Here is a 57,671-nt window from a genome sequence, read left to right as displayed (position 1 = left end):
GACCGGCACCAACCTGCCCATGCTCATCGAGACGCTCTTCACGCGCAACTCCGACGCCTCGGCCACGCTCGACTCGCTTACCGAGTGCGCCATCGCGGCCGGCCAGAACGGCGTCGTCACGCGCAAGCTCGGTGCCGCCGCCTCCGACGAGGACGACGAGTAGGGACGCTCGCGCGTGCTGACGGGACTGCCTCCCCAGACGGCCCCGTCAGCGCGACAGGCCATGGGCGCGCGGCGTTCGCGCACCCTCGCACAATGGAATCGAGGTGATGACCGTGCCAACCATCAAGGACGTGGCGCTTCGCTCGGGCGTGTCCGTTGGCACGGTCTCGCGCTATCTCAACGGCGCGTCGGTCAAGGCCGGCAACCGCGAGGCCATCGAGGAGGCCGTGAGGGAGTTGGGCTACGTGCCCAACATCATGGGCCGCTCGCTCACGACCAAGCGCACCTACTCGGTGGGCGTACTCATCAGCAGTGCCGCCAACCCCTTCGTGGGTGCCCTCGTGGGCCTCATCGAGCGCGAGTTCGAGCGCCTGGGATACGCGTCCCTGTTCGTGGAGTACCAGGACGACGCGGAGCAGCTCCGCTCCAAGGTGGCCCACCTCGAGTCCCGCCAGGCCGACGGCCTCGTGGTGCTGCTCTCCGACCTCGCGCCCGCAAGCGTGTCGTTTCTGGGCGACGTGTCGGTGCCCCTCGTGCTCGCGGACAACTCGCTCGATGTCGCGAGCGTGGACTCGGTGGTGGTCGACAACCGCTCGAGCACGGAGTTCGTGGTGGGCCGGATGCTCGACGCGGGGCACAGGCGCGTGGGCGTGCTCGCCCTTCCGCAGGATACCTACGTGGGGCGCGAGCGCCTCGAGGGGTGGCGGGCGGCCTTCGCGGCGCGCGGCATCCCGTGCGACGAGACCCTTGCGCACGTGGGCCGGCCCACCAAGGCCGACGCCGCCCAGGGAACCGCAGAGCTGCTCGATGCGGGCGCCACGGCCATCTTTGCCTGCAACTACTACACCGAGCTTGGGGCGCTCCACGCCCTTGCGCGTCGCGGCCTCAGGCCCGGGGTCGACGTGGGCTTCGCCGGCTTCGACGCGCTCGAGTTTGGCGACGTGCTCTATCCCGAGGTCACGACCGTGGTGCAGCCCATCGCTGAGATGGCCCGCGCCATCGCCTCGATCCTCGTGGGGCGCATGGGGCAGGGGCTTGCCCCGGACGGCAGGCATGAGCTCACGTGCTCGGTCAGGATCACGGAGTCCATCAAGGGCAGCCTCGGGCGCGAGGTGGCGCCTGTCTCCTGAGGCGTGCGGCGGTGCGCTGCCTGCAGCGTTCTCTCGTCGTGGCGTCCCACGCCTTCCTCCCCTATCTCTGCACTGTCTTGTTCTCCACGTCACCCTCCTCCAGCATCGCCCCGCCCGATTGCGCTATGATGTCGAGCAATGCGTTGACGGAGAGGTTCGGGCGTCGCGCTGCCAGCGGACAAGAGATGGGGCTCACCGGCTGAGAGGTCCCTCCAAGGCAGACGCCCGGAGTTCACTCCCGAGCAGCGACCTCAACGGCGGCACGCCCGCCAAGTAGGGGAGCCGTCAGTTCCACGACACGGAACCAAGAGTGGGCCTGCCGGGCAGACAGCCGGCGGCCAAACAAGGTGGTACCGCGGACTCATCCGCCCTTGTGTGCGCTCAGGCGCAGACAAGGGCGGTTTTTCTTTGCGTGGGTGCGGTGCGCTCTGGCACGGACGGACGTGCCGTCGCATCCGCGCGGACGAGGCGGGCCAGGGGCTCGCGAACGAAAGGGGCAACAGGGATGGCAATCATCGACGACCTCAAGGCCATCGAGGCCGAGGCGGCCAAGGGCATCAGGGGGGCGACGGACCTCGGCGGACTCGACCAGATTCGCGTCGCCGTCACTGGCAAGAGGGGCTCGCTCACGGGACTGCTCCGCCAGATGGGCAAGCTCTCGCCGGAGGAGCGCCCGCAGGTGGGCAAGCTCGCCAACGAGGTGCGCGCCCGCGTGGAGGCGGCGCTCGAGCACCGTCGCCACGAGCTCGAGCATGCGGCCCTCGAGGCGCGCATCGCCGCCGACTCGGTGGACGTGACGCTGCCGGGCCGCGTGCCCAACGTGGGCTCCGAGCACCTCATCTCCCAGATCATCGAGGAGATGGAGCAGATCTTCTGCGGCATGGGCTACACCGTCGAGGACGGCCCCTACATCGAAACGAGCTACTACAACTTCACTGCGCTCAACGCCCCGCTCGACCACCCCAGCAGAAGCGCCCGTGACACCTTCTACGTCGAGGACAACAACCCCGGCTCGCTCGAGCACTCCGAGGTCCACGCCAATGGCGAGTCCGACATCCTGCTGCGCACCCAGACCTCCGGCGTGCAGGCACACACCATGGAGAAGCAGAAGCCGCCCATCTACATGATCTGCCCGGGCACGGTGTTCCGCCCCGACACCCCCGATGCCTGCCACCTGCCGCAGTTCAACCAGATCGAGGGCCTCGTCGTGGACGAGGGCATCACCTTCGGCGACCTCAAGGGCACGCTCGACTACTTCATCCGCGAGATGTTCGGCAAGGAGCGCGCCACGCGCTACCGCCCGCACTTCTTCCCGTTCACAGAGCCCAGCTGCGAGGTCGACGTCTCGTGCGGCGTCTGCGGGGGCAAGGGCTGCCGCTTCTGCAAGAACACCGGCTGGCTCGAGATCCTCGGCTGCGGCATGGTCGACCCCAACGTGCTCGACAACTGCGGCGTCGACCACGAGAAGTACACCGGCTTCGCCTTTGGCATCGGCGCCGAGCGCGTGGCGGCCCTGCGCTACAACCTCCCCGACCTCCGCATGCTCATGACGGGCGACGAACGGTTCCTCCGGCAATTCTGAGTCCGCATCTGGCGGGCCATCTGCACCTCAAGCTTCGGCTTGCGTACCAGGTGTACGCGGCGCCTTGCTTTCGGCACAGCTGTCTCCGCCGGCTGCACCCTCAGAACCGCCGGTCAGCAGTTCTAACGATTCCGCGCAACAGAAAGGCATCCCAATGCGCATCTCATATGAGTGGCTGAGTTCCATGGTGGACCTGCCGGACGACGTGCAGGTGCTCTACCGCGAGCTCATCCGCACCGGCACCGAGGTCGAGACGATCGAGAACGTGGGCGAGCACCTCGACCACGTGGTGGTGGGCCAGGTGCTCTCCAAGGAACCGCACCCCAACTCCGACCACATGTGGCTCTGCAAGGTCTCGGTGGGCGACAAGAACGTCGACGAGGCCGGCAACCCCGCGCCGCTGCAGATCGTCTGCGGCGCCCAGAACTTCAACGAGGGTGACAAGATCGTCGTGGCCATGATCGGCGCGGTGCTGCCCGGCGACGTCAAGATCAAGAAGAGCAAGCTGCGCGGCATCGAGAGTTGCGGCATGAACTGCTCCGAGCGCGAGCTGGGCCTTGGCGGCGACCACTCCGGCATCATGATCCTGCCGGCTGACGCGCCCGTGGGCATGCCGTTCTCGCAGTACCACGGCACGAGCGACGTGGTGCTTGACTGCGAGATCACGCCCAACCGCCCCGACTGCCTCTCGATGGTGGGCATGGCTACCGAGGTGGGCGCCGTCCTCGACGAGGACACACACATCGAGTTGCCGGCCATCGAGCGCGAGGAGGGCCCGCGCTCGGCCGACCTCGTGGACGTGCACATCGACGCTCCCGAGCTCTGCAGCCGCTACGTGGCGCGCGTGGTGCGCGGCGTCAAGATTGGCCCCAGCCCCGAGTGGCTGGCGCGCCGCGTCATCGCCGCCGGCAGCCGTCCCATCAGCAACGTGGTGGACGTCACCAACTACGTGATGTACCTCACGGGCCAGCCCCTGCACGCCTTCGACCTCGGCAAGCTCTCCGAGCGCGACGGCAAGCGCCATATCGTGGTTCGCGCCGCGGGCGACGGCGAGGAGCTCACCACGCTCGACGGCCAGGAGCGCGCGCTCACGTCCGACATGGCCGTCATCACCGACGACGGCGTGCGCCCGGTGGCACTTGCCGGCGTCATGGGCGGTGCCAACTCCGAGATCGACGATGGCACGGTCGACGTGCTGCTCGAGAGCGCCTGCTTCGACAAGAGCCACATCTCGCGCACGAGCCGCAACCTCAACCTCATGAGCGAGGCGTCCATCCGCTTCGAGCGTCAGGTCGACGCCGCCAGCTGCGAGGAGGTCGCCGACATCGCTGCGGCGCTCTTCGAGAGCTGCTGCGGCGCCACCGTGTGCCGCGGCCGCGTGGATGCCTACCCCAAGCCGGTCGAGGCCGCCCGCATCGCGCTGCGCCCGGACCGCGTGCGTGCCGTCTGCGGTACAGACATCGCCGATGCCGACATGACGCACCTGCTCGAGCGCCTTGGCTGCGCCGTGGTGCCGCAGCATGACGGGGTGCTCCAGGTGGTCGCCCCCACGAACCGCCCGGACCTCACCCGCGAGGCCGACCTCATCGAGGAGGTCCTGCGCCTCTGGGGCATGGACCGCGTGACGCCCACCCTGCCCGCCGCCAAGAACCACCACGGCGGCCTCACGGTCGACCAGCAGCGTGCGCACCTCATCGGGGCCACGCTTCGCGCCTGCGGCCTCTCCGAGACGTTCACCTACTGCTTTGCCGAGGACGGCGACCTCAAGCGCGCCAGCATCACCGAGGTCGGCCGCGGCGTGCCCGTGCGCATTATGAACCCGTTGCTCGCCGACCAGAGCGAGATGCGCCGCTCCATCCTGCCGGGGCTCCTTCGCTCGGTGGCCTACAACCTCGACCATGGCGTGTCAAACGTGGCGCTTTACGAGCAGGGTCGCGTGTTCTTTGGCCACGAGCACCGCACGCTTCCCGACGAGCCGCGTTACGTGTGCGGCGTGCTCGCCGGCGCCTGGGGCGAGGACGGCTGGAACGAGAAGCACCACAAGCTCGACTTCTTTGACGCGAAGGGCGTTGTGGAGCGCCTGCTTGCGGCCCTGCGGATCACCAAGGTGCGCTTCAAGCCCACCAAGCCCGAGGAGTACCCGTGGCTGCAGCCGGGCCGTGCCGCCGAGGTCTACGCCGAGGGCGAGCTGCTGGGCTGGGTGGGCAACGTGCACCCCACGTCGCTTGCCAACTTCGGCATCTCCGAGGACGTCATCGCGTTCGAGCTGGCGGAGGTGGCGCTGCTTCGACTGGCACGTCGCGAGCTGCCCTACCAGGACGTGCCCACGCTGCCAGCCATCACGCACGACCTGGCCATTGTCGTTGACGAGGACGTCACCTGCGAGGCGCTCACGCAGCGCATCGAGAGCGCAGGCGGCAAGCTGCTCGAGAGCGCGAGGCTCTTCGACGTCTACCGTGACCCGATTCGCGTGGGCGTGGGTAAGAAGTCGATGGCGTTCGAGCTCACGTATCGCTCCGCCGACCACACGCTCACGAGCGAGGAGGTCGAGCGCGCGCATGACAAGCTCGTCAAGAAGGTGTGCAAGAGTACCGGAGGCGAAGTGAGGGGCTAGGCAAGAGGCTGCTTACGGGGAGTGGACCCCGGGCCTGGTTACACGGAGATGTGTTCGGGCGCTTTGCGCCCTCAATAACATCTCCTTAGTAACCAGGCCCGGGGTCCTTAGCGTTCGCGGCTGCATGTCGCGGGGCTTCTTGTTGGGGACTGGGGCGTTCCGTTGGCTGATGCTGTGCCTCAATTGCTGCGCTTCTTCTAGCAGCCCACACGGATTGACGTATTTGCTGGCTGTAAACGCGTCAATCCGTGGGGGCCGTGACTTTGCTGCCAACAGGCTCCAGGCTTTTGCGTGTTTGCTCGTGGCAAATGCGCAAATCCGTGTGGGCTGTGTTTCTGGCTTGCAGCCCACGCGGATCCGCGCATTTGTTCGCAGCAAACGCGTCAATCCGCGTGAGCTGTTGACGGATGGTCGTGGCGCTTGCGGCTGGTAAGTTTCGTGCAGCTAACCTCGGCGGTCGCGGGTGGTCGTGCTAGCATGGACGCATGCCGAGTTGGAATGTACATACCGCGCATGTGCAGAGGCTCCTGCGAGAGGGGAGCCCTGCTTCGTTTGGCATCCGTGACGTCAATGCCTTTCTCTTTGGCAACTTTGTGCCGGATGTCTACGTGGGCTACATGGTCCAGCACCCCTCGGGTATCCTTCCGTACACGCTCACGCACTTCACCCACGCGGCTCACATCCCCGTGCCGGGCGAGCGCGAGTTCTGGGACACATACGTGGTCCCAACTCGGCCTTTGACCCAGGAGTTTCCCGTTTCGCCAGCAGACGTCACGGTCGAGGAGGGCGTGAGGATTTCCCAGGCGGGCGGACACTTCGCTGTTCCGGCCTCGCCTGAGGCGCACGAGGCGCTGGTGGCAAAGTTGACCAGTCCCGATTATCGGGCCAATGACGTGACGCTGGGAGCCTGGGCACACCTGCTGTGCGACAACGCGTACAACTCCGCCACGAGAGCCTGGCTCAAGACGCACAACGTCGAGCCGGGCGAGACGACGCGCATCCGCAAGCAGGACGACTTCGACAAGTTTGGTCGCACGCTCCCCATCACGCTCATGTGCGAGGTCAGCGAGGCACTTGTCCGCCAGGCGGCGGAGTTTCCCCAGTACGCGATACGCGCGGTCGACGTTCCGGCAACGGTCGAGGTGGCGGATGACATCGTGGTGGACAACCGGATACGCCACATCGAGGGAACGCCCGAGTACAGCCTCTTCACGGAGGACTTCTTCCTCCATGTCTTCGAGCATGCCACCGAGCTCATCTTCGACCGCCTGACGGAGTATGCCAGGCGATTTGCCTAGGCCTTGCGGCCTGTGCCGGGTTAGACGGGCGGCGTGACAGGCTGGCTATGCAGCGCATGTGTCGCCGTTATAGGATGGGTCAAGTTGTCCACTTGCACCGAGTCTAACCCGTACGTTGTGTAAGTGATAGAAGTCGGGCTAAACTAATACGACGTATGGTCAAGTTGGTGGGCAACAAGGGGGATTGCCCGCCGAGCTCTCACACGGCGGGAGAGACACATGTCGGACTTCGAGAAGAAGGACACCTCGCTGCTCTACGTTCAGGTGGCAGATTACGTCCGCGAGAAGATCTACTCCAAGGAGTGGGGCGTCGACGAGCGCATTCCCTCGGAGCATGAGCTCATGGCCATGCTTCACCTTTCGCGCGGAACCGTGCAGAAGGGCATTCGCTCGCTCGTCGAGGAGGGCCTGCTCGTGCAGCAGCGCGGGCGCGGCACCTTCGTCATCCAGCCGGTCATGGCACGTCCCTCGGGCAACCAGCTGCACTCGTTTGCCGAGTCCATGAACGAGCAGGGCATCGAGTTCGTGACCAAGGTGGCCGACAAGCGCATCGAGCGCGCCAACCGCGTGTGTGCCCAGAGCCTCGAGATTGCCGAGGGCTCGCCCTACCTCTACCTCATGCGCGTCCGTCTCGTCGAGGACGAGCCGGTCATGCTCATCGAGAGCCGCATCAACCTCGAGCCCTGCCCTGGTCTCGAGAACGTGGACTTCGAGCACGAGGGCCTCTTCAACGCCGTAGAGCGCACGAGCGGCAAGCGCGTGGGCACGGCCGAGATGACCTACAGCGCCCGCGCCGCCGGCAAGAAGCGCGGCCGCTGGCTGGAGTGCGGCGAGCGCTCGCCCGTGCTCGACCTCGACCAGCTCGTGCGGCTCGAGGACGGCACGCCGGTGGAGTGGGGCAGCGTGTGGCTGCCGGCCAACCGCTGCGTCATCAACTGCATCACCACGCGATAGGCAACGGCTCCGCGGGGCGCCGGCGACTGCGACTTGGCTGTCTGCAGGGTTCTACGTCCCGGCATTGGGAGCCGGTCGTAGTTCTGACGCCGTCCGTCCCTTTCCGTGGCTTTGACGCCATCCGTATCTTCCCGGAATAGCGGCGTCATCCGACCTGTCCTGCTGCAAAGGACGTTTCTGAAAAGGGAATTCTCGAAATTACCCTTTTCAGAAACGTCCTCTGGTTGAAGCCGACTCGGTACCTTTTTCAGAAACGCCGTTTGTCTCAAGACGGCCCAAAACCTTTTTCAGAAACGTCGTTTGTTGGGATACCAAGACAAAGCTCGCCAAGAAGCGAACGGATGCCAGCAAAAAGCGCCCCGACATCGCAGCTGGGACGTCGGGGCGCTTGTAGGTCGGCATGTCCGGCCCTACGGCTGGTGGCCAACCTCTGTGACGCGGCACTAGATCTGCGCGACCATGAGCATGTTGGTGGAGGTCACGTAGTCACCCTGCGACGGCGAGGTCTGCGGGTCACCGCTGGTCAGCACAACCATGTCGCCCTTCTCGGCGAGGTTGTTGTCGCGAGCCATGGTAAGCGCGTTGTTGACGGTCTCGGAAAGCGTGCCCTGGGCAACGCCGTGGAAGACCTCGACGCCCCAGTAGAAGCAGCACTTGCGCACGGTCTCCTCGCTCGGCGAGATGGCGTAGATCGGCAGGCTCGGGCGGAAGTTGGAGATGAGGCGGGCGGTGCGGCCGGTGGCCGTCGGCGTGATGATGCACTTGGCGTTCACGCGGTCGGCGGTGGTGACGGCGGCGAAGCCGATGGAACCGTTCACGTTGCGGACGCCGCCACGGTCGTGGTAGCTGTGGCGCTCGGGCAGGTACTGCTCGGTCTCACGGCAGATGGAGGCCATCATCTTCACGGCCTCGACCGGATACTTGCCGGCAGCGGTCTCGCCGGAGAGCATGACGCAGTCCGTGCCGTCCATGACGGCGTTGGCGACGTCGTTGACCTCGGCGCGCGTCGGACGCGGGTTGCGGATCATGGAGTCAAGCATCTGCGTGGCGGTGATGACGGGCTTGTAGGCCTCGTTGCACTTGCGGATCATTTCCTTCTGCGCGTGCGGCACCTTCTCGGGCGGAATCTCGATGCCCAGGTCGCCACGGGCAACCATGATGCCGGAGGCGTGCTCGAGGATGTCATCGAAGTTCTCGATGCCGAGGGCGCACTCGATCTTCGGGTAGATCGAGACTCTGTCGCGGCCGTGGTCCTTGCAGATTTGGCGAATCTCCTCGACGCCCGCGCCGTCGCGGATGAAGGAGGCGGAGATGGCGTCGATGCCCATCTCGCAGCCGAAGATGATGTCCTCGCGGTCACGGTCGGTCACGGCCGGCAGCGAGATGTCGACGCCCGGGATGTTCACGCCCTTGCGCTCGCCGAGGTCGCCGGAGTTGGCCAGCGTGCAGTAGATGTTCGTGCCCTCGATCTTGTTGACGTCGAACTCGAGCAGACCGTCGTCGATGAGGATGCGGTCGCCCGGCTTGACCTCGTTGGGGAGGTTCTTGAAGTCGAGGGAGAAGCGGTCGTGATTGCCCACGACGCCGTCATCGGTGGTGATGATGGTCTTGTCGCCGGTCTCGAAGTGGACCTTCTCGCCGTTCTCGAGAACGCCGGTGCGGACCTCGGGGCCCTTGGTGTCGAGCAGGATGGCGACGGGCTTGCCGACCTCGGCGGCGACCCTGCGGACGCGCTCGATGCCTGCCTTGTGGTACTCGTGGCTGCCGTGCGAGAAGTTGAAGCGGGCAACGTTCATGCCGGACTCGATGAGCTGGCGAAGGACGCCCTCATCCTCGGTGGACGGACCCATGGTGCAGACAATCTTCGTCCTCTTCGCTTGCATTGATTTCCTTTCCTCACAATGACGGGCGAGCGGCCCCATGCCGCTCTCCTGGCGGACAAACCGTGTCCGCCGCTCCATATACGAAGCGCCGCCCGCGGCCTCGGGCGGCGCGGGTTGGTCTAGCAGACCTGCGAGCGGTCGACGAGTGCGGTGCCCTCGGCGAAGGCGTTGGCGTTGTCGAGCGTGACGCGGGCGATCTGGCTCAGGGCCTCCTTGGTGAAGAACGCCTGGTGGCTGGTCATGACCACGTTGGGGAACGAGCAGAGGCGCGCGGTGACGGAGTCGATGACCTCGCCGGCGTGGTCCTGGTAGACGTTCGGGCCCTCCTCGTCGTAGACGTCGAGGCCGGCGGCGCCGATCTTGTGCGAGAGGATGCCGCGGATGAGGGCCTGCGTGTCGACGAGGCCGCCACGGCTCGTGTTCACGAAGATGACGCCGTCCTTCATCTTGGAGATGGCCTCGTCGTTGATCATGTGACGGCTCTCGTCGTTCAGGAAGGCGTGCAGCGAGATGAGGTCGGAGCGGCGATACAGCTCGTCGTAGTCGACGTACTCGTCAACGACGTGCTCCTCGTCGACCAGCTTCTGGTTGGGGTAGAGGTCGGAGCCGAGGACGTGCATGCCGAAGCCCTTGCAGATGCGGCAGAGGGCGGCGCCGATGCGGCCGGTGCCAATGATGCCGGCGGTCTTGCCGTGCAGCGTCTCGCCCACGAGGCCGGACAGGTCGAAGTCGTTCTCGCGAACGCGGTTGTAGCCCTTGTGGATGCGGCGGTTGGCGCAGAGGGCCAGGCCCATGGCGTGCTCGGCGATGGCCTCGGGCGAGTAGGCCGGGACGCGGGTGACCGTCATGCCGAGGTCCTTGGCGACCGGCACGTTCACCGCGTCGAAGCCGGCGCAGCGCATGAGGACGAGTTTGACCTCGAAGCCGCGGAGAATCTCGAGGGTCATCGCGTTGGCCTCGGCGTTCACGAAGGCGCAGACGGCGTCGTAGCCGCGGGCGAGCGAAGCGGTGACGGGGGTGAGGTTGGTCTCGACGTAGTCGATCTTGACGTTGGGATAGTCCTTCAGCTCGGCGTTGAACGAGTCCTTGTCATAGTCGCGGGCGCCGTAGAACAGGATCTTCATGCGAACTCCTTTGCCTCGATCGCGTTTGCGGCCAACGACGAGCTGCCGTCCCCGGCCAGTCAACTGCCAACCCTGAATTGTAGCCTATGAGAGGCCCGCCAAGGGCCTCCTGCAAAACTATCGTGATTACAAACCCGCAGTTAGATGAGGTTGTGCACGCGAGAGAATACATTTTTACGAGGCCTTGACGAAGCACTTATGCGCTCAAGTGGGGGCCGGGGCGGACGGGGCGTGGCCACCCGCCCCGTCCGCCGTGACCGCTCGCCGTCGGGTTGCACCGTCTGCCGGAGGCCGGCGAGCGTTTCGCCGCGTGCGCTATGATGGAACAGCATTTTTGCCACGCGCGACATGGCAGCCTTGATGGGCCCTTGCCCCTCTCCTGGGGAATTACGATCGGGCATCAATCTGTCGCGCACGAACCCAGGAGGAGAGGGTAGCTTTGAAGCAGTATCTAGAAGAGAAGCAAGCGGTCCTGGACGGGCTGCGCGTCACGGAGGAGGCTGGCCTCAGCGCGAGCGAGGCCGCGAGCCGCCTCGCCAAGCACGGCCCCAACAAGCTCAAGGAGGAGGAGAAGACTCCCCTCTGGATCCGCTTTTTCCAGCAGATGGCCGACCCCATGGTCATCATGCTCATCGTCGCGGCGGCCATCTCGGCCATCACCGGCTTCATCCAGGGCGAGCCCGACTTTGCCGACGTGATCATCATCATGGCCGTCGTCATCATCAACTCGGCGCTCGGCGTGATCCAGGAGGCCAAGAGCGAGGAGGCCCTGGCGGCGCTGCAGGAGATGAGTGCCTCGCAGTCCAAGGTCATCCGCGACGGCAAGCTGGTCATGCTGCACTCGAGCGAGCTCGTCCCCGGCGACGTCATCCTGCTCGAGGCCGGCGACTCCGTGCCGGCGGACTGCCGCATCCTCGAGAGCGCAAGCATGAAGATCGAGGAGGCGGCGCTCACCGGCGAGTCCGTGCCGGTCGAGAAGCACGCCAGCGTCATCTCGCTTGCCGAGGGCTCAGACGACGTGCCGCTGGGAGACCGCAAGAACATGTGCTACATGGGCTCCACCGTGGTCTACGGCCGCGGTCGCGCCGTCGTGGTGGGTACGGGCATGGACACCGAGATGGGCAAGATCGCGGGTGCCCTGGCCGACGCCAAGGAGGAGCTCACGCCGCTGCAGGTGAAGCTCGCCGAGCTCTCGCACATCCTCACCAAGCTCGTCATCGTCATCTGCGTTGTCGTGTTCGCCGTTGACGTCCTGCGTCACGGCGTGGCCGACGTCGCGACCGAGCCCAAGTACCTGCTCGACACCTTCATGGTGGCCGTGTCGCTTGCCGTGGCCGCCATTCCCGAGGGCCTCGTGGCCGTCGTGACCATCGTGCTGTCGCTGGGCGTCACCAAGATGGCCAAGCGCCAGGCCATCGTGCGCAAGCTCTCCGCGGTCGAGACGCTCGGCTGCACGCAGGTCATCTGCTCGGACAAGACGGGTACCCTCACCCAGAACAAGATGACCGTGGTCAAGCACGTGCTGGCCGCGCCCGAGGAGGACTTCCTCGCGGGGATGGCACTGTGCTCCGACGCCACGTGGGACGAGGAGGCCGGCGAGGCCGTGGGCGAGCCCACCGAGTGCGCCCTCGTGAACGACGCCGCCAAGGCGGGCATGACCGGCCTTAACGACGAGCACCCACGCGTGGGCGAGGCGCCCTTCGACTCGGGCCGCAAGATGATGTCGGTCGTGGTGGAGACGCTCGACGGCAAGTTCGAGCAGTACACCAAGGGCGCGCCCGACGTGGTGCTGGGCCTCTGCACCAAGATTTACGAGGATGGCGCCGTGATGCCGCTCACTGACGCGCGCCGCGAGGAGCTCGTGGCCGCCAACAAGGCCATGGCCGACCAGGCGCTGCGCGTGCTTGCCCTCGCCAGCAGGAGCTACGACGCCAAGCCCTCCGACTACTCGTCCGAGGCGCTTGAGTGTGACCTCACGTTCTGCGGCCTCTCCGGCATGATCGACCCCGAGCGCCCCGAGGTGGCTCCCGCCATCAAGGAGGCGCACGATGCCGGCATCCGCACCGTCATGATCACGGGCGACCACATCGACACGGCCGTCGCCATTGCCAAGAACCTCGGCATCGTCAAGGACCGCTCGGAGGCCATCACCGGCGCCGAGCTCGACAAGATGAGCGACGAGGAGCTCGACGCGGCCGTGGGGCGCTACGGCGTGTACGCCCGCGTCCAGCCCGAGCACAAGACGCGCATCGTCGAGGCCTGGAAGTCCAAGGGCAAGATCGTGGCCATGACGGGCGACGGCGTGAACGACGCCCCGTCCATCAAGCGCGCCGACATCGGCGTGGGCATGGGCATCACGGGCACCGATGTCACCAAGAACGTGGCCGACATGGTGCTCGCCGACGACAACTTCGCCACCATCATCGGTGCGTGCGAGGAGGGTCGTCGCATCTACGACAATATCCGCAAGGTGATCCAGTTCCTGCTCTCGGCCAACCTCGCCGAGGTGTTCTCGGTCTTCATCGCCACGCTCATCGGCTTTACGATCTTTCAGCCGGTCCAGCTGCTGTGGGTGAACCTCGTGACGGACTGCTTCCCGGCGCTGGCGCTTGGCATGGAGGATGCCGAGGGCAACGTCATGCAGAGGAAGCCGAGGAACGCCTCCGACGGCGTCTTCGCCGGCCACATGGGCCTCGACTGCATCGTGCAGGGCGTCATCATCACGGTGCTCGTGCTTGCGAGCTTCTTCAGCGGCATCTACATGTTCACCGGCACCATCGACTTTGGCGCGCTTGCCGCGGGCATGGTCTCCGACGTTGACGAGAAGGGCGTCATGATGGCGTTCATCACGCTCAACATGGTCGAGATCTTCCACTGCTTCAACATGCGCAGCCGTCGCCTGTCGCTTTTCCAGATGAAGAAGCAGAACAAGTGGCTGTGGGGTGCCGCAGCGCTGGCCCTCATCCTCACGGTCATCGTCGTCGAGGTCGACCCGCTGGCCATGATGTTCTTTGGCGTGCACCAGCTCGAAGTCGAAGGCATGCTCGTCGCCCTGCTCATCGCGTTCCTCATCATCCCGCTCATCGAGGTGTACAAGCTCATCATGCGTGCGGTGGAGAAGGACGCGTAGGGTTCTCGGCTCTGGGGGCGGGGTGCGTGTCGCCCCAGCTTGCGGGGCATGTCCCTTGCCTGATAGCACGAGCGGCGCCCCGACTGGTCCTGCCAGCCGGGGCGCCTCCTTTTCTGCCGCCCACTGTCTCGCCGAGGCCTTTCTGTGCCGCGCGCCCCTCTCGCGTTGGGACGTGTCCTGTCCCCGGTCCCTCGCCTTGTCCTTAGTGTGTCTTCGGGCCTCATCTATCCTGGCCTCGTTCTTCAGCCTTGCCGCTCACTTCCATCCGTGCCGAGTCCCGGCGTCGTTTTTCAGAATCCTCTCCAAAGCCTCGCCAGCCTCGCGAGAATCCTTACTCACTCTTGTGGGGGTCCAACCTCACACCTCCCAATTTGCTCGGTAAGACAAAGTGAATGCGTTTTTTGCAGCTCTGTCCCGATTCCGGAAAACTGCAAAATGACGGCACGACTCTGCTCGGGAGGGCATTCCGGCCACGCGTGAGGGCTCGGCTTGCCCGCTTTTGCGATGGCCAGGTGCCGTACGGTTCGCTCGCGAGCGTCATGGCGCGCAACGTCCACGACCACGCCGAGTTCGCCTCCGTGCGCCAGACCGGCCTCGTGGCGGCCCAGCTCATCGTGGGAGTCGTGTTCGTCCCCATGATCGTGCTCTTCTCGGGCGCCGGCGTGATGACGCAGAAGGGCTACACGCTCGCGGCGCTCGTCAGGCGCTTCGGCAAGAAGCCCACGTGCGTCGGCTGCTTCTTCGTGGGCGCGGTGGCCGACATCCTGAACTTCCTGCTGCCCGCCAACATCGTGACTTTCATCGTGCTCGTGACCGTCGGCTACGTGTCGCTCTCGATTCCCAACGGCATCTGCCGGAACTTCATGTCGGACGTCATCGACTGCGGCTACTGGCACACGGGCAAGCGCCATGACGGCATCACGTACGCGGCGTACAACTTCTCGCGCAAGTTTGCGTAGTCGCTGGCGGGCGTGATGGCGAGCGGAATCCTGGCTCTCACGGGCTATGCTGCCAACCAGGCACAGGGTGCGGGCACGCTCCTGGGCGTCAAGGGTGCCATGACGCTCTGCCCGGGCGTGACCCTCGTCGTGCGGTGCTCATCCTGTTCTTTGCCTACGACCTCACCGAGGATTGCTTCCATCGCATCTCGGACGACCTCACACACGTGCGATGGGAGCATGGGCTTCTTGACGCGCACGAGCCCGACATGGCGGGCGGTGCCTCGGCGTAGGGACCGGCGGGGAGACATGCAGCTGCGACGGGGGCGCATGACCCGGCGCGGGATGCGGTGTCGCCGCAAATGTGACAAATCATCCGGAAGGGTGTCGCGCCCCATCCGCTATGCTGTGCCTGTTGAAGGTGCCAGGCCCTGTGCCGGCAGGTCGTGAGGGGTGCGCGTGGGCAAGCGTTCGGCAAGGGGTTCCGGCAAGGCGAGGCGTCGTCCCGAGCGGGGCGGCGTCTCGCGCGCGTCCGGGGGTCGGGGGTACCGCGGGCCGGCCAGGGGCGAGGCCGCTGCCAACGTCCTACGCGCGCTCCCGGCGACCGACGAGCTCGAGAACGTGCCCGCCTTCGGCGACCTCAGGGCAGACGAGGTGCAGCTTGCCGCGTTTGCGGAGGCGCGCGGGCGCGTGGCCGAACGTCTGGGCGAGGAGTGCGCCCGCACGCTCGACCTGGGCTGCGTGGTACGGCTCGACCGCGGGTTTCCGCTGGTGGCGTGTGAGGAGCGGACGCTTCGTGCGGAGCACTCCGTCGACTTCGCGAAGGGAGCCGCGGCCGAGGCGGGCATCACGCCCACGGTGGGCGACTGGGTGGCCGTGGCCGTGCCGCCCGACCACGACATGGGTGTCATCGAAGAGGTGCTGCCGCGCCGGAGCGCTTTCGCGCGCTGGCGCGGGGGCAGGCGCGGCGAGTTCCAGACGCTTGCGGCCAACCTCGACGAGGTCATCGTGGTTGCGGCGCTGGGCGAGGGCCAGGTACCGCTCGACCGCATCGCCCGCTCGCTCGTGCTTGTGCGCGACTGCGGGGCAAGCTGTTCGGTGGTGCTCACGAAGGCCGACCGCAAGGCGCGCGGGGGCGACCTCGACGCGGACGTCTCGCGCGTGCGGCGCCTCGTGGGCGAGGACGTGCGCGTGGTGGTGACGTCGTCTGCCGAGGGCGAGGGCATCGACGGCGTGCGCGCCCTGGTGCCGGAGCTCACGGTGGCGATGATTCTGGGCGAGAGCGGGGCAGGCAAGTCGACGCTGCTCAACGCCCTGCTTGGGCAGGATGCCCTGGCCACGGGCGCGGTACGCGAGCGCGACGACATGGGTCGCCACACCACGGTGGCGCGCATGATGGTGAAGGTGCCCGGCGCGGGCGTCATCTGCGACGCCCCCGGGCTCAGGAGCCTGCCGCTCGTGGGGCACGAGCGCGGGCTTGCGCTTGCATTTCCCGAGGTGGCGGATCGTGCGCGGGAGTGCCGCTTCCGCGACTGTACGCATTCGGGCGAGCCAGGGTGTGCCGTGCGCGCCGCGCTGGAGGCGGGCGAGCTCGATGCCGTGCGGACCGGGGCCTACCTTTCGCTTGCGGGCGAGATGCGAGAGAGTGCCCAGGGGCTCGACCCGGACGTGGTGCTGTAGCTGCGGTTGCGGCCATCAGTGCTTCCTTGCCTGTCACGTGGTGCCGTGGGTGTGAGGCATGCTTGCGGGTCATCTGGACCGTTTCCTTCATAAGGCCTTCACAACTCCGCTGATTAGTTTCGTGGCCGGGCGGTTGCGCCATGCATACTCTCTTATCTTTCTTAGTTTTCAACATATCTCTGACCTGCGGTTATATGGATGTTGAAAAGAGTCACTGACCTTTTCTGCAATTTGGACGCGATTCTTGTCGGCGCCGTGTCAGGTCTGTGTCGGCGGGTGCCGGGGTTTCTTCCCGGGCTCGCCCGGCCCCGGGCTGGCGCAGGCGATGATTCCCTCCACGGATGGACGGAGGGAGGACGCGTGAGGCGACGGGCGAGGTTGGCCGCTTCGGCGGCGTGCGGAATCATCGCGGTGCTGCTTGCCGCCGCGCATGCCGACGCGGCGCGAGCCCAGGCACGCGAGGAGCGGGCCGAGGTGCTCGAGCGCTATGGCGGCGAGGTCACGACGCTCGTCGTGGCGCGGCACGAGCTTGCCCGTGGGGATGTGGTGGCCGAGGCAGATGTCGAGGAACGCGAGTGGCTCGCAGACCTCGCTCCCTCCGGGTCCATGACCTCGCTGGGCGACGTCGTGGGGTCGCGCCTCACGTCGCCCGTCGCCTCGGGCTCGCCCCTGACCGGGCTCGACTTCGCGAAGGACGAGGAGACGCTCGAGGTTCCCGAGGGCCGCGTAGCGCTCTCGGTACGTCTTGGCGACCGGTCGGGCATGGCACAGGATGCGGCCGCGGGCACGCGCGTGCTTGCGTATGCGGCAACGGCAGACGGGGTGCGCCTCATCTCGGACGACGTGCAGGTCCTCGGCGTGGGGTCGTCTAGCTCGAGGGCGTCTGACCAGTCGGTGACGTTGGCGGTGCTGCCGGCAGACGTCACGACGGTGCTCGGCGCAGGTTCCGACGGGACCCTCAGGCTTGCCGTGCCCGCGCACGACGTCGACGCGAGCGAGTCCATGACGTCGGCTCCCACGAGCGTCCCCTCGCTTGCGGAGGGCGAGGCAGACATAGGGGCCTCTGCGCGTACGGGCGGAGGCGCGGGCGACGATGCATCGACCGATGACATGGATGTTGGCGAGGCGGATGACGGGGAAGCGCGCGATGTGGCACCGGAGACAGGCGTGGCAGAAGAGCTGGGAGGCGAGTGACGATGGCTGCTTGGGTGGTGTGCGCGGGACAGAGCCAGTCGGCGGCGATCCGCGACTATCTGGTGGGCTGCGACCGCGGGGCTAAGGTGGAGGTCGTGGAAGACCCCATCGAGGCGAGGAAGTCGCTGGCAGGGCGGTTTGCGGGCGCGGGTGTCGTCGTGGGAGAGGGAGCCCACGGTCCCGAGCCGGTGAACCTGGCCGCGGCCATCGCCTCCGACGGCTGGGCGCGCGAGGTGGTCCTTGCGGTGGGGCACGCCTCGGGCTCGCTGAGGTCCCGTGCGAACAGGGCGGGCATCTCGCGCGTCATCACCAGCTCCGATGTCGTGTCGTACCTGCGGCCCCAAAGTCTGGCAATCGTGCGGGGCGGGCCGGCGGGCGGCGGACCCAAGGCGTCTGCGGTGTCGTCCGAGGAGACGCGGGAGAGGGCCGCCACGCCCGTGGAGCGCAGGGACGGCGCGGCGGTGATCGTGTTCGTGTCTGGCCGCGGCGGCGTGGGCAAGAGCACGGTCGCGGCCGTGGCGGGCCATATCGCCGCAGGTTGGGGCATGCGTGTGGCCCTGCTCGACCTCGACCTTGCCTTTGGGAACCTTGCGTCGCTTGCCGGGGCCGAGCGCCCCGGAGACCTCTCGGGCATGGTGAAGTCCGAGCTCGATGCCGGGGCGCTTGGAGAGCATGCCGTGCAGGTGGCGGAGCGCCTGCGCGTGTGGGGTCCCTGCAAGGCTCCCGAGTACGCCGAGACGGTGCAGCCCATCGCCGCGGACCTCGTGGCGCTGCTCACGCACGAGCACGACCTCGTGATCGTTGACACGACGACCAACTGGGGAGACGCCGTTGCGTCTGCCGCCCAGGCGGCTGATCGCCTCGTCATCGTGTCCGACGAGCGACCCGGCGCCATCCCCGCGCTCTCGCGCTGCGGAGGGCTGGCCGTGCGACTGGGCATCGCGCGCACGAGGATCGTACGCCTCATGAACGGCTGTGACGCGCGGCGCAGGGACGAGGCGTTCGTCACCCGCGCCGCTGTGGGTCTCGAGTGCGCTCGCGAGGTCCGCGTGCTCGACGGCGGGGAGGAGGCGGTCGAGCTGCTCTCCGGCGGGCATGCCGCGGAGCTTGCCCGTACGGACAATCCGCTTGCCACCTCGCTTGCGACGGGGCTGGCGCAGCTCCTGCGGGAGCTGGGGTGCCTGCCCGACTCCGAGGAGGCCGCGCGAGCCCTCGAGGGGAGGCGTCGTCCGCGCCACTTCCTTGGCATCAGGCGCGAGGCGAGCTCGGCATGAGCGTCCTTGAGCGCGTCCGCGAGCAGGGCGCCGAGGTCCCGGCGGAGGTGACCCCCGCCGAGGCGGCGCGGGTGCCGACACGCTCGGAGCTGAGGGCCCGCCTCAAGCGAGACCTCGTGGACAGGCTTGGCCTCACCGAGGTGGCCGGCCTCGTCTCGGCCGGGTCGAGCGAGCGGGGGCGCGAGGAGCTCTCTGTGGCGTGCCTGGCCGCGCTCAACGCGGGCGACTACGCGGACGTCCCGGCCATTGAGCACGACCCCATCGTTCGCGAGGTCATCGACGAGATTGTGGGCCTGGGGCCCCTACAGCCCCTGCTTGACGACGACACGGTGAGCGAGGTGATGGTGAACGGCTGCTCGTCGCTCTACTTTGAGCGCGACGGCCACGTGCTGAGCGCCGAGCGCGTGTTTGACTCGTCCGAGCAGATCCTGCTTGCCGTCGACCGCATCCTGGCCCCGCTGGGCAGGCGTCTCGACGACGCCAACCCCATCGTGAACGCGCGCCTCTCCAACGGGTTTCGCGTGAACGCCGTGATAGCGCCCGTTGCCGTGGACGGGCCGGTCGTCACGATCCGCAAGTTTTCCGGTGCGATCAGGACGCTCGAGAGCCTCGTCGGGCTCGGATCGGTGCCGCACTGGTATGCCCGGCTCCTGTCCTGGGCCGTGCGCCTCAGGAGGGACATCGCGGTGGCTGGGGGGACTGGGTCTGGCAAGACCACGCTTCTCAACGCCCTCTCTGCCGAGATTCCCGCGTGCGAGCGCATCGTGACCATCGAGGACTCGGCGGAGCTGCGCTTCGACGAGGACCTGCACGTGGTGCGTCTGGAGGCGAGGGACGCCTCGATCGAGGGGACGGGCGCGGTGACGATCCGAATGCTCGTGACCAACGCGCTTCGCATGCGGCCCGACCGCATCGTGGTGGGCGAGGTGCGCGGCGAGGAGTGCATCGACATGCTCCAGGCGATGAACACGGGGCATGACGGCTCGCTCACGACGCTGCATGCGGGAAGTCCCCTCGAGGCGGTGTCGAGGCTCGTCCTTCTGGCGCGCATCGGCATGGACCTACCGGCGTCGCTCATTGAGGAGCAGGTGGCGACGGCGCTCGACCTCATCGTGATGTCTCGGCGCATGGTGGACGGCTCTCGCGTCATCGCGTCTGCCTGCGAGGTCACGAGGGGAGAAGGCGGCGAGGTGGTGTTGGAGGAGCTCGTCTCGTTCGACGCGGCCAGGCGCACGTGGCGGCTCGAGCGCATGCCGGCGTTTCTGGGCGAGGCCGTGCGGGAGGGCGTCCTCGAGGAGGGGGAGGTGAGGGCATGGGAGCGCTTGTGCTCGCGGGAGTCGGCCTGGCGGGCGGTGCCTGCGCGTGGCTGATGGCGCCGACGCCCGTAACGGGTCCTGCGCCGATGGCGACGCTGGGCGCGCGGCGGGCCGCGCGGGCGCTGGCTGGTTGGCTCGAGGGTCTCGGCCAGACGGGGCTCGTGCGCGTGGCGGGCGAGCTTGACTCGTGGCGCCGTGCGACGAGGGCGGCCATGCTTCTGGAGCCCGTGCGTGCCCTGGGCCTCGACGCGGATGGCGTGCGGGGCCTGTTCTTCTCGTTGTGCGTCGCCGCGCTCGTCCTCGGGCTTCTGGTCGCGAGGTCTGCGATTGGTGCCGTGGCGGGGCTTGGGCTTGTGCTGGCAGGGATAGCCGCATGGGCGTCTGCCCGCGAGCGGGCGTGGGCGGCGGAGCTCTCGCGCCAGGTCCCGGAGACGTTTCGCTCGCTTGCCGGCGCGCTGGCGGCGGGCAGGACGCTCGCGCAGGCCATCAGCTACGTGGGGGCGACGGGCAAGGGGCCGCTCCAGCGCGAGTTCGCACGGGCCTCGCTCAGGGTGTCGTGCGGCATCTCACCCACCGAGGCGCTCTCCGAGCTGGCGGGCAGGACGAAGGCCCCCGGCGTGGCCCTCATGGTCACGGCGCTTGCGGTCTCGGCCCGTACGGGGGCGCCCCTGCAGGGACTGTTCATGCGCTCGGCGCGTCTCGTGGAGCGGCGCTTCGGGCTCGAGCGAGAGCTGGCGGCCAAGACCGCCCAGGTGAGGCTCTCCGCCCGCATCGTGAGCGCGATGCCCGCGCTCATGGTGGCCGCCCTCTCCCTGCTCTCCCCGGACTTCCGCGAGGGGCTCGCGACGCCGGTCGGCGCGGGGTGCGTCTGCGTGGCGGCGGTGCTCGATGCCGTGGCGCTGCTCATCATCAGGCGGCTCATGAGGGGCGTGGTCTGAGTGTGGCGCGTCGTGGGGGCGGGGCTTGCCGCGGCCGCGTCGATTGCGATCCTCCTCGGGGACGGGCGAGGTGTGCGGGTGGGAACGAGTGGGCCCACCTGCGACTCATTGGTATCGCTTCGAAGGCGTCTCCGCTCGCTTGGAGCCGTGAGGAGGATGCGTGCGCGCGGCGGTGCGGCCGGTAGGAGGGATGCCTGCGAGCGGCAGATGCCCGAGTTCCTGGACATCCTCGCGCTTGGGCTGGCGGCTGGCCTCTCGTTCGACTCGACGCTCGAGCAGTACTGCGCCCGCAGGGACGGGGTGCTTGCGCGGGAGGTTCGCTCGGCCCTCGGCCTTTGGAAGATGGGCATCGAGGGCAGGGCTGATGCCCTGGAGGGCATGGCGCGGCAGGTGGGCTCTCCCTCGCTCGAGCGCTTTTGCGCGGCGGTCCGCGAGGCGCTCGCGTTTGGGGCGCCGCTTGCGGCGACGCTCGAGCGCCAGGCAGGGACCCTGCGCGAGGAGCAGCGCATGCGGGTGGAGGAGCGCATCGAGGAGGTTCCCGTTCGCATGCTGGTGCCCCTGGGCACGCTCGTCGTGCCGGCGATGCTGCTGGCGATTCTGGGGCCGCTTCTGTCGGCGGCCGTGGCTGTGTGACGGCTCGTGCCGTCAGGAGGGAGGGGTTCGTATGGCAGGGTTGGTCGTGCGCTCGAAGGCAAGGCTGACGAGGTGCCTTTGGGACGTCCGAGGCGCGACGAGGAGGGTGGCGCTCGAGCAGAGCGGCCAGGGAACGACCGAGTACGCGATTCTCGTGGGAATCTTGGTGCTCATGGCCATAGTCGCGGTCGTGGCGTTTCGCGACAACCTCCAGAAGCTCTGGGATGCCATCAAGGACGGCATGAACTCACTCTAGGGGGTGATGGCCATGCTGGGGCCTCTCGGGAGGAGGGGAGGGCGATGGCTCTCCGGTCTGTTTGCGGTGACCCTTCTCGTTGTGGCCGTGTGCCTCGTCCGAGGCATGCCCGATGCCCCTCCCGTGGCTGGCGACTCGGTCGCGGGAGGAGCAAAGAGCCAGGGTCAGGCCACCGAGGGATCGCCTGCGGAGGAAGGCCGGGAGCCTGCGGGCGAGGCGACGCCTGACGCCAAGACGGCGGGCGAGACCGACGAGGCCAGTGCGAAGAGCAAGCTCGAGGAGGCCATCGCGGGCCTGGACGGCCTCTTTGACGATGGATTTGGGACCGAGGACCTGGAGGCGAGCATCCCGGCCGAGCTCTCGGGGCTTCCCGTGAGCAGGGAGGAGGCCGTCGTGTCCCTCGGTGTGCCCGAGTCGGCGGGAGAGGTCCTGGAGCGGTATCGGCAGCGGGGCGACGCCTCCCTGGCCCATGCGGGGTGGCTTGACCTCCAGGGCAAGGGTTGGGGCTGCGTCGTCACGGGTGGCGACTGGGTCGAGGTCTGCCTTGTGGCCTGGAGATCGGAGGGCGAGAGTGCGGTCACGAAGATGCGGATGGAGGTGGGGGAATGGGAGCGGGTCTATGGCGCCTCACAAGACGATGGCTGAGCGAGTGGCGTCACTTGCGCGGGAGCGGCTTGGACAGTCGAGCGTGGAGTACGCAATCGTCCTGGGAGCCTTCCTCGCGATGGTGGTTGCCCTGGGGGCCTTCTGGGCCATGGCGGCGGAGGGAGGCCTGCAGCGCCTCGCGGCAAGGGCCGCATCGCACGTGGTGGTGGGCGAGGGGGCGATTGGCGGCATGCGGGACATCGTCCTCTTCTAAGCGTGGTGGAGGCAGGCACGCGTGCAGGGTCACCGATGGGCGTACGCCTGGCATTCCCGGCGGATGCGCGCGTGGCGCTGACGGTTGGCTTTGCGGCCTGGCCCGCGAGGCTCGGGGCCAGGCCACGACGGAGGCCGCCGTCCTCGTGCCCGTCGTGATGCTGCTGCTTGCCCTCTTGCTGCAGCCCGCCATCATGCTCTACGTGCGAACCGTCATGGGCCAGGCGGCGGCCGAGGGCACGCGCGTACTTGCCATGCGCGAGGCGGGCGGCACGGCAGGCGACGAAGCGGTCAGGGCCTTCGTGTTGCGCAGGCTCTTGGCCGTTCCCGACACGCCGACCTTCCACGTGGGCGGGGAGGCCGGCTGGGAGGTGACGTTCTCAGGAGACGCCTCGTCGGGGGAGGTGAGCGTGGAGGTCGCGGGGAGCCTGAGGCCACTCCCGCTCCTGGGGGTCCTCGCCTCGGCGTTTGGGGAGTCCCACGGCGAAGAGGTGATTCTCAGGGCACGGGCGCAAGGCGGCGCGCGTCCCGCGTGGTTGGAGGGCAGCTATGGAGACTGGGTCTCGATGTGGGGGTAAGCGGCCCCGCAATGGGGTCTTTGAGCTGGGGATTGGCACGTTCGTCGACGACCAGGGAGGCTACACCTCGGTCGCGGTCGCCCTGGCGCTGCTCGTGAGCCTCTCGCTTGCGTGCTCGCTGGCCACCTCCGCCTGGGTCCAGAACAGGTCTGCGGACGTGCAGACGGTCGCCGACGCCACGGCGCTTGCGGGCGCCAACGTCGTGGCCTCCTACGCAACGGTCGCGACCACGCTCGACGCCTGCGTGCTCACGATGGGCATGGCGGGCCTGGTGACGCTTGGGGCCGGCCTTGTCGCCTCGGCCGTCCCGGGCCTTGGGGCCGTGGGCGCCGGGACGGTCGAGGCGGGACGGAAGGTCCTCGATGCCCGTCAGCGCTTCGCCACGTCATCGGCGCGCGGCCTCAGGGCGGTCGAGAAGACGCTGCCCCTGGCCATTGCGGTGCGATCGGCCGCGGTCGCGGGGGCAAGCGGCCAGGGTGGCATCGACTACGTTGGCTGCGCGGTGCCCTTCCCGCACGAGTCCCAGACGGACTTCTCGGGTCTGGACGACGAGGTGGACGCCGACGAGCTCGTCGACCTCTCGGGGCCGATGAGCGAGGCGTCGGGGCGCGCCAAGCAGGCCAAGGAGGATGCCGACGCCGCTAGGCGGGAGGGATGGCTGGCAGACTGCGGGGACGAGCCTCGCAACATGCGCGAGCGCGCCGACGCCCTCGCGAGCCTTCCCTCTGCGCAGAACCCCCACTATGCCAGCCCGGAGACCTGGAGCTTCGGGGCGGGCCTCAGACGGGCGCGGGCCTACTATGCGCGCCGTGCCGCAACCGAGGCGCCAACGGGCACAAGCGGCCCCGAGCTTACGGACTCCGCGGCCCGCAGGGCCTTCTACGACTATGCCCTTGCCGAGGTGCGGGCAGGTCACTACGTCGAGCGGGCGGACGGCACGGTCGACATCGACCTACCGGAGCTTCCTGCCAACACGAACGAGATGCGCGCCACCAGGCTCTACACGGACTCGCGTTGGCCATGCACGGACGAGGAGGGCGGGCGGACCCTGCACTCGAGTGCGCAATGCCCGGGTGCCGTTGGGCCGTCCTCCGGAACGGCATCCCTGAGGGACCTCGAGGCGGGCTCGGCCAAGATATGCCCGGAGTGCGACATGGACGCGACGGACATGGGCAAGGTCGCGGCCGCCTCGACGAGCATCGACAACGGCTTCGAGCACCACTGGCGAAGGCTCGTGAGGGCATCGAGGGGCTACGAAGCGGCAAAGGAGCGCCTGGCCGAGGAGGAGGGCAAGATCCGGGACCTTGCCGAGCAGGGGTCGGACGCGTTCCAGAGGGCGCTCGACATGCTGGCCGTCCCCAGGCCGCAGCTGTGCCCTCCGGGTGCCTGGGGATGCGTGGCCGTCGTGGGCAGGGGCGGCGCCACCATGTCACCCGCGTCGCTCGCCCGCGCGTTCGTGGACTCGGCGGAACTGCCGGCGGGTGCCGCCGTGTCTGCCGCCACGCTTGCCCCAGACGAGAACGCGGCGGGAAACGACGTGCTCACGAGGCTGTTCGAGGCGCTGTCCAAGGACATGGGAGGAGGTGGGGCCGGCATGCTGGGGTCGGTCGGACGGTTGTGGGGAAGCCTGCTGCAGGGCTATGGCTCTGCCGCGGACGGGCTCTCCTCGGCGGTCGACGGCCTTCTGTCCGGGCTGGAGGGAATCCCGGGAGGGTCGGCCGCGGCCTGGCTCAGGAACAAGATCTCGCAGATCGTGCGCGCGGCCGGCTTCGAGCCCGCCGACCTGAGGCTTCGCAAGCCGGTGCTCACCAACTCGCAGAACGTCTTTGACAAGGCAGGCGCGGGCGACGTCGCGACGGTTCGCGAGCTTGTCGAGAGGCTCCCGTCCTCGGGAAGCCCGGCAGACCTCGCGCGGGCCTTGGGGCAGCAGGTGGCAAACGAGCTGGGGGATGGGCGTTTCACCGTCGCCGAGCTGCCGATTCCGGGCACCGACGTCACCATTCCCCTCACCCTCGACGTGGGTGACCTGCTGGGGGCGATGGCGGCATGAGGGGGCCGGGTGCGGGGCCTACGAGGGGGAGCCATTCCCCGCTCGCACCCCTGCGGGAGCGCTCGGGCCAGATGGCCGTCGAGCTCGCCCTTCTCGTGCCGGTCATCGTTGCCGTGGCGCTTGCGGTGGTGAACCTGATGAGCTTCTCGGAGTTGTGTGCCAGGTTCGACCGCGTGGCACCCGACGCGGTGCTCGCCCACGGCGCGTCGCCCTCGGGGTCTCCCGAGGGACTTGCCGGCGTGGAGGAGGTCGCCGAGGCAATCAGACGGGGCATGGGGACGGACGCGTGCGAGATCGAGGTGAGGGTCGTGGATGCGTCCGAGTCCGGCTCCGGTTCCGGCTCGATGCTCGACCTTGCCGCTGGGACCGTCAGGTATGAGTGCACGATGCGCTATCGCCCCTGGCCTGCGACGGTGTCGATTGCCGGGGTGGGCTATCAGGCGCCCGCACTCCTCTCGCACGAGCGGCCGGTGGTCGTCGACCGGTATCGGGCGGGCGTGGTCACGTAGGGGCCCGCTGTGGCGGCGAGTTGCCCGTGGCGATGCGCAGGCATGTTGGGCGCGTCTTGGGCCGACGGCTGGGTTGCGAGTGCGTGGGTTGGACGGCTGGGACTCGTTGGCGAGAACCTGTCGCGAGGGGCGTGCGTGGGCCCGGATGGGAGGAAGCAATGCATGGCGCGGGTTGCGTGAGGTGTGGGGGGAACCCCTGCGAGTGTCGTGGCGCAAGGGGCCTTGGCGAGGGCCTCGCGAGTGCGCGGCAGGCCAGGCTCGCGCTTGTCGATGGCGTGCGCAGGGAGTGGGGGAGCATGAGCGTTCGCGTCCTCAGAAGGTGGTGGGAGCGCGCCCGCGGCCTGCTTGGGACCTGGCGCCATGGCGCGGGGGCCGTGCCGGTCCTTCTGCTGGGTTGCTCGTCGGTCCACACGTTTGGCATGCGCTATGCCATCGACGTCTCGATGGCGGACGAGGCCGGTCGTGTCCTCGCCTCGTGGAGGGCGCTGCCGCCCGGGCGCGTGGTGTGGGCGCGCGGGGCCCGGCACGTCCTCGAGAGACCGAGCTCGGCTGGGCTATGGCCCGGCCCCGGAGACCAGATTGTCCTGAGGGACGTCGCGGCCTCGCCGGATATGTGACCGACGCGTGATTGCCGATGAGAGGGGAGGCCACGAGATGGCCGAGAGGGACATGGACAGCCGGGGCCGCGTCTTTGTGGAGGGGGATGGCCTCAAGACCTGCCCCCGTTGTGGGGCGCAGCTCTTTGCGGACATGGACGTGTGCTACGGGTGCCTGTATGACTTCTCCAAACACGCTCCGCAGGGGCGGGGCGGCGAGGCCGTGAACGGTGGCGGGCATGCACCGGCGGCCGGCGTCAGCGCGTCGAGCGGCAGCTCGACGGAGGGCGCGGCCAATTCGAAGGCCTCGTCGGGGGAATGGCCGGGTCCCTGGTGCGACGGGGAGCCTCCCGACGAACTCTGGGGCTCTCTCGACGAGCTGTGGGATGGGGAGCCGCCTCGGGATACTGCCGGTTTGCACCCAGACGAGGGAGACAGTGCCGTGCCGGCAGATTGTGGGGGTGCCGGATGTGGCGGCTCCGCCTGCGGAGACCATGGCACGGGGGAGTCCGCTTTGGAGGTTGCGGGGCGGGAGGTATCCGATGGGGTCGCGGGGTACGAGGAGCCCTCGGTCACCTCTCGACTCTGTGCCATCGGGACGTCGGAGGGTGTCGCGCGCGTGAGGGTGTACGCCGCCGGCCTTGCGCTCACCTGCGCCGTGCCGTCGAGCGGCCTCACCATCGGCAGGGACGCGGACAACGACCTCGCCCTTCTCTCGAGGTCGGTGTCTCGGCGCCACGTTCGCCTCGTGCCCTGTGACGGCGGAATCATCGTCCAGGACCTGGGGGCGACCAACCCGGCCCTGTTGAACGGCAGGATGCTGGTGGACGGGCGGCGCATGTGGGTGGGGGATACGCTCGAGATAAGGGGGTCCGGCGTCACCATCCGCCCCTGCCCCACGCGATGAGTCGTCGCCCCCTTCCAAAGAAAGCAAAAATAGTTGCTTGACCGACCCCTGACATTTGCTATAGTTAACGAGCTTGCTTGAGACAGGCACTGGCTGGGTAGCTCAGTTGGTAGAGCAGGGGACTGAAAATCCCCGTGTCAGGGGTTCGATTCCCTTCCCAGCCACCATTGAAACCGCAGGTCGGGGGCTATGTGCCTCCGGCCTTTTTAATTGCATAAGGTCATCTGCCGTTGGGATGATCGGGAACTCTCCCGGACGGGCGCAGCCATTGCAACGCCCGACACCTTCTGCCGAGTTTCCCGGGCTCTGCGTCACGACACCCAACCCTCTCGCGACAAGGCGTGGGCCCCTCGTCAAGGCGCGGGCAAGCCAAGGGCAAGGCTATCCAGGGAGCTGCGAGCCCCAAGCCTCTTACCGGGCGCCACCCCTCCCTCCGCTCCCCAAGCCAATCCAAACGTTCGCCGAAAGCAACGAAGTGCTGCTTGACGGTCTCGTTAGACTCGTGCCTGTCTGACTTTGGGAGAGGAGCCAACCATGACCAAGATCTTCAACAGCCCCAGCAAGTACGTCCAGGGACCGGGCGAGCTCGGCCGCCTGGCAGACTATGTCGCGCCGCTCGGTTCTCGTCCGCTCGTGCTCAACACGCGCTCTGGCCGCGAGCGCGTGGGTGCGCTTGTCGACGATGGGCTGGCCGCAGGCTCGCTAGCCCCGCTCGACGTCGACTTCAACGGCGAGTGCTCGCAGGGCGAGGTCGACCGTCTCGAGGCCATCGCACGCGATGCGGGCTGCGACGTGGTGATTGGCGTCGGCGGCGGCAAGACGCTTGACACCGCCAAGGCCTGCGCCTACCAGCTCGGCGCGCCCGTCGTCATCTGCCCCACCATCGCCTCGTCCGACGCCCCGTGCAGCGCGCTCTCGGTCCTCTACACCGACGAGGGCGAGTTCGACCGCTACCTCTTCCTGCCGGCGAACCCCAACGCGGTCGTCATGGACACGTGCGTCATCGCCGCAAGTCCTGTGCGCCTTACGGTCTCGGGCATGGGCGACGCCCTCGCGACCTACTTCGAGGCCAAGGCCACGCACGACTCCGACGGCTCCACCTGCGCGGGCGGCAAGGGCGGTCTCGCGGCGCTCTCGCTTGCGAAGCTCTGCTACGACACGCTCATGGCAGACGGCGTCAAGGCCAAGGTAGCCCTCGAGGCCGGCACGCTCACGCCGGCGGTCGAGCACATCATCGAGGCAAACACGCTGCTCTCGGGCATCGGTTTCGAGTCGAGCGGCCTCGCCGCGGCGCACGCCATCCACAACGGCCTCACGAGGCTGCCCGAGTGCCACCCCTACTTCCATGGCGAGAAGGTCGCCTTTGGCACCCTCGCCCAGCTCGTGCTCGCCGACGCCCCCACCGAGCAGCTCGAGGAGGTCCTGGGCTTCTGCATCGAGGTGGGCCTGCCGGTCACCTTGGGCGAGCTGGGCGTGGAGAGCCTCACTCGCGATCGCGCCCTCCTCGTGGCCGAGACCGCCTGCGCGCCGGGCGACACCATGGGCAACATGCCTTTCGACGTCACGTCCGAGATGGTCGCCGACGCCATCCTAGCCGCCGACGCCCTCGGCCACTACTACCTCGACTAACAGAACCTAACGAGAAGAACCCACAAAGGGAGGCGCCCCACAACAAGGAGCGCCTCCCTTTTTTAAAAAAAGAAGGTCAGGGCACCCTAACCCCGCGGTGCCCCACCGCAGGCGGCGCCCTTTCCAAAAGAGCATCGCCTCGTCACAGCGCGGCCCCAAAAAGGCCGCCCACCATAACCCGAAGCGAGCGGCCAAGGGACTTTGCAAAGCAAAGTGACCTCGAGCGGAGGGTTATGGCGGGCGGCCGCCAACAACGTCAGCGCAGGCAGCTACAAGCCACGCGCTACTTCATGATCTTACGGAACAGCGCCTTGACATCGTCGAAGTCGGCATCGCGGGGGTTGCCCGGGAAGCAGGCGTCGGCCATGGCGTCCTTGGTGATCTGGTCCAGGTCGTCCTCGGTGATGGCATCGCAGGTCTTGGGGATGTTCACGTCCTCGGAGAGCTGCTTGACGGCCTCGATGGCGGCGTCGGCGGCCTCCTCCGTGGTCATGCCGTTGGTGTCGACACCCATGGCGCGGGCGACGTCGGCAAGACGGCCGGCCACGACGGGCTTGTTGAACTCCATCGCGATGGGCAGGAGCATCGCGCAGGCCACGCCGTGCGGGGTGTCATAGTGCGCGGACAGCGTGTGCGCCATGGCGTGGTCGATGCCGAGGCCCACGTTGGAGAAGCCCATGCCGGCGATGTACTGGGCAAGCGCCATGCCCTCGCGACCCTTGCCGCCCTTGCGCTCCTTGGCCTCGGCCACGCTCTCGCGCAGGTTCTTGCTGATGAGGTGGATGGCCTCGAGGTGGAACATGTCGGTGAGCTCCCACGCGGCCTTTGTGGTATAGCCCTCGATGGCGTGCGTGAGCGCGTCCATGCCGGTGGCGGCGGTGAGGCCCGCGGGCATGCTGGCCATCATGTCCGGGTCGATGACGGCGACCTCGGGCGCGTCGTTGGTGTCGACGCACACGAACTTGCGGACCTTCTCCGGGTCGGTGATCACGTAGTTGATGGTGACCTCGGCCGCGGTGCCAGCGGTGGTGGGCACGGCGATGGTGAAGACGGCGTGCTTCTTGGTGTCGGCCACGCCCTCGAGCGAGCGCACGTCGGCGAACTCGGGGTTCTCGATGATGACGCCGATGGCCTTGGCGGTGTCCATCGAGGAGCCGCCGCCGATGGCGACGATCGAGTCGGCCTGGGCGTCCTTGAAGGCCTGGACGCCGTCGGTCACGTTCTGGATGGTGGGGTTGGGCTTGATCTCGGAGTAGAGGCTCCAGTCGATCCCGGCCTCGGTGAGCAGGTCGGTGACCTTGGTGGTGACGCCGAACTTCACGAGGTCGGGGTCGGAGGCCACGAAGACCTTCTTGAGGCCGCGACGCTGAAGCTCGCCGGGAATCTCCTTGATGGCGCCCGCGCCATGGTAGGAGATGGTGTTGAGTACGATGCGGTTGACTGCCATGTTCCTCTCCTTCTTATGGGGATGCGGACGGCTGCCGCGATTGCCCGCGCACACGCGTGTTCCCGGGCTGCGGGGCCTTCACGTGACCCTGCGTTGCCCGGGGCTCCGTGCCGTTTGGGCGTTTTCCGGATGGGCCCGACCCTTTGCGCGGGCCCCGTCGCGTGCCGCCATGCGTCCGCGCCGCCCGGTCCCTTACCGGGTGGCTCCAAACGATGAATGCTATTCCCATAGCCTTGGCGTTCATGAAACATAATTCGGTGAGCGGTCGATTGCGAGGGGTGAACGGTAGGGGAGGGATGGCGTCAGCCTGATGACGAGGAGATTTTGCGGAGAGGCACAGTTGGGGGGCGACCTGATGACGGGGAGTCCATGCGGAGGGGTGAGGCCATCAGGATCCAGGCGAGAGGGATGCCCTGCGGAGAGGCACCGGCCATGTCAGGACCCGGCAGATGCCGAGACGCATAATGCGAGGTACACCGCCATGCCCAACTACCATGCGACGCCAGAGCGCCCCGTCCTGCCAAGTTCGCCCCACCTGACATCCTCATGACCTTCATATAACCGGTGGCTAACAATTGACGTTCGTTCAATGACGCGTATATTGACGGTTGTTCAACGCGTCCGTAGCACGAAAGCACCGCGGTATGCCGGGGTAAACTTGTAGGCGCGTCGAGGAGGGCCAACGCATTTTTTGTCCGCTTAGGATGGCAGGGTTGTCTCGTGGCAGACGCCGTGCCTCCCAACGGCTGCGTCGGGCCATCCGGACCAAGCGAGTCCCGGAATCGCCCGGGACAGGAGATTTCCGGCGGCTCTTCCGCCGGACAAGGAGAAAGGCACCATCATGAAGAAGTCCACTCAGAACGGCCTGCTCGTCGCCGGCGGTTTCCTGCTCGGCACCGTGGGTGTCGCCGCCCTCACCTCCGAGACGGCCAAGAAGGGCTATGTCCAGGCCGTCGCCTGCGGCATGCGCGTCAAGCAGTCCTACGACGAGGTCGTCGAGCAGGCCAAGGCCCAGGTCGACGACATCGTGAACGAGGCCAGCTACCTCAACGCCAAGTCCGACGAGTCCGGCGAGAAGGCCGAGTAGCCATACATCATGCAGTACACACTCGTTAGCGAGATACCCGGGCGCCTCCGCATCCGGCTGGCGGGCCACGTGCCGCCCGCGGACGTGGAGCCACTGCGCATGGCGCTCGAGAAGTGCCCCGAGGTCACGGCCGCCACGGTCTACCCGCGCATCGGCTCGGTTGCCGTCTGCTACGCGCCCGTCGCCACCTCGGTGACGCCCGCGCTCACGGACGGCTCCGCCTCCGCGCCGGCAGACGTTGCGCACGCCGCGATGGATGCCGCGCGAGCCAGCGCGCTTGCCTGGGTGGGCATGCTCGATGCCGTCGCGATCGACGACGCGCGCCGCGACTGCGCCGGCGTCTACGCCCCGCGCACCGGGGACCTACTCATGCAGATTGCCGAGCTCGTGGGCTTCCACTACATGCGCCGCTGGTTCCTGCCCGAGCCGCTCCGCATCGCCTGGACCGTGTGGGCGTACCGCAAGTTCCTCTGGGCTGGCCTCAAGGCGCTGCTCTCCGGTCACCTCAGCGTGCCGGTGCTCGACGCCGCCGCCGTGGGCATCTCGTTCGTCAAGGCCGACTTCGCCACCGCCGCGAGCACGATGTTCCTCCTCAACATCGGTGAGGCGCTCGAGGACTACACCAAGGCCCGCTCCCAGCACGAGCTCATCTACTCGCTGCTTGCCATGCCCGAGCACGCCAAGCGCATCGAGGGCGACAAGGAGGTCTCCGTCCCGGCGAGCGAGCTGGCCGAGGGCGATCTCGTGGTCATCCGCACCGGCATGCCCGTCTGCGTGGACGGCACGGTCGAGCGTGGCCTGGCCATGGTCAACCAGGCCAACCTCACCGGCGAGCCGCTGGCCGTCGAGCGCACCGTGGGTGACTCGGTCTACGCCGGCACCGCGGTGGAGGACGGCGAGGTCTTCGTGCGCGTCAAGCACGGCGCAAGCGGCACCAAGCTGCGCTCCATCGTCTCCATGGTCGAGCAGTCCGAGGACCTCAAGAGCGAGACCGAGAGCCGCCGCGAGCACCTGGCCGACGCCATCGTGCCGTGGAACTTCCTGCTTGCGGGCGTCGTGGCACTCACCACGCGGAGCCTCGTCAAGACCAGCGCCGCGCTCATGGTCGACTACTCGTGCGCCCTCAAGCTCACGGGCTCCATCGCCGTGCTCTCCGCGATGAGCCAGAGCGCCAAGGCCGGCTTCACGGTCAAGGGCTCGCGCCACTTCGAGGAGATCGCCGCCGCCGACACCATCGTCTTCGACAAGACCGGTACCCTCACGGAGGCCACGCCGAGCCTCTCGAGCGTCATGGCGTTCAATGGCTGGCGCCGCGACCAGGTGCTGCGCTTCTCCGCCTGCCTCGAGGAGCACTTCCCGCACCCCGTGGCCCGCGCCGTGGTGCGCGCCGCGGAGGAGAAGAACCTCAAGCACCACGAGCGCCACGCCGAGGTGGAGTACGTCGTCGCCCACGGCATCGCGAGCTCGCTCGACGGCGAGCGCGTCGTGATCGGCTCGCGCCACTTCGTGGTCGAGGACGAGCACGTCGAGGTCACCGACGAGCAAGCCGCGCAGATCGCCGAGGAGACCGAGGGGCTGTCGTCGCTCTACCTGGCCGTGAACGGCGAGCTTGTGGGCGTACTGGCCATCGCCGACCCCATCAAGCAGGACGTTCCCGAGGCCATGGCCGAGCTCAAGGCGCTTGGCATCAAGCACCTCGTCATGCTCACGGGCGACAACGAGGTGGCCGCGGCGCGCGTCGCCAAGGCCGCCGGCATCACCGAGTTCCAGGCCAACCTGCTGCCCGAGAACAAGCACGCCTACATCGAGAAGATGCGTGCCGAGGGCCATCGTGTGGTCATGGTGGGCGACGGCGTGAACGATTCGCCGTCCCTCTCCGCGGCCAACGTGGGCGTGGCCATGGGCAACGGCACGGCCATCGCCAAGGAGGTCGCCGACATCACGCTCACCCAGAGCGACATGGCGGCCCTCGTGGGGCTGCGTCGGCTCTCGTGCGAGCTGATGCGGCGCATGAACGGGACGTTCACCAAGATCATGGTGTTCAACTCATCGCTTCTGGCGCTGGGGATTGCAGGCGTCATCACGCCGCAGTTCTCGAGCCTGCTGCACAACTCGAGCACGGTGCTCTTCTCGCTGCGCGACTCCCGTCCGTACGAGATGTAGCGGCTGGCACCAGCCACTGTTCGAGCGAGGGTCCTGGCTCCTTGCCTGGGTCGTCTCCGTGGGAGACGACTGGGCTGGGTGCCGGGGCCCTCTTTTTTGGCTGGCGGACACTGCTTGCCGATCCGTCCCGGCTCTCGGCCCCTCGGCTCGATTCCTCGCGGTCTTGGGGCTTGCCATCTGGGTCCCGTTCGTTTCGTCCCTACCAGAGGCAGTTGCCTGCGAGCTGCGTCAACACGGCTTGGGCGCGGCGGATGTCGGCGTGCGAGACGAACTCGTTGGGCTTGTGGGCCTGGGCCAGCGAGCCGGGTCCGTAGCTCATGCAGTTGCGGTTGCCGGTCTTGCCCGCGATGACGGCCGTGTCGGTGTAGCCGGTGAAGATGCCCACCTCAGCGGGCTCGCCCAGCACGTCTGCCGTCGCCCCGAGCAGGGCGGCAAGCAGGGGAGACGCGGGGTCGCGCTCGATGGCGGGACGGTCGCCGGTGATGACGTAGCTGCCGTGCGTGCCCGGGACGGCTGCCTCCGCCTCGGCGATGGCCTGCTCGACGATGCGCGTGGCCGCGTGCGTGTCGCAGGGCGGCACCAGCCGCATGTCGATCCACACCTTGGAGCGGTCGGGCACCACGTAGGGGCGGTAGCCGCCCTCTATCTGGCCAAACGTCACGGTCGAGCGGCCAAGCTCGGCGTGTTCCGGCTGCGCCTCGATGGCGGCGCGGATGCGGCAGATCGCCTCGGCCATGGCGGCGATGGCGTCGGCCCCCTTCCACGGCTGGCTCGCGTGGGCCGTGACGCCCTGCATCGTGAGCTCGAACCAGGTGCGGCCCTTGTGGGCAACCTGGATCTGTGCGTCGGTGGGCTCGGTGTCGAGCACCCAGTCCGTGGCGCCCACCCATCCGGCCTTGATGGCCGCCTCGACGCCGCGCATGAAGTCCTCCTCGTCCACGGTGCAGATGAGCGAGAAGGCGCGGCGGGGAAGCTCGCCCGTCTCGGCAATGCGCCCCAGCGTATGCGCGCAGGCGACCATGGCGCTCGCGAGGCCGCTCTTCATGTCGCAGGACCCGCGCCCGTAGAGGCGGTCGTCGCGAATAAGGCCGGAGAGCGGCGCGATGTCGGGGTCCCAGCCGTCGCCCAGGGTCACCGTATCCATGTGGCAGATGTAGACGAGGCGGGGAAGCGGCGCAGTTGCCGCCGCCGTGCCGACCTCGCCGGGCGCGGTCCGGGCGGGAATCGTGAGCATGAGCTCGGTGCGGCCGGGCAGGGCCTCGAGCTCGTCGATGCGGACCTTCGCCGCGAGCTCGGGCGGCAGGGAGGCGATGCGCTCCCGGAGCCACGCCTTGATGAGGCACTCGACTTCCGCCTCGTAGGCTCCCGGGTCCGAGCTGTCGATCTGCACGAGCCGACGCGCCAGCTCCCAGGCCTCGTCTCCCGCCGGCGTGGGAGTGTCCTGCCAGATTGCTCGTTCATCCATGGTGCCGCCCCTCCTCTTGTCCATGCCACACATGATACGAGGATGCAGTCAAAAAGTAAGGTATGGCTAACGTTTGGTTTGAATCGGGAACAGTGCATGCAGTTGGTTCTTGGTATGAGGTGCATGCTGCGTGGAATCTGGCAGCCTAGCTCGGCCAAAACGTCATCCGCGTGCTTATCCGGGGCTTATCGCACGAGAGCGGGCGTGCCTCCTGCGGTTTGGAGGTACCACACGGGGCAATGGCCAAGTTTGCAGGGCAGGTGTTGGCCGATTCGGCCCCCGCTTGGCGAGTAGTGCGCGACTATTGCAGTTCTTAGTCGGACGCAAGAGTAGTGGCCCCACCAGCCGAGAGAAAGCCCAGGTAACTGCCGCCAGAGGATATGGTGTATATGAGGCCGCTGGCTAGAACTGCAATACTCGCGCACGAGTCTAGGGTGCGATAGAGTCGCCGTCACGGGACTGCTTGTGAAAGGGGAGGCGGGCGTGACCCAGATGGGCCACGCGTTCCGTTCCCCAGCCCCCGCATCTCCGCAAAGGACGCTCCTGAAAATGGTATTGCGGCAAATACCCTTTTCAGAAGCGTCCTTTGCGAAGCAAGGAAGGCTTGCGAGGCGGATGGCAACAGGGCCGCCGGATCCCAGCCATAAATTGCCGCGGCATCCGAAGATGCCGCGGCTGATAGCCAACGTGCACAAGCGTCCGAGACGGCCTTAGGCCAGCTTGGCGCCAAGCTCCTTGGCAGCCTCGATGTCGGCGTCCTCCTCGGGCGCGTCGAGGACGGCGACCTTGCCAAGGACCTTGAGGCCCGCGTTCTCCTCGCGCTCCTGCCAGTCGTTCTGGTACTCGCCGCCGCCGTGGCCATAGGAGCCAAACAGCACGACGTTCTTGCCGGCGATCTTGGGCTCGAGCTCGTCAAGCAGCGGCTCGAACTCGGAGTCGTCGAGCTCCTCGGAGCCGCAGGCCGGGCAGCCGAGCGCAAAGGCGTCGTAGTTCTCGGCGGTGCTCACGTCGAAGTCCTCCGTGGAGAAGACGTCGACGTCGGCACCCTTGGCGCGCGCGCCCTCGGCGACGAGCTCGGCGATGGCCTCCGTGTTGCCGGTGTTGGAGAAGTAGACGACCGCAATCTTGCTCATGGCAGATCCTCTCTCACGGGACGCCCCATATGGGGCCTCGCAGGTATCATTTCTTGGCTGCCATAATACCAAAAACCAAGTGGGTTTAAAGGTCAGACAAAGTAAACTCTTTGCCCAGACGGGCGAGGGAGAGAAGCCCCGGAAGGTTGAGGCAATGGAGAAAAGCAAGGGGAGAGGAAGAGGCTCGGGGAACGGGAGGCCTTCTCGCTCACAAAGGACGAGCGAAAATAGCATCGTGAGGTCGAGGCAACGACGAAACCGGGGGGGCAAAGGAGACTAACGAGAGGAAGCGACAAGTGCCGGGGGCAAGACGAAGCCAAAGGGGCAAGCAAGCGAGAACGACGCCAAGGAACTCCGAAAAGGCCCCAACTCCCCACAGAAGCCCAGCGCCCAGCCTCCGCGCCGTGCCCCTGCAATAACGAAACGCTCCCCTCGACCTCATAGTGGTGGACGCGAGCTCTTTTGTCGCGCTTTGTGCGACAAAAGCTGTCTGAGCGGACACCACTATGAGCCCGAGGGGGCGACTTGCAATCTACGCCAAAGCGCTACGCCAGAGCGGCGCCCAGACCCTTGCAGGACACGAGCGCGTCGTCGTCCGGCTCGAGGTTGGCGATGACCGTGTCAACGACCTCGGCGCCGTCACCCTCGGTGCGCCCCTTCCAGGTCTCCATCCAGTCGCCGGTTCCCCAGTCGTAGGAACCGAACAGGCCGACCTTCTTGCCGGAGAGCTTGCCCTCGACGCTCTCGAACATCGGCTCGAACTCGTCCTCCTCGAGCGACTCGTCGCCCATGGCAGGGCAGCCGAAGGCGAGGGTGTCGTAGTTGTCGGCGTCGTCGGCGGAGAAGTCGGCGGCGGCGATCTTCTCGACCTCGGCGCCAGCGCCCTCGGCGCCCTCGACGACGGCGTCGGCCATGGTCTCGGTGTTGCCCGTGCCGCTCCAGAACACAACTGCCAGCTTGCTCATCTTTCGTCCTTTCTATTGCCAACCCGCCTGTCGGGTATGGTTCCGTGTGAATGTGCCCGCGCCCCGTGCGAGGCCAGGCGCCATGCTGGGGAAGTCGCTAGGCCGCCGCCCCGATCCTCACGAGCGCGAGGTCAGAGATGCTCGCGCCCATCTCGAGCAGCGCCTCGTAGGCCTGCGTGCAGCGGCGATAGCGCTCGAAGCACGCCTTTGCGCGGTCCTGCTCGGCGTAGACCTTCCAGCAGCCGCAGCAGAGGAAGTCGCGCCCCTTGTGCTCGATGAAGCCCATGACGTCCTCGTAGGGGTAACCAAGGAAGAAGCCCACCTCGTGGGGAAACCCAGCCTCGGAGTCGCGCCGGTGGCAGCGCTCGAGGCGGGCGCCCAGCTGGTCGAGTGCCAGGGAGGGCCATCCGAGGCCACGCGTCTGGTAGCCCCACTCGCCAAGGCGCTCGCACGCGCGGCGGTCGCTGAGGGCGCGAGCGAGCTGGTCGGGGCGGTAGACGTAGACGAGTGCCCCGCAGGCGCGACGGGCGATGACGCGCACCGTGACGCCGCTGGGCCCGAGCGCTCGGGAGACGTGGGCGACCAGGGCGTCGAGCGCGGCCGAGAGCTCCTGTGCCGCGCGCCAGGCCGCAAGCTGGGCGGCGGGCTCCTCGTTCGTGTCGGCGGCGAAAGCACCGGGCACGTTGAAGAGGCAGCCAGGCTTCATGCCGGCAAGCGTGGGCGAGCAGTGGCGCACGATGGCGCGCTCGAGGCTCTCGATGTCCAGCGTCATGGCCGGCCTCCCCGTGTCAGGGCTCGACGTGGTTGTTAGACTAGGATAACTTACGGATACCGTACCGACGAGGGCGGTCGGGGTCAATATGTTGAGTACGATTTGGATAACTTTTTTGGCGAGCGGCGAACGGTGACGCGCGGCGGACTGGCGCACGGCGGACTGGCGCACGGCGGACCGCGCCGTTCACCTCCTCGCCATCGCGCTTCCTTCCGGGTGATTTGTCACTTTGCGTGCGATGTGACAAATCATCCGGAAGGAAACGTGACAGGGGTACAGTGTGCGCGGGGGCGATAGCGTGGCGAGAGACAGACGATGGCGAGGGGCGTGGCGCAGGGGAGACGGGCGTGCCCTGGTGGCGGCGCTTGCCGTCGTGCTCGTGCTTGCCGTGGCCGCCGCCCTGCTGGGCCCGCTCGACCAGGGCGCCGTCGAGCTCGAGAGGAACGCGACGCCTGAGGCCACGGACGCCAATCCCGCCAACCAGGACGGTGCCCCGGCAGACGGCGCGAACGCCTCCCCAGACGCCGCCGACCAGTCCGCCGACGGCTTCGACCAGGCGGGCCTCGAGGACGTCGACCCCTCCGTCACCCCCTCCGACCAGGCACTTGACGCGCGGCTCGACGCCTACCTCGACGGTTCCTTCTCCCAGACGCGCCTGCCCGGCGTGGCCGTGGCCGTGGTCGACACGTCCGGCACCGTCTACGAGCGCACGCTGGGCGACATCCCCGACGCGAGCTCGCCCGTGCTCATCGGCTCGCTCAGCAAGTCGTTCACGGCCGTGTGCGTCATGCAGCTCGTCGAGGAGGGCTGCGTGAGCCTCGACGCGCCGGCGGCCGCCTGCCTGAGCGACCCGGGCAGCCTCCCGGACAGCGTCACCGTGCGCGACCTGCTCAACCAGACGAGTGGCCTTGGCTACCACGACTCCGAGGCGCAGGCGCTCGCGCGCACCGAGCCGGGCGAGACGGCGGGCAGCTTCTCGTACGCAAACGCCAACTACGACCTGCTTGGGCGCATCGTCGAGGACGTGAGCGGCGAGCCGTACGCGAGCTATCTGCAAGAGCATGTGCTGGAGCCGCTCGGCATGGGCCGCAGCTCGGGCGATATGGACGACATCCTGTCAGACGGCACGCCGGTCTTGCAGGCGCTCGTGCCGGGGCACCGTAACTGGTTCGGCGCCTTCGCGGCGGACGGCTTCAGGCACGCGGAGGGCCCGGACGCGTGGGGTTCGGCGCCCTCCGGTTACGTGGCCTCGAGCCTGGGCGACCTCGAGCGCTACCTCGAGATGTACCTGGCAAAGGGTGCCGTGCCGGGAACCGACGGGGCCGAGCGGGTGCTCGACGCCACCTCCGTGGACGAGATGTTTCTCTCGCGCGTGCCCGACCCGGGTGGCGACACCTACTACGGCATGGGGTGGACCTCGTTTAGCTGGGACAACGACGAGCTCGTGCTCTCGCACGACGGCTCGGTGGAGGGCTACTGCGCGCGCATGGTGCTGCTGCCCGATCGTGGCCTCGGCGTGGTGGTGCTCACGGACGCGAGCGACGAGATTGCGGGAAGCACGCTCTTCTTCGAGCTGGCCGACGGAGTGGTGCAGGCCGTGGCCGGCGACACGCCGGACCCGGTGGACGGCTCGTGGTATGTCGATGCGCACGCGGGCGACGACGTGGTGTACGCGGTTGCGGTGGTCGCGTGTGCGACGGGCGCGCTCTGGGTGGGTCGCTGGCGTCGCTACCTGCGGCGCATTGGCGTGGGCGAGTGTGGCTGGCGCAGGCTTGGCTGGCAGGGGCGCCTCGGCGTGGTCGCGCGGCTGGCGCCGTGGCCCGTGCTGCTTGGCCTTGCGGCGAGCAGGCCCGCCGCATGGGGCGTTCCCTGGCGAGACCTCGTGACCTTCGTGCCTGACGTCTCGGCTGTGCTCGTGGCGTGCGCCGCCCTTCTCGCGGTCGCGCTCGTGCGCCGAGTCGTCATGCTCGCGCTCCTGGTTCGGCGCGCGAAGTCCCGCCGGCAGCCGGAGTCCCCGTGAGCGTCCCGTCGGTAGCCGAGGCCCCTTCCCACACGAACGTGAAGGTGCCAACGATTTTTCCAAATCTGGCGGAATAACGTTGGCGGTTTCACGTTCGGCGTGAGCGGGACGTCGCGAGGCCAGACGCGCCGTCAGCCCGGCTACGTCGCCAAGCCGGCTATGTCGCGCGGACGGGGCGTCGCCCGACCGTCCGCGTCGCCAGGCCAGCCACGCCAGCCGACGGTCGCGGTGCGCCCCGGGCAGCTGCGCGTTTCGTGTCCTTCCTGGGCTCGGACTAGGCATCCGCGCCGTCACGGGGGAAAATGGTCGATCAGACAGAATCGGTCCGTGGCACGCCTGACGGGTCCCGACGCTTCCGCACGCTCGCACCGCGCACCTTGGGCGACGGGAGCCCTCGCCGTCACGCGTGCCAGCACCTATACCGAGGAGATACGCATGGCCGTCACACGCAGGCAGTTCCTAGCCGCCCTCACCTCCGCCGCCGGCGCGGCGACCCTCGCCGCGTGCGGGGGCCGGCAGCCCTCCAAGGACGCGGCGGCCACCACGGACGACTCCGGCAAGGTCGACAAGGGCGAGTTCAAGGACCTCGCGCTCGACATGAAGGCCTGGCACTACGACGCCGACCACGCCGTGTGGTGGCAGGTGGGCGTCTCGTACTGCACCAAGCCGCAGGCCACCACCTACGAAAAGCTGGGCATCTACGTGCCGGGCGCCTACCTCAAGCCCACCGACGACAAGGTCGACCTCTCCGAGGCCGAGTCCTCCAAGACCTTTGAGTGCGAGCTGGTCCCGAACGGCACTGCGGGTGCCTTCACCTGCGCAAACGCCCCCATCGTCATGCCGGTCAACGCCGCCGGCTACACCGCGCAGCCGGCGCCGACGGGCTATGTCTATGACGGCCTCGAGCCCTACCTCGCCGCCGGTCTCGTCTACGTCTATGCGGGCTGCCGCGGCCGTGCCAACGGCTACGAGAGCACGGCCGCAGGCGACGGCTTCTTCCCGGGCGGCGCCCCCTGGGCCGTGACCGACCTCAAGGCGGCCGTGCGCTACCTGCGCTACAACGCGGGCGCCCTGCCGGGCGACACCACGCGCATCGTCACCTTCGGCGAGGCGGCGGGCGGCCTGCTCGCCACGCTCTTGGGTGCCACGGGCTCGAGCTCGCTCTACGACCCCTACCTCGCCAAGATTGGCGCCGCCACGCACGACGCCGACGGCGCCGGCCTCGGCGACGACGTGGCGGCGGTGGCCTGCTGGAGCCCCGAGCCCGCGCCCGCCCATGCCGACGTGGCCTACGAGTGGGAGCTCGGCCAGTTCGGCAGCGACTCGACGCGCGCCGAGGGCACCTGGACGCGCCTGCTCTCCAACGACCTCGCCGCGTCCTTTGCGTCACAGGTCAACGACCTCACGCTGCACGACGACGGGGGCAACCAGCTTGCCGTGGACGAGACGGACGGCGGCATCTACGCGGGCGGCTCGTACTACGAGCACCTCATCTCGCTCGTGGAGGGCAGCGCCGCCAAGTTCCTCTCTGAGACGGCGTTTCCCCACACGTTCGCGAGGGTGGACATGACGGCCGGCGACTTCCCGGGCTCCGGCGCCGATAGGCTCGAGGTGAGCGCCACGCCGCCCGCCGCCGTGACGAGCATCGCGCAGCCCACGGCGGCGCCCGTCGCCGCAGACGCCGTGACCGACGACGCGACGCTTGCCGCCGTGACCTCCACGGACGCCGCCGCGACGGTCGTGGCCACGCCCGACCCCGAGGCCGCCACGGCCGCCGCCAACGCCGCCGCCGCGGCCGTTGACGCCGTCTCCAACAGCAAGGTGACGGCCCCGGCGGTCACGTACGCCTCGCGCGGCGACTACGTGTCGGCGCTCAATGCCTCCGAGCACTGGCTCACCTACAACGACACCAAGAACAGCGTGCGCATCGCGGGCCTCGGCGGCTTCGTGCGCTGCCTGCGCGCGCCGTCGCTTGGCGTGTGCGCCTTCGACACCACGGAGCGCTCGGCTGCCACCAACCAGCTCTTCGGCAACGACGACCAGGACTCGCTGCACTTCAGCTCCGACATCTCCGACCTGCTCTCGAGCAAGTCCGACACGTACTCCCAAGCCAGCGGCTACGACTCCAAGCTGCCCGGCGACTGGGCGTCCGACCTCGCCAAGACCGACTCTCTCGACAAGGACATGGCCACGCGGCGCAACATGTACAACCCGATGTACTTCCTCTCGGGCGCGTCGGACGGCTTTGGCACGGCGAGCGTGGCGCCCCACTGGCGCATCAACTTCGGCCTCGAGCAGTCGGCCACGCCTCTGACCACCACGGTCAACCTCGCGCTTGCCCTCAAGGCCTATGACGGTGTGTCCGACGTGGCGCTCACGCCCGTCTGGGCGCAGGGGCGCACGCTTGCCGAGGAGGGCGCGGCCGACGCCACCTCCGCCTTCGTGAGCTGGGTCGGCTCGATCTGGCCCGTGCAGTAGGGTGGGGGTCTGCGCTTTCGGGAGAGGCTCATGTCGTCGTACGCCCACGTAGCCCTTGCGGGCTTCGTCACGTTCCCGCTGTTGGCGTTTCTCATGCTCGTGCCCTACATGGTCTACGAGTACCGGCGCTACGGCTCCATCCCGGCGTGGAAGTCGTTCGTGGTCTTCTCGCTCGTGCTGTACGCGATCTGCGCCTACTACATGGTGATCCTGCCGCTGCCGGCGAACCGCGAGGCCTACGTGGCCTATGCCGCCACGCCCAACCTGGTGCCCTTCGAGTTCGTGGGGCAGTTCGTCGAGGCGGCCGCCGAGGTGGGCCTCTCGCCGACGTTGCCCGGCACCTGGCTCGAGTTCCTCTCGTCGGGCGATGTCTACCTCACGCTCTTCAACGTACTGCTCACGCTTCCCGTGGGCTTCTACGCCCACTACCTGTTTGGCGCGCGCTGGTGGCAGGCGACGCTCGCGGGCTTTCTCACCTCTCTGTTCTTCGAGCTCACGCAGCTCTCGGGGCTCTATGGCATCTACGCGCACCCCTACCGGCTCTTCGACGTGAACGACCTCATCGTCAACACCACGGGCGCGCTGGTCGGCTACGTGGTGACGCTGCCCGTGTGCCGGATGCTGCCCGACATCGACGACGTCAACGCGCGGGCCCGCGAGCGCGGGCGCTCGTACCCCTCCGTGACGAGGCGCGCGCTGGCGCTGTTGCTCGACCTCGCGCTGATGGGCGCGCTGAACGTGGCGGCGAGGCGTGCGCTCGTGTTTGCCGAGGGAAGCCTGCTGGGGGCGACCGAGCGCCTCGCAACCCTGTCCGCGGCCGTCACGCTCGTCTTCGTCGTGGTGCCGGTACTGGGGCACGGGGCCACGCTGGGCCAGCGCGTGCTCAAGATGCGCGTGGTCTCGGTGGACGGGGAGGACGTGCCCTGGTGGCGGGTCCTCGGGCGCCAGGCGATGCAGTGGTGGGGTCTCTTCCTCGTGCCGGCGTGGCTGCTCAGGCTGTTTCCGGGCGGCTCGATCGACGGCATCGCCATCGGGCGGCTTCGCTCGGTGGTGTGGGGCATGTGGCTCGCGTGGGCGGCGGTGCTCGTCGTCCGCGCGCTTATGAGCCGCGTGCGCCGCCAGCCGCTCGTGATGCTGAGCGCCTGGGCTTCCGGCACGCGCCTCATGTCCCTTCCCGGAATCGAGGCATTGCGGGCGAGGCACGGAGGTGCCGTCGAGGCCTCGCGACCCGATGTCACGGGTGAGGATGGAGGCGTCCGAGTGAAGGCGGGGGAGGGCGGAGCTACGCGGGTGCGGCCTGCGGGGCGTGGCGAGGGATCTTCGCAAACGATGCCATCCGGCCCGGACGGGGTGCTGCATCTCATGCGTGTGCCCGAGCGGAGGGAGGCCGGTGCGGCATCTCCCGATTCGTATGACGAGGGGGCGCTGCGGCCGACGTCGGTCGCCGGGGGCGCCTCCTTGGGTGCCGGCGGGGACGGACGGCGCGCTGCTCGGTGATTCGCGCATTGCCGTCTGCGGAATAAAGCGGAACATTGAAAGAATATTTCACAATGCAGACGTGAAACGAAGTAATTCGGACTATGGTTCCATATAGGGCATTTTCGTCCTCTCTCGTGCATGACGAGCGATATTCAGCCTAACGGAGGAGGCGCCATGAAGGCGGACCAGGCAACCGTAGCCGAGGTGCTGCGCGACTCGTATGACAGCTTCACCTCTGCCGAGAAGCGCGTTGCCGACTACATTCTCGCCAATCCCCAGGATGCGATGGTTTGCAACGTGGCACAGCTTGCCAAGAAGAGCGAGGTGAGCGACGCCACCATCGTGCGGATGTGCCAACGTGCGGGATATACCGGCTACTACCAGATGCATCTGCTGTTGTCGCACGATGTGGGACAACGTGCCACGCCCAAGCGGGTCGCCTCGCCTCGCGACTCGGTTGCCGCCCAGTTCGAGCGGGGGCGCGCCTGCCTCGAGTCCATCCAGACGGCGAGTAACCGCAGGCGCATCGCGAACGTCGCAAAGATGCTGGCGAAGGCTCCGGAGGTCATCGCCATCGGCGTGGGCAACTCTGTGCCCATAGCCCTCGACCTGGCCTTTCGCCTAAGTCGCATAGGCGTGCGCGCAACGGCTTCCATAGTGTACGAGAGCGGGGTCAACAACATCGTCAACGCGCTCGAGGGTTCCGTGGTGGTGGCGGTTTCCAAATCGGGCATTTCGCTCAACGTCCTGGACGCCGTGGAGCTTGCTCGCAAGCGGGGCATGAAGGTCGTCGCCATCACGGGCGACCTGGGCGCCCAGCTTGCCAAGCGCTCGAACTCGGTCGTCTTCTCGGGGGACCCCGATACCTACATGACGCAGGTGCAGTCTGGTCTCGAGAGCCACCTCGGGGAGCTGGCGGTCATCGACGCCATACTCGTGCAGGTCGTGAACATCAGGCGCAGCAGCGGCGAGAACGTCCACGAGTACAGCGATGCCATCGAGCTGACAGTGTCTTCCACCAAGCTGTGACCACCAAGCCGCGAGTGCGGCCAGCGACGCGCGGGCCGGATGGGGCGTACCGTACGTGGTGCACCCTTTCGTTGTGCAAATTCAGTCCAAGAGGCCTGAATTGGCACTATCTCAGTCACTATTTCAAGAAAATACCTGCTTATAGAGTCGGACAGAAGTTATCTGAAATAAACTTACCGTTTGCCGCCAAAACCGCACCACTCATCTGTAAGAAGTTTTCTTCCATCCTGAATCGCCTATATTGAGGCTGTAAGAAATTTTCAACCAGAGCGAAGGCGAATCTGGAACGGGGAAGTTTCTTACAGACGGCCCGCGAGACGGCGCGGGCGAAGGCACGGTCTCAATAGGGTGCGGAAGGCCGCACACGAGGGAAAGGTGGCACCACATGCTTATGTCAATGGGCGACGTCCTGAAGGTTGCGAACGAGCACAGCTTCGCGGTTCCCGCGTTCAACGTCTCCATGGATGCGATGCTCAAGGGCGTCATGGAGTCCTGCGAGGAGGAGGGCGCTCCGGTCATCCTCGCGATTCACCCCAACGAGCTTGCCTACTCCGGTGACTCCTTCGTCGAGATGGCCAAGGACCTCGCCAACAAGGCCAAGGTGCCTGTGGCCATCCACCTCGATCATGGCGGCACCCTCGAGCAGGTGCAGCGCGCCCTGCGTGACGGCTTCACCTCGGTCATGATCGACGCCTCCTCCAAGAGCTTCGAGGACAACATGTCCATCACCAAGGATGTCATCTCCATCGCCCGCCCGCTCGGCGTCTCCGTCGAGGCCGAGCTCGGCACCATCGGCACGGCCGACAACAACCCCGAGGGCAACTGCGACCAGATCATCTACACCAAGGTCGAGGACGCCATCAAGTTCGTCGAGGAGACGAAGTGTGACTGCCTCGCCGTCGCTATCGGCACCGCTCACGGCCTGTATCCGAGCGACTTCCAGCCGCACCTCAAGCAGGAGCTCCTCTCCGAGATCAAGGCTGCCGTCAACGTGCCGCTCGTCCTTCACGGCGGTTCGGGCAACCCCGACTCCGAAATTGCCGAGGCCGTGAAGCGCGGCATCAACAAGGTCAACATCTCCTCTGACATCAAGGCCACCTTCATGAAGCAGGCGCGCATGGTCATGGAGAACCAGCAGCTTCGCGAGCCGCTCGACATCTTCCCCAGCTGCATCGACGCCATGAAGGAGACGGCGGTTCACAAGATCCGCCTGTTCCAGGCCAACGGCAAGGCTGGGCTCTACACGCTCTAGACTCAAGAGGCACTGCCGGCCAAGGCCGGAAACCACGGGACACGATCGGTGAGGAAACCAATGGAACTCAGAGACGTGCTGCAGGAGCGCAACATCAGGCTTGGCGTCAACGTCAAGGACAAGGCCGACGCCCTGGCCCAGATGTGCGACGTGCTTCAGGAGAACGGCTACGTGGCCGACGCGAAGGCATTCCTGGGCGACGTGCTCTATCGCGAGTCGCTCGGCCCCACGGGCATCGGCGAGGGAATCGCCATCCCTCACGGAAAGAGCTCCCACGCCGACGAGCCGACCCTCGTGGTGTTCCAGCTCGCCCATCCCATCTCCTGGGAGACCCACATGGGCGAGGAGGACGTCACCGTCGTAATTCTGTTCTGCGTGTCCGATGACGACGAGGCCGCCAAGTTGCACCTGCGCCTCCTGGCCGACGTTGCTCGCAAGCTCGCCCACCCCGAGGCCCTCGCCGGCCTCAAGGGCGCAACGACGAAGGCAGAGGTCCTGAGGGCCCTGGAATAGCAAGGCGGAAAGGAAAGCCATGAAGATTGTAGGAATCTGCGCGTGCGTCGCGGGCATTGCCCACACCTACCTGGCGCAGGAGAAGCTCACGCAGGCCGCCCAGGCCCGCGGTCACGAGATTCACGTCGAGACGCAGGGCGTCATCGGACAGGAGAACACGCTCACGCCCGAGCAGATCGCCGAGGCAGACGTCGTCATCCTGGCTGTGGACGTCGCGATTACGGGCAAGGAACGCTTCAAGGGCAAGAAGGTTATCGAGGTGCCCACCAAGACGGTGGTCCACGGTGCTGACAAGCTCATCGAGAAGCTCGAGCAGATGCTCACAACCAGCAAGTAGCACCATCGTAAAGCACACGCGGGAGGGGGTGGCCGCGTTGGCGGTCACCCCCTTTCTCTTTCGAAAGGCTGTGCCATGAAGAACCTACAGATGAAAAAGCACCTGATGACGGCGGTGTCGTACCTGATTCCGTTCGTCGCCTCGGCCGGCATGCTCATGGTCGTGGGCAACCTGTTCGGCGGCACCTCCCAGGAGGCGCTGAGCTCCTCGATGTCGCTGCCCGACCTACTCACCACGCTCGGCGGCACCGCGCTCGGCTTCATCCCCGTCATCATCTCGGCGGGCATCTCGTACTCCATCGCCAACAAGGCGGGCATCGCGCCCGGCGTCATCCTGGGCCTGCTCTGCAAGGTTGACGGCTACGGCTTCCTGGGTGGCCTCGTCACCGGCTTCCTCGCCGGCTACATGAGCGCCTGGGTGCTCAAGGTCGCCAAGGTGCCCGACTGGATTCGCGGTCTGCTGCCCCAGCTCATCTTGCCCTTCATCGTCTCTCTCGTGATCGCCGTCGCCATGCAGTACGTCATCGGCGTGCCCATCACGATGCTCACCACGGCCATCACCGGCCTGCTCGTCAGCATGCAGGGCAATCCTGGCGCCGAGGTCGCCTTCGGTGCACTCGTGGGCGTGCTCTCCGCCGTCGACTACGGCGGACCCATCAACAAGGTGGTCTTCACCTTTGCCGTGGGCCTGCTCTCCGAGGGTCTGGGCGGCCCCATCGCCAACCTCATCCAGGCTTCGATGATCGCTCCGTTCGGTCTCACGCTCGGCTTCCTCATCTCCAAGGCCACCAAGCGCAACCTGTTCAGCGCCGAGGAGGTCGACGCCCTCAAGTCCGCGTTCGTCATGGGCATCTTCCAGATCACCGAGGGCTCGTTCCCCATCATCCTGAACGACCTGCTCCGCATCACGATCTGCACCGCCCTTGGCTCCGCCTCCGCCGGCGCCCTCTGCGGCTTCTTTGGCGTGGCCTCGAGCGTTCCCTCCGGCGGCCTCATCGCCCTGCCTGGCATCAACAAGCCGGTTGAGTGGCTCATCGCGCTCGCCGTGGGCTCGGTCGTGTTCGCCGTCGCCCTGCAGTTCCTGAAGCATAAGCCCTCAGAGCAGGTGAAGGAGGCCGACAAGGACGAGGTCATCGACCTCGACGACCTGTCCTTCACCGAGGTCTAAGGCTCCTGGGCGGGTCGGCGACTGGCAAGGGCCGCCGGCCCGCTTGCCGTCCGGGCGAGGCACCGTACCGAGCGGCACGTATCTGTCCGCGCAAGTTGAGGAGTAGCGATGCTCTACATCGGAATCGACCTGGGGACGTCGTCCGTCAAGGTCGTAGCGGCAAGCGAGGACGGCACGATATTCGGGTCGACGACGCGCACCTACCCGTGCCTGCAGCCCAAGCCCGGCTGGTCCGAGCAGGATCCGCACCGCTGGTACAAGGCGACCTGCGAGGCGGTGAGGGCGCTTCTACACACGCTGGGCGTCTCTGCCGATAGCGTCGCAGGCATCTCCTTTGGCGGCCAGATGCACGGGTTGGTGGCGCTCGACGAGCGGGGGGAGCCGATTCGCGACGCCATCCTCTGGAATGACGGGCGCAGCCAGGCCGTGTGCGACGAGCTCAACGAACGCATCGGCTCCGAGGAGCTCACGCGGCGCTGCGGCAACATCGCGTTCCCGGGATTCACGGCGCCCAAGGTCATCTGGATGCGCGAGAACGAGCCGGAGGCCTATGCGCGCATCGCCCGCGTCATGCTGCCAAAGGACTACCTGGCGTGGCGTTTCACGGGCGTGTTCTGCACTGACGTCTCCGACGCGAGCGGCACGCTGCTGTTCGACGTCGCCCACCGACGTTGGTCGGCTGAGATGCTCGCCGAGTGCGGCCTGACCGAGGCCGAGCTGCCGCACGTCTACGAGAGTGCCGGGGTAGTGGGCACCCTCACGCCCGAGGCGGCCGCAGATCTCGACCTCCCCGCCAGCGTGAAGGTGATTGCCGGAGCCGGCGACAACGAGGCGGCGGCCGTGGGCATGGCTTGCGTGCGCGAGGGACAGTGCAATCTCTCCCTCGGCACGAGTGGAACGGTCTTCTTCCCCATGGCGAAGATGCGCGTGGACAGCCACGGTGCCCTGCATGCCTTTGCGAGCGCCGCGGGCGACTGGCACCTCATGGGCTGTACGCTCTCCGCGGCCTCGTCGCTCGGCTGGTGGATGGAGGACGTGCTCGGCACCGACGACTACGAGCTCGAGCAGACCCGCGTGGGGGAACTCGGGCGCAACCCCGTGCTGTTCCTGCCCTATCTCTCGGGCGAGCGCTCGCCCATCAACGACGCCTCGGCCCGCGGTGCCTTCCTGGGACTCCGGCGGGGCGCGGGTCGTGCCGAGATGACCCAGGCGGTCATGGAGGGCGTCGCCTTCTCGCTGCGGCAGTGCGTGGACGTGGCTGCGTCGCTCAGCGTGCGCATGGACCGCGTGACCATCTGCGGGGGAGGCGCCAAGAGCGCGCTCTGGCGCCGAATCTGCGCAAACGTGCTCAGGCGCGAGCTCTCCGTGCTGGCGCGCGAGGAGGGGCCGGGGTTCGGTGCCTGCGTGCTGGCCATGGTCGGCTGCGGAGCCTTCGCGAGCGTTGCCGAGGCCGCCGAGCAGCTCAACCACGTGGTGGACACCGTTCCCTTCGACCCCGAGATTGCCAAGCGCTACGAAGGGCGCTACGAGCTCTATCTCGCAGCCTATCCGGCTGTCCGCGAACTGTCCCATGAGATTGCCAAGATGGAGGAATCATGATTGAGCTTCGGGGTTCCAGCTATGACGAACCGGCGCTCAAGCGCTACTTCGGCGACCCCTCGTGCGTGTGCGGGACGCGTCGCTACGAGCTGCGCGAGGGTCGTGCCGAGGGTGTGTGCCTCACCGAGGTACGCACGGGCTCGGGTCTCGTCTTCGAGGTGAATGAGAGTCGCGGCATGGATCTGGGGCGCGTGTCATTTGGCGGCGTGCCCGTCTCCTACCAGTCCTACGACGGCGAGGTACATCCGCGCTACTTCGAGCCCTTTGCGGACGGATGGCTGCGCAGCTATGCCGGTGGCCTGCTTGTCACCTGCGGCCTCACAGCCATCGGCGCGCCGGGTGAGGACCACGGCGAGGTGCTCCCGCTGCACGGCCGCATCTCGAACATACCCGCCTCCAACGTGTGCGTCGAGGAGCGCGTGGGCGATGACGGCGTGCGCGAGATGAGCGTCTCGGGTACGGTGCGCGAGTCGAAGGCCCTGAGCCACAACCTCGCGCTGCGCCGCCGCGTGACGGCGCGCGCGGGGGAGAGCCGGATCCTCATCGACGACGAGATAGCCAACGAGGGCTTCGAGGACCAGGAGCTCATGCTCCTCTACCACTTCAACTTCGGGCATCCCGTGATTGCGGAGGGCGCGCGGCTGCTTGCGCACTCGGCGAGCGTGGAGCCGCGCGACGAGGCGGCTCGCGTGCAGGAGGAACAGTACGAAGCGCATGACGAGTATCCAGCCCCCACGCCGCACTATGGCGACATCGTCTACTACCACCGCATCGCGGGGGAGGGACCTGACGGCGCCGGACCTGCGACGACGGCCATCGTCAACGAGCGCGCGGGCTTTGGTGCCTACCTGAGGTTCGACACGCGTGAGCTCGACTGCTTCACGCAGTGGAAGTTCTGCGGCGAGGGGAACTACGTGGCCGGCATGGAGCCGGGCAACGCCTTCGTCAACGGCCGCGCGGCCGAACGCGAGGCGGGCCACGTCAAGACGCTCGCGGCGCAGGAGGCCAAGCGCGTGCACCTCGAGGTCGGGGTGCTTGCGAACGCGGAGGACATCGAACGCTATCGCGGGGAGAACGGGTTCTAGGCGCGTCGTCTCGCGCTCGCGAGGCCCCGCGCCCCGCACGGAATGACGCCACGTGAGCGCCGAAGCGTCTCGGGGACTTGCATTACACATCCTAAGGAGAGAGCCATGAAGAGGTCTCAGATCAACCAGGCCATCGACTACGCCATCAAGAAGTGCGAGGAGTACAAGCTGCCCCTGCCGCCCTTCGCCTACCGCACGCCCGAGGAGTGGGCGCATGCGTCCGCCAACGAGCAGGAGATCGACGACTGCATGCTCGGCTGGGACGTCACCGACTTTGGCAAGGGAGACTTCGAGAAGTATGGTCTCACGGTCTTCGTGTTCCGCAACGGCAACATCAAGAATCCCGAGAAGTACCCGAAGGTCTACTGCGAGAAGCTCCTGCTCACACTCGATGGGCAGACGCTGCCCTATCACTTCCACTGGTTCAAGACCGAGGACATCATCAATCGCGGAGGTGGTGACCTCGAGATTACGCTCTGGCAGGCCGACGAGAACGAGGACTTCAGCGATAAGGACGTGACCGTCACCATCGATGGCTGCAAGACGACGGTACCCGCCGGCGGCAAGATCGTGCTCAAGCCGGGCATGAGCGTGACGCTCGAGCCGTACCAGTATCACCAGTGGCAGGCGGTTCCGGGTACCGGCGACGTCATGGCGTTCGAGGTGTCGCGTTGCAACGACGATTACACCGATAACCGCTTCAAGGACCCGATGCCGCGCATTCCGAGCGTCGAGGAGGACGAGCCGGCTCGTCACCTCATGTTCGCGGACTACAAGGAGCGCGCGAACCTCGGGGAGTAGGCGGCATTACCCGGCGCTTCATTGAACGGTGTACTGGCCGGACGGGCGAGCAGCTCGTCCGGCCTTTTGCTGTCGGGCTGGTGGGGCCTGGTGCCCCTCGCTGCTCCGCGTGCGTGCAAGGAGCGAAGGCGCAGTGCGGCGGCGGCCTGCTTTGCGTTCGCCCCAGCTCGGCGCGCGTGCTCAAAAAGTAGTCAACCACACAGCGATGGGTCAATGACTGCCACCTGAGCACGCACGGCAACGAAGCCGGGGTTTCGCTACGGAAAGCGACGGGGACGGTCCCGCACCGCTCCGCGCTACAATGACGGGGTCCACACAGGCAGGCACGCCGCTGGCGCAGCCGGGAGTAAGGAGCTCGCATGAGCGAAGAGACCAAGACTGACCGCGCCATCATCTCCGTGCTTGGCGCCGACCGTTCCGGCATCGTCGCGGCGGTGGCGGGCCTGCTTGCCGAGCAGGACGTCAACATCCTCGACATCTCGCAGACCATCCTGCAGGGCATGTTCACGATGACCATGCTCGTCGACCTCGGCGGTGCCGACTTCTCCAAGGTGCACGACGGCCTCAACGCGCTCTCGGGCAGGCTGGGCGTTCAGGTCACCATCCAGCGCGAGGACGTCTTCAAGTTCATGTACCGCCTCTAGCGCGCCCCACGTCAGCGTCCCGGCCCGCGCCAACGTTTCAGCCCTGCGCCTTACCCGGGCCGGCGCGCCAGCCACCACTCGGCCCCGCCCCGTGCGAGGCCATCCCGGCAACAAGCTCGTCGTCTCGGTCGCACGGCACCGCGACGGGGCCGCCCAGCGGCTCGCGATGCCCCAGCCCAGCCGGCTTCCAGATCGGGGGAAACCATGTCCGTCCAGCCCCTCTCGCAGCGTCCCATGCCCACGAGCCGAGACCGCCTGCGCGCCCGCGCCATCCGGCGCATCCTCTCGGCAGGCGACACCTCGGCGCTCACGCACGCCGTCGACGTCACGCCCATGCCCTCCGACAAGCGCTCGCTGGGCCGCCCCGCCGTCTCCGACGGTCTCTACCAGGACTTCGAGTGCATCGACAAGGTGCCCGAGGAGCTCTTCAAGAAGCTTGACGTCAAGCGCGGCCTGCGCAACGCCGACGGATCGGGCGTGCTCGTGGGCCTCACCACCATCTCCAACGTGCATGGCTACAACAAGGTTGACGGCCGCGTCGAGCCCGACGAGGGCGACCTCGTCATCCGCGGCTACCACATCGACGACCTCCTGGCCGGCACCCACGGCGCGGGCCGCTTCGGCTACGAGGAGATCGCCTACCTGCTCATCTCGAGTCGCCTGCCCCGCAAGGCCGAGCTCGAGGACTTCTCCGAGCGCATCGACTCGCGCCGCGAGCTGCCCACGGGCTACCTGAGCCTGTTCCCGCGCACCACCGAGTCCGGCTCGATCATGAACGTGCTCGCGCGCTCGACGCTTCTGCTCTACGCCTTCGACGAGAACCCCGACGACACAAGCCCAACGCACGAGGTCGACGTGTCGCTCTCGATGCTCGCGCGCTTGCCGCGCATCGCCGCCATCGCGCACGAGGCGTCGGTCGCCGTGCACGACGGCACCAAGCTCGCCGTGCCGCCCGTGCGCCAGGGCTTCTCCATGGCCGAGACGGTCCTCGACGTGCTGCGCGGCGACGAGGGCTTCACGCGCGAGGAGGCCATGCTCTTCGACGTGATGCTCATGCTGCACGCCGAGCACGGCGGCGGCAACAACTCCACGTTCACCTGCCGCGTGCTCTCGAGCTCGGGCACCGACGCCTACTCTGCCTACGCCGCGGCGATGGGCTCGCTCAAGGGCCCCAAGCACGGCGGCGCCAACTACAAGGTCGGCGAGATGGTTGACGACATCGCCGAGCACGTCTCGCGCTGGGACAATGAGGACGAGCTCGCGAGCTACCTCGAGCGCATTGCCCACAAGGAGGCCTTCGACGGTACGGGCCTCATCTACGGCATGGGCCACGCGGTGTACACCAAGAGCGACCCGCGCGCCCGTCTCGTGCGCCGCTATGCCGGCAAGCTTGCCGCCGAGAAGGGCCTGGGCGAGAAGTTCCAGCTCATCCAGGACATCGAGCGCCTCGCGCCGGGAATCGTGCAGGAGGCGCGCGGCACGCGCAAGCCCATCTGCGCCAACATTGACCTGTACACGGGCTTCGTCTACTCGATGCTGGGCATCCCGGCCGACCTCTACACGCCCATCTTCGCGATGGCGCGCCTGGCCGGATGGACCGCACACCGCATGGAGGAGCTCTACGGCTCTGGGCGCATCATCCGCCCGGCGTACAACTCGGTCATCGAGGGGCGCGACTACGTGCCCATTGAGGAGCGCGGGGAGTAGTAGGCTGGGGACGCTAGGCCTGCCGGTCGTGCCTGCGGCCCCCCGCCGGGTGCGCTGGCCACCTCGGCCGATGGCGCCTATCGCCCCACCCCACCCGACGCGTATCTCGACGTAAGGAGCCCCCGTGCGCATCGTCTTCTCCGACCTCGACGGAACCCTGCTCACGAGCGACAAGCGCCTCTCGCCGCGTACGGTGGCTGCTCTCGACTGGCTGGCCAAGGCGGGCATCGAGTTTGCGCCCTGCTCGGGGCGCCCGCTCGTGGGACTGCTGCCCGAGCTGCTCGCGCACCCGGCCGTGCACTACGCCGTGTGCGCCAACGGGGCGCTCGTGTGCCGCGTGGGCGAGGTGGACGCGTCGGCCGAGCTGGGCGCCGCGCCGTCGGGCGAGGTCCTGCATCGCGAGGACATGGGCGCCGGTCCCGTGCTCGCCCTCTACGACGTGCTCAAGGACCACGACGTCCTCTTTGACGTGTTTGGCGACGGTGGCGTGTACGTCGAGCGCGCCCGCTTCGAGCGCATGGGCCGGTTTGGCCTCTCGGGTGCGTTGCTTGCCCAGATGCGCCGCATGCGCACGCCGATGGATGCCACGATTCCAGAAATTGTCGCCGGACTGCGCCACGTGGAGCGCGTCTCGGTGTACTGGCGCCATCGTGAGGACCGCGACCTCGCGACGCGCACGGTCGAGTCGATGCCGGGCCTTACCTGGGTGAGCTCGCTTCCCACCAACGTCGAGGTCTCGAGCGAGCGTGCCACGAAGGGTGCGGCGCTTCAGTGGCTCTGCGACTACCTGGGGATTCCCGTCTCCGAGGCCGTTGCGTTCGGCGACGGGCTCAACGACGCCACGATGCTCGCGGCCGCAGGCGACGGCGTGGCCATGGCCAACGCCGTGCCCGAGACGCTTGCGGTCGCCAACCACGTCTGCGACTCCAACGATGCCGACGGCGTCGCCCGCTATCTCGAGAACCTGCTGGGCTTGGTCCCTTTCGCCCACGCTCAAGCGGATATCGCGAAGCCCCGCCCGGGGAGCCTTGATGGCTCGCCGAGCGGGGCTTCGCGATGATGAGGGCTTCGGGGCCCCTGACGAGGGCCCCCGAAGCAAAACTTTTCCGTTATCTAGAGTTTTAAGGCCCTTGCGAGCGTCATTACAGGTTTGGTAAAAACAAGCAGAGCCGTTAGCTGGGGTTTTGCAAGCGTCACGTGCTTATCTACTTGGTGTGTGCCCTCAGAAATCTAGATAACGGAATAGTTTTGCAACGAGCCCCGTCGACAGTCAAAAAAGGCTTCCGCCGCCCCGCGCCCATTCGATTTGGGCGCGCATGGGACGGCGGGAGGTTGGCGAGAGACTGACGGGACGCCCGGAAACGGCGGGGGGCTGGTGAGAAACTGACGGGGTACCCGGAGACTGCGGGTAGCGACAAACGAAGCGCACAGGCCGCTACTCCTCGCCCTCCTCCTCGATGGCTTCCATCTGTTCGGTGGGGTCGGCCACCATGGTGCGGCCGGCGGCGTTCTCGCCCGCGAGGTCGTCGGAGAAGATGTCCACCTCGTCGGCCTCCTGCTCCTGGACCTGCGTGTCGCTCGGCAGGCTGATGCGCTCGAGGTGCGTGGCCGGCCGCATCTTGGCGAACATCGGCACGTACTCGAACATGATCGACGAGTTCTCGAGGCCGTACCAGCGCGCCGGCGAGCCGCATAGCCGGCGGATCGTGTACTTGGTGTAGATGACGCGGTGGTCGCTTCGGCTGATGGCCGTCTCGGGTGCCAGCGTCTTGCGCAGCATGCAGAAGCGGAAGTCGCCCACGTTGCCGCGCTGCTCGTAGATGGAGTAGGCGTGGTGCTGCTGCGGCAGCTCACCCGAGGCCATGAGGTCGTTAACCACCTGGCGCAGGTAGGCGTTGACGCGCTGGTTCACCTTGAAGCCCAGCTGCAGCTGCACCTTGAACAGGAAGTCGGTGCCAAACGAGTCGACCGTATAGGTGTGGGTGTAGGGCTCGTCGGTCACGCGGACGTTCAGGAACCAGTAGGCGCGCGCCCGCTTGGGGTGCTTGTCGAGGATCGAGTAGAGCACGTCGCGGTCGAGCGTGTCGGGCTCGGACGCGTTGACGAGGAAGACCAGGTTGTCGGCGAGCAGGGGATAGTCGTCGTCGCGGCGCAGCTGGCCGAGCTGCCCCACGTACTTGCGCACAGGGAGGAACACCGTCTGCGTGCGCTCGATGGCGGTACCGCGGCGCCATACGTACATCATCCCGAAGAGCAGCGCCGCCAGGACGATCATCACGTAGCCGCCGTCGAAGAACATCGTGAGGCAGGCGAGGAAGAAGCAGAGCTCGATGGCGCCAAAGACCACGGCAAAGAGCGCCGCCGCCCCGCGCCTGCGCATGACTCCTGCGATATAGCTCGTGAGCAGCGTGGTGGTCATGAGCATGGTGACCGTGATGGCCAGGCCGTAGGCCGCCTCCATGCGGTCGGAGGTCTGGAACAGGAGCACGATGAAGATGCAGCCCACCCACATCACGGAGTTCACGAGGGGGATGTAGAGCTGGCCCTTGGTGTCGCTCGGGTAGTGGATCTGCAGGTGGGGCAGGAGGTCCAGGCGCGTGGCCTCGGAGACCAGCGTGAACGAGCCGGTGATGAGCGCCTGGCTCGCGATGATGGCTGCGACGGCCGAGAGCACGATGGCAAAGGGGCGCATCGGCTCGGGAAGCATCTGGTAGAAGGGGTTCAGGCTCTCCATGGCCTGAAGCGTGGGGTCACCGGCGTTGGCGATGAGCCACGCGCCCTGGCCCATGTAGTTGAGGATGAGGCAGGCCTTGACGAGCGGCCAGCTGGCGTAGATGTTGGCCTTGCCCACATGGCCCATGTCGGAGTAGAGGGCCTCGGCGCCGGTGGTGGCCAGGAAGACGAAGCCCAGCACCATGATGCCGGAGTGGTTCACGGGCGAGAACAGGAACATGATGCCGCGCACCGGGTCGAGCGCGCGCAGGATACCGGGGTTGCCCAGCATGTTGACGAGGCCCGCGCCGCCCAGGAACAGGAACCAGAACGTCATGACCGGGCCGAAGAGCTTGCCGATGCTCGAGGTGCCGGCGCGCTGCACCACGAACAGCACGCAGATGATGGCGATGGTGATCGCGACAACCCGGCCCTGGCCGTCGCCGAGAAGGGCGTGGCCCACGGGTATGGAGCGAAGGCCCTCGATGGCGGTGGTGACCGTGACGGCCGGCGTGAGGATGCCGTCGGCGAGCAGCGCCGCGCCGCCCACCATGGCGGGGAGGATGAGCCACTTGGCGCAGCG

General features: G+C 67.3%; 49 protein-coding genes and 1 tRNA gene (1 of these 50 running past the window's edge). 41 read left to right on the top strand and 9 right to left on the bottom strand.

All coding sequences use genetic code 11. The features are described from left to right. The 6 genes from EFAMC1_RS04840 to EFAMC1_RS04815 all read left to right on the top strand — a co-directional run. Positions 1 to 163, top strand: the 3' end of a protein-coding gene (locus EFAMC1_RS04840) for a PTS sugar transporter subunit IIA (protein ID WP_154053185.1). Its footprint begins 266 nt before the window's first position; the window shows 163 of its 429 coding nt (coding positions 267-429); its start codon lies off the left edge, out of view; it ends in the stop codon at positions 161 to 163. A gap of 112 nt (positions 164 to 275) precedes the next feature. After that, positions 276 to 1,292: a LacI family DNA-binding transcriptional regulator gene (locus EFAMC1_RS04835; protein WP_187324569.1), complete on the top strand. Its 1,017-nt coding sequence runs from the start codon at positions 276 to 278 to the stop codon at positions 1,290 to 1,292. 505 nt (positions 1,293 to 1,797) lie between these two features. After that, a complete protein-coding gene (gene pheS / locus EFAMC1_RS04830; protein ID WP_154053183.1) occupies positions 1,798 to 2,874 on the top strand; it encodes a phenylalanine--tRNA ligase subunit alpha in 1,077 nt (358 codons plus the stop codon). 154 nt (positions 2,875 to 3,028) lie between these two features. Beyond that, positions 3,029 to 5,488, top strand: a complete 2,460-nt coding sequence (pheT, locus tag EFAMC1_RS04825) for a phenylalanine--tRNA ligase subunit beta (protein ID WP_154053182.1) — start codon at positions 3,029 to 3,031, stop codon at positions 5,486 to 5,488. A gap of 593 nt (positions 5,489 to 6,081) precedes the next feature. After that, positions 6,082 to 6,786: a hypothetical protein gene (locus EFAMC1_RS04820; protein WP_261981774.1), complete on the top strand. Its 705-nt coding sequence runs from the start codon at positions 6,082 to 6,084 to the stop codon at positions 6,784 to 6,786. 219 nt (positions 6,787 to 7,005) lie between these two features. Then, a complete protein-coding gene (locus tag EFAMC1_RS04815; protein ID WP_154053180.1) occupies positions 7,006 to 7,740 on the top strand; it encodes a GntR family transcriptional regulator in 735 nt (244 codons plus the stop codon). A 207-nt stretch (positions 7,741 to 7,947) separates the two neighbouring features. Here the strand turns inward: EFAMC1_RS04815 and EFAMC1_RS04810 are convergent, their stop codons facing one another. From EFAMC1_RS04810 to EFAMC1_RS04800, 3 genes are all read right to left on the bottom strand, one after another. Beyond that, the gene (locus tag EFAMC1_RS04810; RefSeq protein WP_154053179.1) at positions 7,948 to 8,142 is read right to left on the bottom strand and encodes a hypothetical protein; all 195 of its coding nucleotides are present in this window, start codon (positions 8,140 to 8,142) and stop codon (positions 7,948 to 7,950) included. A gap of 41 nt (positions 8,143 to 8,183) precedes the next feature. After that, a complete protein-coding gene (gene pyk, locus EFAMC1_RS04805) occupies positions 8,184 to 9,623 on the bottom strand; it encodes a pyruvate kinase (RefSeq protein ID WP_154053178.1) in 1,440 nt (479 codons plus the stop codon). Positions 9,624 to 9,742: 119 nt separating this feature from the next. Continuing rightward, positions 9,743 to 10,747 carry a 2-hydroxyacid dehydrogenase gene (locus EFAMC1_RS04800; protein ID WP_154053177.1) on the bottom strand — a complete coding sequence of 335 codons (1,005 nt, stop codon included), beginning with the start codon at positions 10,745 to 10,747 and terminating at the stop codon, positions 9,743 to 9,745. A gap of 439 nt (positions 10,748 to 11,186) precedes the next feature. Here EFAMC1_RS04800 and EFAMC1_RS04795 point away from each other — a divergent pair, with 439 nt between their 5' ends. The 19 genes from EFAMC1_RS04795 (at position 11,187) to EFAMC1_RS04710 (ending at position 29,233) form a co-directional block, all read left to right on the top strand. After that, complete coding sequence (locus EFAMC1_RS04795; protein WP_154053176.1) at positions 11,187 to 13,877, top strand: cation-translocating P-type ATPase; 2,691 nt, start codon at positions 11,187 to 11,189, stop codon at positions 13,875 to 13,877. A gap of 476 nt (positions 13,878 to 14,353) precedes the next feature. Further along, positions 14,354 to 14,836, top strand: coding sequence for an MFS transporter (locus tag EFAMC1_RS04790; RefSeq protein ID WP_222838648.1), 483 nt, complete (start codon positions 14,354 to 14,356; stop codon positions 14,834 to 14,836). 134 nt (positions 14,837 to 14,970) lie between these two features. After that, a complete protein-coding gene (locus tag EFAMC1_RS04785) occupies positions 14,971 to 15,108 on the top strand; it encodes a hypothetical protein (RefSeq protein WP_187324567.1) in 138 nt (45 codons plus the stop codon). A 166-nt stretch (positions 15,109 to 15,274) separates the two neighbouring features. Then, positions 15,275 to 16,495: a ribosome small subunit-dependent GTPase A gene (gene rsgA, locus EFAMC1_RS04780; RefSeq protein ID WP_154053174.1), complete on the top strand. Its 1,221-nt coding sequence runs from the start codon at positions 15,275 to 15,277 to the stop codon at positions 16,493 to 16,495. 360 nt (positions 16,496 to 16,855) lie between these two features. Next, positions 16,856 to 17,689 (top strand): SAF domain-containing protein, encoded by an 834-nt coding sequence (locus tag EFAMC1_RS04775; protein WP_187324566.1) that lies wholly within the window; start codon positions 16,856 to 16,858, stop codon positions 17,687 to 17,689. 2 nt (positions 17,690 to 17,691) lie between these two features. Then, positions 17,692 to 18,963, top strand: a complete 1,272-nt coding sequence (locus tag EFAMC1_RS04770) for a P-loop NTPase (RefSeq protein ID WP_154053172.1) — start codon at positions 17,692 to 17,694, stop codon at positions 18,961 to 18,963. Further along, positions 18,960 to 20,333, top strand: a complete 1,374-nt coding sequence (locus EFAMC1_RS04765; RefSeq protein WP_154053171.1) for a CpaF family protein — start codon at positions 18,960 to 18,962, stop codon at positions 20,331 to 20,333. Before EFAMC1_RS04770 ends, EFAMC1_RS04765 begins: the two co-directional genes overlap by 4 nt. Further along, positions 20,276 to 21,217: a type II secretion system F family protein gene (locus EFAMC1_RS04760; protein WP_154053170.1), complete on the top strand. Its 942-nt coding sequence runs from the start codon at positions 20,276 to 20,278 to the stop codon at positions 21,215 to 21,217. Before EFAMC1_RS04765 ends, EFAMC1_RS04760 begins: the two co-directional genes overlap by 58 nt. Before the next feature lie 156 nt (positions 21,218 to 21,373). Further along, a complete protein-coding gene (locus EFAMC1_RS04755) occupies positions 21,374 to 21,850 on the top strand; it encodes a type II secretion system F family protein (RefSeq protein ID WP_261981778.1) in 477 nt (158 codons plus the stop codon). A 31-nt stretch (positions 21,851 to 21,881) separates the two neighbouring features. Continuing rightward, positions 21,882 to 22,106 carry a hypothetical protein gene (locus EFAMC1_RS04750; protein WP_261981773.1) on the top strand — a complete coding sequence of 75 codons (225 nt, stop codon included), beginning with the start codon at positions 21,882 to 21,884 and terminating at the stop codon, positions 22,104 to 22,106. A gap of 12 nt (positions 22,107 to 22,118) precedes the next feature. After that, on the top strand, positions 22,119 to 22,751 hold the full coding sequence (locus tag EFAMC1_RS04745; RefSeq protein WP_154053168.1) for a hypothetical protein: 633 nt from the start codon (positions 22,119 to 22,121) through the stop codon (positions 22,749 to 22,751). A gap of 43 nt (positions 22,752 to 22,794) precedes the next feature. Then, complete coding sequence (locus tag EFAMC1_RS11200; RefSeq protein ID WP_261981772.1) at positions 22,795 to 22,965, top strand: hypothetical protein; 171 nt, start codon at positions 22,795 to 22,797, stop codon at positions 22,963 to 22,965. A gap of 52 nt (positions 22,966 to 23,017) precedes the next feature. Next, positions 23,018 to 23,542 (top strand): TadE/TadG family type IV pilus assembly protein, encoded by a 525-nt coding sequence (locus EFAMC1_RS11195; RefSeq protein WP_315984868.1) that lies wholly within the window; start codon positions 23,018 to 23,020, stop codon positions 23,540 to 23,542. Beyond that, positions 23,514 to 25,592 carry a hypothetical protein gene (locus EFAMC1_RS04735; protein WP_261981771.1) on the top strand — a complete coding sequence of 693 codons (2,079 nt, stop codon included), beginning with the start codon at positions 23,514 to 23,516 and terminating at the stop codon, positions 25,590 to 25,592. Before EFAMC1_RS11195 ends, EFAMC1_RS04735 begins: the two co-directional genes overlap by 29 nt. A 71-nt stretch (positions 25,593 to 25,663) precedes the next feature. Further along, positions 25,664 to 26,101 carry a hypothetical protein gene (locus tag EFAMC1_RS04730; RefSeq protein ID WP_154053166.1) on the top strand — a complete coding sequence of 146 codons (438 nt, stop codon included), beginning with the start codon at positions 25,664 to 25,666 and terminating at the stop codon, positions 26,099 to 26,101. Positions 26,102 to 26,397: 296 nt separating this feature from the next. Next, on the top strand, positions 26,398 to 26,718 hold the full coding sequence (locus EFAMC1_RS04725; RefSeq protein WP_154053165.1) for a DUF192 domain-containing protein: 321 nt from the start codon (positions 26,398 to 26,400) through the stop codon (positions 26,716 to 26,718). A 598-nt stretch (positions 26,719 to 27,316) separates the two neighbouring features. Then, positions 27,317 to 27,604, top strand: a complete 288-nt coding sequence (locus EFAMC1_RS04720; RefSeq protein WP_187324565.1) for an FHA domain-containing protein — start codon at positions 27,317 to 27,319, stop codon at positions 27,602 to 27,604. 91 nt (positions 27,605 to 27,695) lie between these two features. Further along, positions 27,696 to 27,771 (top strand) — tRNA-Phe (locus EFAMC1_RS04715). A gap of 367 nt (positions 27,772 to 28,138) precedes the next feature. After that, positions 28,139 to 29,233, top strand: coding sequence for a glycerol dehydrogenase (locus EFAMC1_RS04710; protein ID WP_154053163.1), 1,095 nt, complete (start codon positions 28,139 to 28,141; stop codon positions 29,231 to 29,233). 283 nt (positions 29,234 to 29,516) lie between these two features. Here the strand turns inward: EFAMC1_RS04710 and fucO are convergent, their stop codons facing one another. Then, entirely contained in the window at positions 29,517 to 30,680 is a 1,164-nt protein-coding gene (fucO, locus tag EFAMC1_RS04705) for a lactaldehyde reductase (RefSeq protein ID WP_154053162.1), read from the bottom strand. Positions 30,681 to 31,521: 841 nt separating this feature from the next. On the opposite strand from fucO, the gene EFAMC1_RS04700 reads away from it, so the two are divergent. Together EFAMC1_RS04700 and EFAMC1_RS04695 are read left to right on the top strand one after the other, a co-directional pair. Further along, positions 31,522 to 31,767 carry a DUF6110 family protein gene (locus EFAMC1_RS04700; protein ID WP_154053161.1) on the top strand — a complete coding sequence of 82 codons (246 nt, stop codon included), beginning with the start codon at positions 31,522 to 31,524 and terminating at the stop codon, positions 31,765 to 31,767. A gap of 9 nt (positions 31,768 to 31,776) precedes the next feature. Beyond that, on the top strand, positions 31,777 to 33,930 hold the full coding sequence (locus tag EFAMC1_RS04695; RefSeq protein ID WP_154053160.1) for a heavy metal translocating P-type ATPase: 2,154 nt from the start codon (positions 31,777 to 31,779) through the stop codon (positions 33,928 to 33,930). A 199-nt stretch (positions 33,931 to 34,129) separates the two neighbouring features. Here the strand turns inward: EFAMC1_RS04695 and EFAMC1_RS04690 are convergent, their stop codons facing one another. The 4 genes from EFAMC1_RS04690 to EFAMC1_RS04675 form a co-directional block, all read right to left on the bottom strand. Further along, positions 34,130 to 35,395 (bottom strand): M20 family metallopeptidase, encoded by a 1,266-nt coding sequence (locus tag EFAMC1_RS04690; RefSeq protein WP_222838647.1) that lies wholly within the window; start codon positions 35,393 to 35,395, stop codon positions 34,130 to 34,132. A 710-nt stretch (positions 35,396 to 36,105) separates the two neighbouring features. Next, the gene (locus EFAMC1_RS04685) at positions 36,106 to 36,528 is read right to left on the bottom strand and encodes a flavodoxin (RefSeq protein WP_154053158.1); all 423 of its coding nucleotides are present in this window, start codon (positions 36,526 to 36,528) and stop codon (positions 36,106 to 36,108) included. 545 nt (positions 36,529 to 37,073) lie between these two features. Next, positions 37,074 to 37,493, bottom strand: a complete 420-nt coding sequence (locus tag EFAMC1_RS04680) for a flavodoxin (RefSeq protein ID WP_154053157.1) — start codon at positions 37,491 to 37,493, stop codon at positions 37,074 to 37,076. A gap of 97 nt (positions 37,494 to 37,590) precedes the next feature. Then, positions 37,591 to 38,265: a DUF3793 family protein gene (locus tag EFAMC1_RS04675; protein WP_154053156.1), complete on the bottom strand. Its 675-nt coding sequence runs from the start codon at positions 38,263 to 38,265 to the stop codon at positions 37,591 to 37,593. A 298-nt stretch (positions 38,266 to 38,563) separates the two neighbouring features. Between EFAMC1_RS04675 and EFAMC1_RS04670 the strand changes: the two genes are divergently transcribed. The 14 genes from EFAMC1_RS04670 to EFAMC1_RS04605 all read left to right on the top strand — a co-directional run bounded on the left by EFAMC1_RS04670 (position 38,564) and on the right by EFAMC1_RS04605 (position 55,436). After that, the gene (locus EFAMC1_RS04670; RefSeq protein WP_154053155.1) at positions 38,564 to 40,285 is read left to right on the top strand and encodes a serine hydrolase domain-containing protein; all 1,722 of its coding nucleotides are present in this window, start codon (positions 38,564 to 38,566) and stop codon (positions 40,283 to 40,285) included. Between the two features lie 435 nt (positions 40,286 to 40,720). Beyond that, positions 40,721 to 42,763 (top strand): subtype A tannase, encoded by a 2,043-nt coding sequence (locus EFAMC1_RS04665; protein ID WP_187324564.1) that lies wholly within the window; start codon positions 40,721 to 40,723, stop codon positions 42,761 to 42,763. A gap of 30 nt (positions 42,764 to 42,793) precedes the next feature. After that, positions 42,794 to 44,260 (top strand): VanZ family protein, encoded by a 1,467-nt coding sequence (locus EFAMC1_RS04660; protein WP_154053153.1) that lies wholly within the window; start codon positions 42,794 to 42,796, stop codon positions 44,258 to 44,260. Positions 44,261 to 44,416: 156 nt separating this feature from the next. After that, positions 44,417 to 45,271 carry a MurR/RpiR family transcriptional regulator gene (locus EFAMC1_RS04655; RefSeq protein ID WP_187324563.1) on the top strand — a complete coding sequence of 285 codons (855 nt, stop codon included), beginning with the start codon at positions 44,417 to 44,419 and terminating at the stop codon, positions 45,269 to 45,271. 385 nt (positions 45,272 to 45,656) lie between these two features. After that, positions 45,657 to 46,523, top strand: coding sequence for a ketose-bisphosphate aldolase (locus EFAMC1_RS04650; protein WP_154053151.1), 867 nt, complete (start codon positions 45,657 to 45,659; stop codon positions 46,521 to 46,523). 60 nt (positions 46,524 to 46,583) lie between these two features. After that, complete coding sequence (locus EFAMC1_RS04645) at positions 46,584 to 47,036, top strand: PTS sugar transporter subunit IIA (protein WP_154053150.1); 453 nt, start codon at positions 46,584 to 46,586, stop codon at positions 47,034 to 47,036. Between the two features lie 19 nt (positions 47,037 to 47,055). Continuing rightward, positions 47,056 to 47,373 carry a PTS fructose transporter subunit IIB gene (locus tag EFAMC1_RS04640; RefSeq protein WP_154053149.1) on the top strand — a complete coding sequence of 106 codons (318 nt, stop codon included), beginning with the start codon at positions 47,056 to 47,058 and terminating at the stop codon, positions 47,371 to 47,373. A gap of 75 nt (positions 47,374 to 47,448) precedes the next feature. After that, positions 47,449 to 48,540, top strand: coding sequence for a PTS fructose transporter subunit IIC (locus EFAMC1_RS04635; RefSeq protein WP_154053148.1), 1,092 nt, complete (start codon positions 47,449 to 47,451; stop codon positions 48,538 to 48,540). Positions 48,541 to 48,648: 108 nt separating this feature from the next. Next, positions 48,649 to 50,139 carry a xylulokinase gene (gene xylB, locus EFAMC1_RS04630; RefSeq protein WP_154053147.1) on the top strand — a complete coding sequence of 497 codons (1,491 nt, stop codon included), beginning with the start codon at positions 48,649 to 48,651 and terminating at the stop codon, positions 50,137 to 50,139. Continuing rightward, entirely contained in the window at positions 50,136 to 51,224 is a 1,089-nt protein-coding gene (locus EFAMC1_RS04625; RefSeq protein ID WP_154053146.1) for an aldose 1-epimerase family protein, read from the top strand. Before xylB ends, EFAMC1_RS04625 begins: the two co-directional genes overlap by 4 nt. A 105-nt stretch (positions 51,225 to 51,329) precedes the next feature. Further along, positions 51,330 to 52,025, top strand: coding sequence for a D-lyxose/D-mannose family sugar isomerase (locus tag EFAMC1_RS04620; protein ID WP_154053145.1), 696 nt, complete (start codon positions 51,330 to 51,332; stop codon positions 52,023 to 52,025). A gap of 359 nt (positions 52,026 to 52,384) precedes the next feature. Beyond that, positions 52,385 to 52,669, top strand: a complete 285-nt coding sequence (locus EFAMC1_RS04615; RefSeq protein WP_154053144.1) for an ACT domain-containing protein — start codon at positions 52,385 to 52,387, stop codon at positions 52,667 to 52,669. A 204-nt stretch (positions 52,670 to 52,873) separates the two neighbouring features. Next, complete coding sequence (locus tag EFAMC1_RS04610; protein ID WP_261981770.1) at positions 52,874 to 54,376, top strand: citrate synthase; 1,503 nt, start codon at positions 52,874 to 52,876, stop codon at positions 54,374 to 54,376. 124 nt (positions 54,377 to 54,500) lie between these two features. Continuing rightward, the gene (locus EFAMC1_RS04605; RefSeq protein WP_154053143.1) at positions 54,501 to 55,436 is read left to right on the top strand and encodes a Cof-type HAD-IIB family hydrolase; all 936 of its coding nucleotides are present in this window, start codon (positions 54,501 to 54,503) and stop codon (positions 55,434 to 55,436) included. Between the two features lie 375 nt (positions 55,437 to 55,811). On the opposite strand, the gene EFAMC1_RS04600 is transcribed toward EFAMC1_RS04605, so the two are convergent. Then, a partial coding sequence (locus EFAMC1_RS04600; protein WP_154053142.1) for a KUP/HAK/KT family potassium transporter occupies positions 55,812 to 57,671 on the bottom strand: 1,860 nt, incomplete at its 5' end.

The organism is Olsenella uli, from assembly GCF_901212675.1.
Lineage (GTDB): Bacteria > Actinomycetota > Coriobacteriia > Coriobacteriales > Atopobiaceae > Parolsenella > Parolsenella uli_B.
The sequence above is the reverse complement of the archived record's forward strand: the minus strand, read 5'-3'. Positions and strand labels throughout refer to the sequence as shown.

Excerpts from the sequence above, each read along its gene's own strand:
- pheS (WP_154053183.1), top strand. The coding sequence starts at position 1,798 with ATGGCAATCATCGACGACCTCAAGGCCATCGAGGCCGAGGCGGCCAAG.
- pheT (WP_154053182.1), top strand. The coding sequence starts at position 3,029 with ATGCGCATCTCATATGAGTGGCTGAGTTCCATGGTGGACCTGCCGGAC.
- EFAMC1_RS04815 (WP_154053180.1), top strand. The coding sequence starts at position 7,006 with ATGTCGGACTTCGAGAAGAAGGACACCTCGCTGCTCTACGTTCAGGTG.
- EFAMC1_RS04810 (WP_154053179.1), bottom strand. The coding sequence starts at position 8,142 with ATGCCGACCTACAAGCGCCCCGACGTCCCAGCTGCGATGTCGGGGCGC.
- pyk (WP_154053178.1), bottom strand. The coding sequence starts at position 9,623 with ATGCAAGCGAAGAGGACGAAGATTGTCTGCACCATGGGTCCGTCCACC.
- EFAMC1_RS04800 (WP_154053177.1), bottom strand. The coding sequence starts at position 10,747 with ATGAAGATCCTGTTCTACGGCGCCCGCGACTATGACAAGGACTCGTTC.
- EFAMC1_RS04770 (WP_154053172.1), top strand. The coding sequence starts at position 17,692 with ATGGCTGCTTGGGTGGTGTGCGCGGGACAGAGCCAGTCGGCGGCGATC.
- EFAMC1_RS04765 (WP_154053171.1), top strand. The coding sequence starts at position 18,960 with ATGAGCGTCCTTGAGCGCGTCCGCGAGCAGGGCGCCGAGGTCCCGGCG.
- EFAMC1_RS04760 (WP_154053170.1), top strand. The coding sequence starts at position 20,276 with ATGGGAGCGCTTGTGCTCGCGGGAGTCGGCCTGGCGGGCGGTGCCTGC.
- EFAMC1_RS04755 (WP_261981778.1), top strand. The coding sequence starts at position 21,374 with ATGCGTGCGCGCGGCGGTGCGGCCGGTAGGAGGGATGCCTGCGAGCGG.
- EFAMC1_RS04750 (WP_261981773.1), top strand. The coding sequence starts at position 21,882 with ATGGCAGGGTTGGTCGTGCGCTCGAAGGCAAGGCTGACGAGGTGCCTT.
- EFAMC1_RS04745 (WP_154053168.1), top strand. The coding sequence starts at position 22,119 with ATGCTGGGGCCTCTCGGGAGGAGGGGAGGGCGATGGCTCTCCGGTCTG.
- EFAMC1_RS04735 (WP_261981771.1), top strand. The coding sequence starts at position 23,514 with ATGGAGACTGGGTCTCGATGTGGGGGTAAGCGGCCCCGCAATGGGGTC.
- EFAMC1_RS04730 (WP_154053166.1), top strand. The coding sequence starts at position 25,664 with ATGGCCGTCGAGCTCGCCCTTCTCGTGCCGGTCATCGTTGCCGTGGCG.
- EFAMC1_RS04725 (WP_154053165.1), top strand. The coding sequence starts at position 26,398 with ATGAGCGTTCGCGTCCTCAGAAGGTGGTGGGAGCGCGCCCGCGGCCTG.
- EFAMC1_RS04710 (WP_154053163.1), top strand. The coding sequence starts at position 28,139 with ATGACCAAGATCTTCAACAGCCCCAGCAAGTACGTCCAGGGACCGGGC.
- fucO (WP_154053162.1), bottom strand. The coding sequence starts at position 30,680 with ATGGCAGTCAACCGCATCGTACTCAACACCATCTCCTACCATGGCGCG.
- EFAMC1_RS04700 (WP_154053161.1), top strand. The coding sequence starts at position 31,522 with ATGAAGAAGTCCACTCAGAACGGCCTGCTCGTCGCCGGCGGTTTCCTG.
- EFAMC1_RS04695 (WP_154053160.1), top strand. The coding sequence starts at position 31,777 with ATGCAGTACACACTCGTTAGCGAGATACCCGGGCGCCTCCGCATCCGG.
- EFAMC1_RS04690 (WP_222838647.1), bottom strand. The coding sequence starts at position 35,395 with ATGGATGAACGAGCAATCTGGCAGGACACTCCCACGCCGGCGGGAGAC.
- EFAMC1_RS04685 (WP_154053158.1), bottom strand. The coding sequence starts at position 36,528 with ATGAGCAAGATTGCGGTCGTCTACTTCTCCAACACCGGCAACACGGAG.
- EFAMC1_RS04680 (WP_154053157.1), bottom strand. The coding sequence starts at position 37,493 with ATGAGCAAGCTGGCAGTTGTGTTCTGGAGCGGCACGGGCAACACCGAG.
- EFAMC1_RS04675 (WP_154053156.1), bottom strand. The coding sequence starts at position 38,265 with ATGACGCTGGACATCGAGAGCCTCGAGCGCGCCATCGTGCGCCACTGC.
- EFAMC1_RS04665 (WP_187324564.1), top strand. The coding sequence starts at position 40,721 with ATGGCCGTCACACGCAGGCAGTTCCTAGCCGCCCTCACCTCCGCCGCC.
- EFAMC1_RS04660 (WP_154053153.1), top strand. The coding sequence starts at position 42,794 with ATGTCGTCGTACGCCCACGTAGCCCTTGCGGGCTTCGTCACGTTCCCG.
- EFAMC1_RS04655 (WP_187324563.1), top strand. The coding sequence starts at position 44,417 with ATGAAGGCGGACCAGGCAACCGTAGCCGAGGTGCTGCGCGACTCGTAT.
- EFAMC1_RS04650 (WP_154053151.1), top strand. The coding sequence starts at position 45,657 with ATGCTTATGTCAATGGGCGACGTCCTGAAGGTTGCGAACGAGCACAGC.
- EFAMC1_RS04645 (WP_154053150.1), top strand. The coding sequence starts at position 46,584 with ATGGAACTCAGAGACGTGCTGCAGGAGCGCAACATCAGGCTTGGCGTC.
- EFAMC1_RS04640 (WP_154053149.1), top strand. The coding sequence starts at position 47,056 with ATGAAGATTGTAGGAATCTGCGCGTGCGTCGCGGGCATTGCCCACACC.
- EFAMC1_RS04635 (WP_154053148.1), top strand. The coding sequence starts at position 47,449 with ATGAAGAACCTACAGATGAAAAAGCACCTGATGACGGCGGTGTCGTAC.
- xylB (WP_154053147.1), top strand. The coding sequence starts at position 48,649 with ATGCTCTACATCGGAATCGACCTGGGGACGTCGTCCGTCAAGGTCGTA.
- EFAMC1_RS04625 (WP_154053146.1), top strand. The coding sequence starts at position 50,136 with ATGATTGAGCTTCGGGGTTCCAGCTATGACGAACCGGCGCTCAAGCGC.
- EFAMC1_RS04620 (WP_154053145.1), top strand. The coding sequence starts at position 51,330 with ATGAAGAGGTCTCAGATCAACCAGGCCATCGACTACGCCATCAAGAAG.
- EFAMC1_RS04615 (WP_154053144.1), top strand. The coding sequence starts at position 52,385 with ATGAGCGAAGAGACCAAGACTGACCGCGCCATCATCTCCGTGCTTGGC.
- EFAMC1_RS04610 (WP_261981770.1), top strand. The coding sequence starts at position 52,874 with ATGTCCGTCCAGCCCCTCTCGCAGCGTCCCATGCCCACGAGCCGAGAC.